Raw genomic sequence first — 45,753 nt, 5'->3', positions numbered from 1 at the left:
ACATCTACCGCGTCAGTGGCAACACGACCACCGGCTTCCACGGCTACGACACGTTCAAGGACAGTGGCACGACGGGCACGGACAAGATCGTGGTGACGGGCGCGACGCTGGCAGTGGACATCGGCATCAAGGGCTGGAGCGCAACCGGCATCGAGCAGGTCGACGCGACGGGCACGACGGGCGCGGTGCGGCTGCTGGACACGGGGGACGCGAACCTGCTGGACTTCCGCACGGCGACGCTGACGGGCAGCAACCTGGTGATCGACGCGGCGTATGGCAACGACACGGTGTACGGCAGCGCGGGGGCGGACACGATCGTGGCCGGCAGCGGCGACGACGTGCTGGACGGTGGCGCGGGTGGCGACACCTACCGGGTCACGGGCAACGAAGCGGGCGGCTGGGCGAGCTTCCACAGCTACGACACGTACCAGGACACGGGCACGAGCGGCACGGACAAGATCGCTGCGCTGGGCACGGGCAACGTGGACATCGGGTTCAAGGGCAACTTCGGCGCGACCGGCGGGATCGAGGCGATCGACGCGACGGGGGCGACCGGGACGGTGCGGCTGCTGGGCGACGGAGGCAACTCGACGCTGGACTTCCGCACCGTCACGCTGACGGGGTCGAACATCGTCATCGACGGTGCGTACGGGCACGACGTGCTGTACGGCAGCGCGCAGGACAACGTGATCGTCAGCGGCTGGGGGGACGACACGGTGGACGGTGCGGGTGGCAGTGACACCTTCCGCATCACGGGCAACACGACGACCGGCTTCCAGGGCTACGACACCTACGCGGACACGGGCACGGCCGGCACGGACAAGATCGTGGCGCTGGGCACGGGGGACGTGGACATCGGGTTCAAGGGCAACTTCGGCGCGACCGGCGGGATCGAGGTGATCGACGCGAGCGGGGCCACCGGCAACGTTCGGCTGCTGGGCGACAGCGGTGCGCAGACGCTGGACTTCCGCACGGTGACGCTGACGGGCACGCGCCTGGTGATCGACGCGGGCAACGGCAACGACGTGGTCTACGGCAGCGCCGGAGCCGACACGCTGGTGAGCCACAACGGCGAGGACACGGTGGACGGTGCCGGTGGCAGCGACACCTACCGCGTCACGGGCAACACGACGACCGGCTTCCACGGCTACGACACGTACAAGGACAGCGGGACGGCCGGCACGGACAAGATCGTGGCGCTGGGCACGGGGGATGTGGACATCGGGCTGCTGGGCAGCTTCGGCGCGACCAGCGGGATCGAGGCGATCGACGCGAGCGGGGCCACCGGCAACGTTCGGCTGCTGGGCGACAACAGCGCCTCGACGCTGGACTTCCGCACGGTGACGCTGACGGGCACGCGCCTGGTGATCGACGCCTCGAACGGCAACGACACCGTCTACGGCAGCGCCGGCAACGACACGCTGGTGAGCAACCACGGCGAGGACCTCCTGGACGGCGCCGGTGGCAGCGACACCTACCGCGTCACCGGCAATGCCGCGGCCACGTTCCACGGCCGGGACACCTACAAGGACAGCGGCACCAGCGGCACCGACACGGTCATGGCCCTCGGCGCCGGTGATGTCGACATCGGGGTGCACGACTGGCAGGGCACCGGCATCGAGGTGGTCGATGGCACGGGGGCTGCCGGACGGGTGCGTCTCTGGGCCAACGACAGCGCCAACCTGCTGGACTTCAGCACGACGACGTTTGTCGGCAGCAACATCCTCATCGACGGGGCCTACGGCAGCGACACCATCAAGGGCAGCGCGGGCAATGACGTGATCCTCGGCGGCGCGGACGCCGACCTGCTCGACGGCCAGAACGGCAGCGACACCTACCGCGTGACGGGCAACCGGGCCGCGGGCTGGAACAGCTTCCACCACTTCGACCTCTACGCCGACACCGGCACCACGGGCACGGACAAGATCGTGGCGCTGGGCACGGGCGACGTGGACATCGGAGTGGCTGGCTGGCAGAACACCGGGATCGAGGTGGTGGACGCCACCGGGGCCACCGGCCTGGTGCGCCTGCTGGGGCGCGACGAGGCCGATGTGATGGACTTCCGCACCACGACGCTGGTCGGAGCCAATCTCGTCATCGATGGCGGCTACAGCAATGACACCATCTTCGGCAGCGCCGGTGCCGACACCATCATCGGTGCCGGCAACGACGATCTGGTCGACGGTGCCGAGGAGGGCGACACCTTCCGCGTCACCGGCAACGTCGCGGGCGGCTGGAGCAGTTTCCAGGGCTACGACACCTACAGCGACACCGGCACCACGGGCATCGACCGGCTGGTCGCCCTGGGCGGGGCGGTGGACATCGGCCTGGCGGGCTGGCAGAACACGGGTGTCGAGACCATCGACGCCACGGGTGCGACCGGCACCGTGCGTCTGCTGGGCGGCGACGATGCCACGTTGTTCGACTTCAGCACCACCACGCTGACGGGCAGCAACCTGCTCATCGACGGCGCCTGGGGCAGCGACACCCTCGTCGGCAGCGCAGCCGCGGACCAGATCGTCGGTGGTGGCGGCGACGACCGCCTCGACGGTTTCGAGGGCAGTGACACCTACCAGGTGACCGGCAACCAGGCCGAAGGCTGGCGCTCCTTCCAGGGCTTCGACACCTACCAGGACACCGGCACCACCGGCATCGACACCCTCCACGCCCAGGGGGCTGGCGACGTGGACATCGGCCTGCTCAATTTCGACGTGTCCAGCGGCATCGAGGTGATCGACACCCGGGACGTGGTCGGACAGACCCGCATCGTCGGCTCCTGGTCGGACGACGTGCTGGACTTCAGTGGCACCAGCATCCTCGGCAGCCGTGTCGTCATCGACGGCAGCGGCGGCACCGACGTGGTCTTCGGATCGGCCGGCGACGACACCATCATCGGCGGCAGCGGTGCGGATTCGATGGCCGGCGGCACGGGCAACGACGTCTACCGGGTTGGTCGCGGTGCCAGCCTGGATGTCATCTGGGACTACGACGAGACCGCTGGCAACCAGGACGTCATCGAGTTCGGGCCCGACATTGCCATCGACCAGCTCTGGTTCCAGCGGCTGGACGGCTTCCTCGAAGTCAGCGTCATCGGCAGCTGGGACCGGGTCTACGTGATGGACTGGGACACCGGCCCGGCCAGCCAGGTCGAGCAGTTCCGCACCGCGGACGGGCACGTGCTGCTGAACACGCAGGTGGACACGCTCATCAGCGCGATGGCGGCATTCGACGCGCCGTCCGGTGGCACCACCACGCTGCCGGAGGCCTACCGTGCCGCGCTGGTGCCCCTCATCACCAGCACCTGGTCCTGACGATCCAGCCAGAAGGGCGGGTCACGCCGGTTCTGGTGGCTGTTACGCCGGATTGTCTGATCCCTGTCAGCCGCCGCGTCCATGATGGCGCGACGATGACGGCCCGGGTCGACCTGACCCGGGTGGAGGAGACAAGCATGGCATTGCAGCAAGACGAACCCTGGGCGGGCTGGATCGCCCCCTGGACCACCCCCAAATCCTGGGTTGGCGCGGGCGCACGGGCCGCCGAACCCAGTCTGGTCGAACAGCGATGCCAGTCGCTGCTCGACCATGCCCACGCCCACAGCGCGTTCTACCGCCAGCACCACGGCGCCACGGGCCGGGTCACGACCGCGTCGTGGACCGATCTGCCGCCGGTCACGAAGTCGCAGCTCATGCGGCACTTCGGCGACTGGGTGACCGATCCGGCGATCACGCGCGAGGGGGTGGAGGCCTTTCTGGCCGACCGGAGCCGGATCGGCACGGACTTCCTGCGCCGCTACGCGGTGTGGACCAGCTCGGGCACCAGCGGCGAGCCGGGCATCTTCATCCAGGACAGCGCGGCACTCGCGGTGTACTCGACGATGCTCGAAAGCCGCATGGACCGGCGTTTTGCCACCCACCGCTGGTGGGCCCTGGCGGCGACCGGCGCGATGGGTCCGTGGGGTCTGCGGCCGCGCAGCGCGCTGGTGGCCGCACTCGATGGGCACTATGCCGGCGTGTCCTTCTGGTCCCGCCAGTGCCGCTTCAACCCGGTGGCGGGCAGCGAGTCGCGGGCGTTTTCCGTGACCGCGCCGATCGAGCAGCTGTGCAGCGAACTGCAGGCCTGGCGCCCGGCCTTCATCGCCAGCTACCCGAGCATGCTGGTCGAGCTGGCGCGGCAGCAGGAGGCGGGGCGGCTGCGGCTGATGCCCCTGGCGCTCTGGTCCGGTGGCGAGGGACTGGCCGCCAGCACACGCGACTGGATCGAGTCGGTGTTCGGTGCCCCGGTGGTCAATGACTACGGCGCCTCCGAGTGCCTGGCCATCGCCTTCGAATGCCCGCATGGCCGCCTGCACCTGAACGACGACTGGGTGCTGATGGAGCCGGTGGATGCGCAGGACCGGCCTGTTCCGGTCGGCACCGCATCGCACTCGGTGCTGCTGACCAATCTGGCGAACCGCGTGCAGCCGCTGATCCGCTACCGCCTCGGCGACAGCGTGACGATGCACCCGGACGACTGTGCGTGCGGCAACCACCGGCCGTCCTTCACCGTCGAAGGTCGCTGCGACGACACGCTGCAGTTTCCGAACGCCGCTGGAGACGTGGTCCACCTGTCGCCGATGGCGGTGACCACGGCGCTGGAGGAGGGGGCGGACGTGCACCGCTTCCAGCTCCGCCAGACCGCCCCCGATGCACTGGAGTTGCGCCTGGACGTGAGCCTGTGCGCCGACCCTGCCGCGCTGCGCGCCGCATCGCTGGAAGCCCTGCGCCGCTACTTCGTCGCGCAAGGCCTGTCGGTGCGCCTGAGCACCAGCGACGAGGCGCCGGTGATCGACCCGCGCAGCGGCAAGCTCCGCCAGGTCGTCAGCGAACTCTGAACGGCCCCCGCGGCGTCAGAGCTTCATCTCCAGCCGCAGCGCCCACGCGGTGGTTCCAGGGTTGCTGGTCGTCGCCACCTGGCGGGTGTCTGCGGTGGTGACGGTGGCACTGCTGACGTTGTCCAGCGGCTGCAGGTTGCTGGCCGAGAGGCGCAGCTGCAGCGCGGGCGAGAAGGTCCACAGCGCGTAGGCGTCGATCACGCGGCGGGTGTCCACCGTGTTGCGCTGGCTGTCGCTGAGCTGGATCGTGTACCCGGGCGTGAAGTTGAGACTCGCCCCCAGCACCAGCGGCAGGCCGCGGACCCGCCAGTCGCCGCCGAGGTTGGCGCTCCAGTCGGGCTGCTTGTCGAGGCGGTTGTCCGGACCGCTGACGCTGGTCACGCGCGAGCGAAAGGCGCTCAGGTTGGCGCGCACCTCCAGCGGCGGCGCGTCCTCGGCCACCACCTCGCTCAAGCGGAACTTGGCCTCCAGCTCGACCCCGCGGGTCACCGCGTCGCCGATGTTCTGCGGGCGCGACACCCAGCGCGACACGCCGTCGACCGTTTCCAGCGTGGTCCGTGAGCGGATGAGCTGGTCGATGCGGCGCTCGAACACGCCGATGCTCAGCACGCCGCCAGCCGGCAGGTAATGCTCGAACGCCAGGTCCAGCCCGGTGGCCAGCTCGGGCCGGAGCTGCGGATTGCCCGCGCGGTCGGGGTTGGTCTCGAGGTTGGTGCCGGTGGCTTCGCTGCGGCGGGCGATCAGGTTGGCGAGGGTCGGGGCGCGGTAGCTGCGGGTCAGGCTCAGGCGCACCTGGTCCTTGCCCCCTTCGACCGGCTTCCAGGCGGCGTGGAACAGCGGGGTCAGCACGCTGCTGCGGCTGCCGAGGCGGCCGTCGGCGGCGTCGCTGGTCGTGTCGAGTGCCTCCCAGCGCAGGCCGCCCTGCAACGACCACTGCGGCGTCACCGTCCACTCGTCCTGTGCCCACAGCGCGGTGCGCAGCGTGCGCGCCTGCAGCGTGTCGCCGACCTCGCCGTTGAGCGCGCGCATGCCGGTGGCGCTGGTTTCCAGCGTGGTGCGGGTTTCCTCGCGCTGGTTGTGTTCGGCTTCCCAGCCCAGCGAGAGCAGGTGTGCGCCGTCGTCCGCGGTGCGGCTGAGCTTGCCGCCCGTGCTCAGGCCGCGGTCTTTGCCGGTCCGGTCGTCATCGAGGCGGCGCAGGGCCGTGTCGCTGCCATCGCGTTCGGTGCGCACGCTGTCGCCTGCAGAGCGGCTCAGGCTGCCGCCGGCTTTCAGCTCCAGGCGCAGGCCGCTGTCGAGCCGCGTCTGCCACTGTGCGTTGAGTCGGCCGAGGGCGAAGCGGCCGGTGCCCGCCTGGTCCGCGGTGGCGTAGTCCGGGACGGCGGTCGGGGTCAGCGATTGCAGGGTCTGCACGCTCTGGCTGCTCGACTCGGACAGGATGACAAACGGCATCAGCGCGAAGGTCTCGCCCGCGCCGAGGCGCCACTGCATGCGTCCGCCGGCGTGGAGGGCCTGGCGACGCGAGACCTCGTCCGTGGTGCGCCGCTCGTCCCGCAGCGTGGTGCCGTCGGCCAGGCGGGTTTCCTCCGTGCGGGCTTCGGTGTGGTCGCGGTCACGGCCGTCGTGCAGATTGGCCGCGAGGTTGTAGCTGAAGGTGTCGATCTGGTCGGCGCGCGTCCAGCTCAGGTTCGGCGACCACCGGCCGTCGTCGTGGCCCAGGCGCAGGTGGACGTTGTTCAGCCGCTGGCGCACCGATTCGCGCAGCACGATGTTGATCGTGCCGGCGATGGCCTGCGCGCCGGTTTCGGCGCTGGGGCCGCGGGTGATCTCGATGCGCTCGACCTGGTCCGGCGTGAGGGTGTCCAGCGACATGCCGTAGGGCATGCGCTCGCCGTTGAGCAGGATCTGCGTGTAGCCGCTGCCCAGCCCGCGCAGGCGGACATCGCCACCGCGGCCGGGCCGGCCGCCGCCCAGCGTCACGCCCGGCAGGCGCTTGAGCACGTCGGCGACGGAGGCATCGCCCATGCGCTCGATCTCCTCGCGGCCGACCACCGTCTTCGCGGCCGTGGACTGCTGGCGCTGCACCGTGTCGGACGGTGCCGTGCGGCGGATCTCGACCCGCTCCAGCGTCGTGGCCGGCACCGTCGATGGCGGCTCGGCCGGCGGTGTGGCGGTCTGGGCTTGGACGACGCTGGCCAGCAGCAGCATCGGGAAGGGCAGGGTCAGGGCGGTGTGGGTGCGCATGGCGGGCATTGTCTCGCCGTTGCTGCACCCGGATGGGGCGCAGGGTCGAACCCGGACACGGTGTGCGAAAGGGCCGTTTAGACTCCCCGCCCATGACTGAAACCACGCGTTCCCGCCCCGATCTCGCCGGCCGCCGCCTCGTGCTGGGCCTCACTGGCGGCATCGCCTGCTACAAGAGTGCCGAGCTGCTGCGCTTGCTGGTCAAGGCCGGCGCCGAGGTGCATGTGGCCATGACCGACGGCGCGCAGCGCTTCATCACCACCGAGACGCTGCAGGCCCTGTCCGGCCACCCCGTCACCACCGACACCTGGGACGCCCGCGAACCCAACGGCATGCCCCACATCAACCTGACCCGCGGCGCCGATGCCGTGGTCATCGCCCCGGCCAGCGCCGACTTCATCGCCCGCCTGGCGCAGGGACGAGCCGACGACCTGCTGAGCCTGACCTGTCTGGCGCGTCCGCTGGCCAGCGGTGCGGCCGATGCGCGCCCGGTGCCGCTGATCCTGGCGCCCGCGATGAACCGCGAGATGTGGTCGCACCCCGCCACGCAGCGCAATGTGGCGCAGGTGCAGGCCGACGGCGCGCTGGTGCTGGGCGTGGACGCGGGCGCGCAGGCCTGCGGCGAGATCGGCGATGGCCGGATGATCGAGGCCGCCGCGATCGTCGAGGACCTGATCGCCGCGCTCTCGCCCAAGCCGCTGGCGGGCAAGCGGGTGCTGATCACGGCCGGCCCGACCTTCGAGGCGATCGACCCGGTGCGCGGCATCACCAACCTGTCGAGCGGCAAGATGGGCTTCTCGCTGGCCCGCGCCGCCCGCGAGGCCGGTGCCGACGTGACGCTGGTCGCCGGCCCGGTGCACCTGGACACGCCGCGTGGCGTGCGCCGCATCGACGTGCGCTCGGCGCAGCAGATGCACGACGCCGTGCTGCCGGCCGCGCCGCTGCACGACCTCTTCATCGCCACCGCCGCGGTGGCCGACTGGCGCCCGGCCAGCCTGTCCGCGCACAAGATCAAGAAGGACGGCAAGAAGATCGCGCCGACCTTCGAGCTCAGCGAGAACCCCGACATCCTCGCCGCCGTGGCCGCCTTGCCGGACCGGCCCTACTGCGTCGGTTTCGCCGCCGAGAGCGAGAAGCTCGAACACCACGCCCGCGAGAAGCTGCTGCGCAAGCGGGTGCCGCTGATTGTCGGCAACCTCGGCCCGGCCACCTTCGGCCGCGACGACAACGCGCTGCTGCTGGTCGATGCCGACGGCGCCCGCGCGCTGCCCGAGGACGGCAGCCGCTGCGACAAGCAGGAACTGGCCCGTGCGCTCATGCAGGACATCGCGCGGCGCCTGCCGGTCCGCGATTGAATTCAGGGGAGCGTCCCGGTACAGTCTCGTGATGTCCCTCGGTCGCCGTTCCCTGATGCGCCTGGTCTGGATGGCCTTGCTGGCCGTCCTGATGGTGGCCGCCGCTCCGACGGTGTCGCGCCTGCTGGGCGCGGGCGATCCTGCACGGGCGGCGGTGCTGGCCGAGATCTGCTCGGTCGGCATGGCGTCGGTGGCAGCCCCCGCGTCGGAGGTGCCTGATCCGGAATTCACCGGGGACGGCGCCCATTGCCCGCTGTGCCTGTCCGCGGCCGTGGCCTTCGCCTGGCCCGAGTCCGATCGCCGGGCCGACCATGCGCCCGCTGCGCAACACCTGCGGCCCGCCATGGAGCCGCTGTACCTGCCCGGACCGGCCCCGGTCTGGCGCTCGGCGCCGCCTCGCGCCCCTCCCGCGCACGCCTGATCTGGCCCGCTGCCGAGGCGGTCGATGGTCAGTGCTGGTGGCCGCTGTCGCGTGCTGCTTGCCGGGGCTGCTGCACCCAGACGGTGACCTCTCGCTCGCCGCCGCGCTCGAAGCGCAGCGTCAGCTGGAAGCGGTCCCCCACCACCAGCGGTGACGTCAGGTCCAGCAGCATCAGGTGGTACTGCCCCCCATGTCGAAACGGCAGCTCGCTGCCCGCCGGCAAGGCCAGCTTGTCCAGCGCCCCCATGCGCATGACCTCGCCGTCCATGACCATCCGGTGGATCTCGACCGAACCTGCTGCAGCCGTGCGCGCACTGACCAGGCTGTCGGCGCTGCGCCCGGTGTTGCGCAGTCCCCGGAAGTAGACAGCGCCGGTGCGGGTGCCTGGCAACGAGGGCGTGGCATAGGGGTGGTCGATGACGATGTCGCCCGCTTTGAAGTCATGGGCCACCACGGCGCAGGGCAGCGTGAGGGCCAACGCCAGGGCGGTCGTCAGGAGCTGGCGGCGCGAGGGCTTGAAAAACGTCTTCATCGGTGGAGTCCGGTTGAGGATGGGTGGCGGCATGATCGTTCAAGTGTTGTCTTTTGTTGTTTAATAGTCAATATATTCAGCAAAGTTCAATATATGTTGTTATTTTTTCTTGAGTAGTTGGACAATTCTCGAATGACCGCGCTTCGACGCTCACTGGCACGACTGACCCGGATGGCCTGCTGGCTGCTCCTGGTCGCGGCGTGTCTGCCGACGTTGTCGCGGTTGATCGCTGCGGCCGACCCGGTGCGCGCGGCGATGCTGGCCGAGGTCTGTTCGGTCAATGTGGCGAGTGCACCCATTGACAGCGACGAACAGCCTCTGGCGGGCGATGTCATGGGTGGCGCACACTGCGCGGCCTGTCTGAGCCCGGTGCTGCTGGCCGAGTGGCCGGCACCTGATCGCCGGGCCGACTTTGATCGGCCGGTGCTGCGCCTGCGTCCGGTCATCGAGCCCTTGCAGGCACCGCAACCCGCGCCTGCCGGCCCCCCGATCCCCCCCCGAGCCCCGCCGCGGACGGCCTGAGAACCGCAGCACCGCCCCCCTCTGTGTGTCCTGGTCTAATGATTTCGCACACACCGATAGGTGGAAATCACCTGGACAACGAACGTGACGAACACGAAACGAAGAGTCTTTGACGCGAGCTTCAAGCTGCAGATCGTGCAGATGATCCGGTCGCAGGGCCTGGGCATTGGCGAGGTCTGCCGGGACATGAAGCTGGGCGAGACGGCGGTGCGGCGCTGGCTGGCACAGGCCGATGCGGAACAGCTGGGGCAGCCTGGCATCGGCAAGCCGTTGACGGCGGAGCACCAGCGCATCCGCCAGCTCGAAGCCGAGAACAAGCAACTCCGGGGCGACGTAGAAGTTTTAAAAAAAGCATCGGCCTTCTTTGCCCGGGAACTGCGATGAGCTTCAAGCTCGTCGGGCAACTGCAAGAGAAGGCCGCGGTGGTGGAGCAGGTTTGCCGGGTGCTGGGCATCAGCCGCTCGGGCTACTACGCGGCCCGCAGGCGCAGCCGAATGCAGCCGGCGGTGTGCGAGGCCAGCGTGCAACTGAAGGCGGCATTTGCGGCCAGCGGCGGGGCGTACGGCAGCCGACGGCTGCGCACGGCGGTGGCCTCGCGTGGCATCGTCATGGGGATCTACCGCGTGCGCCGTTTGATGTGCCAGCATGGTCTGCGCTCGACGTGGAAGCGCAAGTTCGTGCACACGACCGACAGCAAACACGCGCTGCCGATCTCGCCCAATGTGCTGGCCCGACAGTTCAACCCGACGCGGCCCGATCAGGCCTGGGTCGCCGACATCACCTACATCCGCACGCGCAGCGGCTGGCTGTATCTGGCGGTGGTGCTGGACTTGTTTGCGCGCAAGGTGGTGGGCTGGGCGATGGCCCCGGACATGCAGGCCGGGCTGGTGTGCCGGGCGTTGCAACTGGCCATCGTGCAGCGCCAACCTGCGCCGGGCTTGATCGTCCACACGGATCGCGGCAGCCAGTACGCCAGCGCGGCGCATCAGGCGCTGCTGGCCAGACACGGCCTGGTCGGCAGCATGAGCCGCAAGGGCAACTGCTGGGACAACGCGGTGATGGAGCGCTTCTTCCTGAACCTCAAGATGGAGCGCGTCTGGCAGCGCGATTACGCCAACCATGCCGAGGCCACGAGCGACATCGCCGACTACATCGTCAGCTTCTACAACAGCGTGCGTCTGCACTCCACACTGGGCAACTTGCCACCCAATGCCTTCGAGCATCAATCGGCAATCACACAACCTATCGGGCTGTGCGAAATAACTTGACCAGGACAGTGGGCGTGCGGTGTGCTGTCGCCGTGCGTACAGCCGGACTTGTTCCGCTGTCCGCCGACCGTCCCCTGACCGTCGCCCTGACCGTCTTGCTCTCGGGTTTTCCAATGCCTTCCGTTTTCTCGCTGATGCGATGGATGACGCACCTGAACGTGGGTGCCTTCCTCGCCACCCTGGCTTGGCTGTGCTGGATGCACAACATGCTGTCCAGTGCCTCGCCACGACCGATCGCCTCCCCGTCCCCGCTGACCCTGGTGGCCTGTCCTGCTCCCGGGACATGTGCCGCGCCCGAGGTGCGTCGATGATCCGGAACGTCAAGCTGTTCGTGGCCGCGCACGTGGTGGCTGTCGTGGCCCTGTACGCACTGGCGCTGTACATCGGTGGCGGCTGGGCCGATGCGCCGACCTTGCCGCTGAGCGGCACGGCCACACGCTTCGCCTCACGCCCATCCCCTGCGCTGTTCGGCACGCCACGTCCGGTCGATCCGGCGATCGAGGCGCGATTGCCTCGCCATGAACTCGAACTGCGCTCTGCCAGCCAGGACCTGCCCGCGCCCTGGGCGCGGTGAGTCGCGCTCGACACCTTGTCCAACCCCCCCCCTGTCCGATCCCCTGGAGATGACCATGTCTGTTTTTTCTTCTGCCCGTTTCCCGCTCGCCCTGATGGCCGCTGCTGCACTGACCGCCTGTGGCGGCGGTGATGACACCACGACCACCACCCCGACGGCCACCACGCAAAGCGTGTCCATCGACTTCGCCGCCACCATCGGCAGCTCGGTGCTGAACATCGGCAAGTGCGCCGACACGCAGGTCAACGGCATCGCCACACGCGGCGGTGCAGCCGTCAATGCCAAGCTCACCGACCTGCGCTTCTACGTCTCGAACGTGAAGCTGCTGAAGGCGGACGGCACCGCCGTGGCCGTCACGCTCGACGAAAGCACCTGGCAGGCCAATGCGGGCACCGACTCGGTGGCACTGATCGACTTCGAGGACGGCACCTGCACCAATGGCGGTGCCACGGGCGGTACCAATACCAAGATCACTGGCAACGTCGCCAGCGGTACCTATGTCGGCGTGTCTTTCGTGCTGGGCGTGCCCGAATCGCTCAACCACGTCAACCCGGCGCTGTCCACCACGCCCAAGCCGATCGACGCCAGCGTGCCGGGCATGGCCTGGTCGTGGCAGGCGGGCCGCAAGTTCATGAAGATCGAACTCAGCCCCGAGAACGCCACGACGGCCGGCACCTACACCGGCGGCGTCCAGATCATCACCGCCGCGGGCGCGCAGGCCACGACGACCACGGCCGGCGTCACCACCAACGTTGCCAACACCAATGCCTTCGTCTACCACCTGGGCAACACCGGCTGCGTGGCGGACGCGGCGGCCACGGCCACGGGCGGCTACACCTGCAGCGCGAACAACCAGGTGCCGGTGACGATCGCGGCGTTCAATCCGACCAGCCAGCGTGTCACGATGGACCTGCAGGCGCTGTTCGCCGGCAACAACGCGACCCAGAACACCACCGGCACCGCTGCCGGCTGCATGTCGGCCGCGGACGATCCGCAGTGCCCGGCGATGTTCACCGCACTGACCGGCGCCAAGTCGGGCGGCACCGTCTTCCGCGCCATCGCCAAGTGATCCGCGGAGCGACTGCACCATGACCTTCGCAAGCCTGAAAAGGGCTTGCGTGCTCCCCGCCACGCTGACACTGGTCCTCGTGGCCAGCCTGTTCGGCTGTGGCGGGGGTGGCACGCAGGCCATCGACACGGGGCTGAGCACCTCGTCCTGGACCTGGCGCCTGCCTGCCGGATTTCCGGTGCCTGTGGTGCCGGACGACAACCCGATGAGCGACGCCAAGGTCGAACTGGGGCGATTCCTGTTCCACGACAAGCGCCTGTCGGGCAACGGCACCCAGGCTTGCGTCAGTTGCCACCTGCAGTCGCTCGCCTTCACCGACGGGCGGGCCACCTCGCTTGGGTCCACCGGCGAAGCCCACCCGCGCAACGCCCAGCCGCTCGCCAACGTCGCCTACAACGCCACGCTGACCTGGGCCAACTTCTCGCTCACCGACCTGGAGCGTCAGGCGCTCGCCCCGCTGTTCGGCGACAACCCGGTCGAGATGGGCGTCAATGACCGCAACCAGGCCGAGGTGCTGGCCCGCATCAGCGCCGACGCCGACTACAGCGCCCGCTTTGCCAGCGTCTACGCTGGCCAGGCGCAGCCCGTCACGTGGGACAACATCATCAAGTCGATCGCTGCGTTCCAGCGTTCGATCATCTCGGCCAACAGCCGCTACGACCGCGCGCAGCGGGGCGAGTTGCTGCTCACGGCGGCGGAAACCCGCGGCCTGAACCTGTTCAATGGCGAGAAGGCCGAGTGCTTCCATTGCCACGGCAGCTTCAACTTCAACGACCAGACGCGCCACCTCGGCCTGCGGCTGGTGGACACGCCCTTCCACAACACGGGGCTCTACGACATCGACGGCAAGGGCGGGTTTCCGTTCCCGAACCGCGGCATCCTGGAACTCAGCGGCAAGCCCGAGGACATGGGCAAGTTCCGCGCGCAGACGCTGCGCAATGTCGCGGTGACGGCGCCCTACATGCACGACGGCAGCATCGCGACGCTGGAAGAGGTGCTCGATTTCTACGCCGCGGGCGGGCGGGTGATCACCAGCGGGCCGCACGCGGGTGATGGTCGAAACAACCCCTTCAAGAGCGATCTGGTCGCCGCGATCAGCCTGACCGCACAGGACAAGGCTGATCTGGTGGCCTTTCTGAAGACGCTCACCGACGAGGATCTGCTGACCGATCCGCGTTTTTCGGACCCGTTCCAGTGAGGCCCCTGATGCGCAACAACCGATTCCTGCGGGGTGGACCGCGTGGTGCCCTGGTGGCCGCGCTGATCGCGGCGGGCGTGCTGAGCGGCGGCCTGGTCCGCGCCCACGAGGCCGAGGAAGACGCTTTGCCCGGTACCGCCGGCTGGCGCCTGAACGCGGCGGCGGCCCTGTCCGCCATCAAGGCAAACCAGTCCTGGCCAATGCCACGCTGGTCGGGCGTGCTCGGCAGCGGACAGACGGCGGATGACCGGCGCGGTCTGCACGTGGAGCACGCCATGCTGGGCGGTGCGTTCCGTGCCGACACGGCCGGTGGCGTGCAACTCGGTGCGCGGCTGGCGGTTGGCTGGCACGGGCAGGGCGCGGCGCACGTCGAGACGGCGACGGGTGAAGCCCGCTACCGGCTCGGGGACGACCCGCTCAGCCTGTCGGTGGGGCGCATGGCCGTGCCAATGGGCACCGTGTTGACGGAGGCCGGCCACCTCGACCGCTACGCGCAGACGCCGCTGATCCGGCGCGCGGTGTCCGATGGCGACTGGATCGACGACGGTGTTCACCTGCGCTGGCGCCGCGGCGACGGGCAAGACGACGGGCTGCAGACGGTGGGTGTCGGCCTGTGGCGGGCGAAGGCGTTTCCGGGTTCGGCCGCCGCCGCCGTGGCACCGAGCCTGCACCTGCGCGCGGGGCAGGGCGAATGGACCGCCGACGGCTTCGCGATGCGGCTGGTGCCTCGGTCGCGCGGCGCCTACGCGGCGAGTTCCACGGCGGGACACACCCACTCGCAGCCGGACTGCGCCCGCAGCCTGGTCGGCGTCACCTGCTTTGACGGGCGCAGCGTGGTGGTCGGGGCGAGCCTGCGCTGGACGCCGCACGACCTGCCGCTGGTGCTGACGCTGGCCGGCCTGTCGCAGCACGAGCGGGGCACGCTGGATTCCCTGAGCGGGTCGGCCGACTACCGTGGCCGCACCACCGGCGGTTGGCTCGACGCGGTCTGGTCGCTGGACGCGCGCTGGCAACTCGGCCTGCGCGCCGAGCGGCTGGTCGCCCGCCACCGCCTGGAAGGGCCGGGCGCGACGGGCGTGGCCCAGGACGCCGGCCTCGCCACGAACCAGCCGATGCACCGGCTCGCGGGCAGTCTCGCGCTGCAGCCGTCCGAGGGCTGGCGCGTGATCGCCGAGGCCGGTGCGGAGCGGGGCGCCGAGCGCACCTCGCGCTGGGTCGGGCTGCGCCTGATCACGCAGGCTTCTCTTCAACCCTGATTCCCGCTTTTTCACCTTGTCGTTTCCGGAGATTCCCATGCTGAACCTGAACCGCTTCATGCCCGCCGCCGCCCTGATCGTCGCCTTGCTGGCCCCCGTGGCCGTCCACGCGGCCGACGACACCCAGGCCATCCGCCACGTGATGATGAAGACCTGGGACAAGCCCGACGCGCGGCTGAAGGTCGAGCCGATCGTGCTGCGCGGCGCACACGCCGTGGCGGGCTGGACGCAGGGTGAGCGCGGCGGCCGGGCGCTGATGGCGCGCAACGGCGACGGGAGCTGGCGCGTCGTGCTGTGTGCGGGCGACGGCATCCGCCACGCCCCGGCGCTTCAGGACGCCGGCCTGAGCGCTGCGGATGCGCAGGCGCTGGCCCGCGACCTGGCTGCGGCAGAAGCGAAGCTGCCCGCGGCGCAGCGCGCCAGGTTCGCCACCTTCGACGGCATCGTCCGCATGGACGCCCATGGTCAGCACCCGCCCGCCAGCGATGCCGCCCATGGCCACGCCCAGCACAAGGCGCATTGACCTGACTCGCCGAATCCCACCTTGTTTCCGAGGATCTCCGACATGATCGCGATCTCCCGTCCTGCTCCTTCTTCCCGCACAGACGACCTGCTGGCCTGGTGCGGCGCTGACCGAGAGCGGTTTCGCCGTGGTGAACTGGTGTTCCGCCCCGGGCGATTCCAGTGGCCTTTCGTGATCGTGGCCGGGGCGATGCGCCTGGATCTGCCCGCTGGCGACGACAGCGCGCTGCAACTGGCCCTGCCTGGAGACCTGCTGGGCATCGAGCAACTCATCGGTCAGCCCCAGAGCACCTTCGGGCGCGCGATCGTCGAGACGGTCATCGCACCGCTGGGTGCGATCCCGGAGGCGATGCACCAGAACGCACTGATCCGGCAACTCGTCGCCAGCCACCGCCGCGCGCTGGAGCAGGCACGGCTGCGCTTCGGGCCAGCGTCCGAGCGGATCCGGGCGTTGCTGCTGATGCTGGCGCAGCACGAACGCACGCCGGACGAACCGATGTGCTGCGAACTGCCGCGCCTGAGCGACATTGCCGCGCTGACCGACACCGCGCCGGAGACGGCCTCGCGGGTCATCTCCAGCCTGCGCCGCAGCGGGCTCATCGCATCCAGCGGTGAGGACGATACGCAACGCTCTGTGCAGATCGGCCCGCTGATGCGCCTGCGGGCGGGCGAGATGCCCCCCGGCATGACCCGCAGCCGCGTCGGTGTCGCCCGCGCACGGTCCGCCTGATCTTTTCAAACGTCAAACGACAACGATCCCCGAGGAGCCATGATGATTCATCGACTGACACCGGTCGCACTGGCGGCGACGCTCGTGTTTCCCGCGCATGCCCAGACGCAGGCAACAGCCGCTGATCTGCCGACGGTAGTGGTGACGGGCAACCGCAGCCCCTACGTGCTTCCCGCCACCCGGTCGGCCACCCGCACCGACACCCCGGTCGAGCAGGTGCCGCAGTCGATCGTGGTGCTGCCGAAGTCCCTGATCGAGGACCAGGGCGCCCGCACGCTCACCGACGTGCTGCGCAACGCGAGCAACGTCAACGACGTGGACGAGCGCGACGCCAACAACGTGCCGTTCAAGATCCGCGGCTTCACGGCGGCGACCGTGGTGGACGGCGTGGCGATGCCGGGTTACTTCGGGACGCAGGAAAGCCTGGTGAACGTCGAGCGCATCGACATCGTCAAGGGGCCGGCGGGTGACCTGTTCGGCAGCAGCCAAGGCCTGGGCAGCTACGGCAGCCTCGGCGGCACCGTCGCCATCACCACCGCCGAGCCCGACCAGACCGCGCGCCGCCGTGTCCAGTTCCGGCTCGGGTCGCAGCGCGAGCGCGGTGTCGGCTTCGACGTCAACCAGCCGCTCGGCGCGGACTGGGCGGTCCGGCTGGTGGGCGAAGCCAGCGAGCGCGACAGCGAGACGGACCGGGTGTTCTTCCGCCGCCGCGCGCTGGCACCCAGCCTCGCGTGGACGCCGAGTGCCGACACCAAGGTGGTGCTGAAGGGGCGCTACCTGGACAACACCACGCTCGACTACAGCGGTCTGCCGCTCAACGGCACGCTCGACACCTCGACCTACACGCTGCCGCGCCGCACGATGGTCGCCGCGACCGACCAGCCCGACACGACCAACACTTCGCAGGGCATCCACCTGCACTGGATGCAGCGGCTGACCCCCGCGTGGACCTTCGACCTGACCCTGGCGCACCAGCAGGCGAAGGTGGACCAGCGCGGAAGCTGGCTCGTGGACCCCACCGGGATGATGGGCTGCTTCGGTTTCGGCACGGCCACACCGGCCACCAACATCCTCTGCGGCGCCCGCATGTGGGATCGGTTCAAGACGACTTCGGTTTCACCGAGCCTGACCGGCCGCATCGAGCATGACGGTGTCCGGCACACGCTCAGCGCCGGCCTCGACCTGGAGCGGACGAAGGACGACGCCTTCATGATCTACTCCAACCTGATGGGGCCGATCGCGATGGACAACGTCAGCCTGGTCGGGCCGACCGCCTATCCGGTCTGGTCCGAGCCGCTGGAGCCGGCCACCCCTGATCAGCAGAACCGCTACACGTCCCGCGTGGTCTACCTGCAGGACCAGATGGACATCGGGGACTGGCACCTGCTGGGCAGCCTGCGCCACAGCCGCATTGACGTGACCGACATCAACCCCGCCTGGGGTGTCAGCAACGTCAGCCGCAACCACCGCACGACGCCCCGCGTCGGCGCGGTCTACGACGTGACACCGCAGGTGTCGCTGTTCGCCGGTTACGCCGAGGGCATCAAGGTGCCGACGGTTTCCGTCTTCAGCACGCCGCCCAAGCCGGAGGAGGGGCAGCAGAAGGAGCTGGGCCTGCGCCTCAAGGACTTCCACGGCCTGTCCGCCACGATCGCCGTGTTCGACCTGTCGCGCCGCAATGCCGCGGTCGGCGATCCGACGCAACCCGGCAAGTCGATCCAGACCGGGCTGCAGCGCTCGAAGGGCGTGGACATCGACCTGCGCTGGCGCTTTGCCCGTGGCTGGACGGGGCTGGCGGCGCTGACGTCGCAGCAGGCGCGCATCGTCGAGGACACGAACGCGGCGCTGGTGGACAAGTGGCTCTTCAACGTGCCTCAGAAATCGGCCCGGCTGGCGCTGCGGTATGACGCGCCAGAAGGGGCGTGGTCCGGCTTCGGTGTGGGGCTGGGCATGACCTACCGCGGCCGGCTGGCCGGGGACAACGTCAACAGCTTCTTCACCCCGGCGGCCACGGTCTGGGACGCACAGGTGTCCTGGCGCACCGAGGGCGCCCGCTACGGCGTCGGGGTCGGCAACCTGTTCGACCGGCAGTTCTACAAGCCGTCGGCCTACTTCAGTGGCGGACAGGTCACGCCCGCACAGGGCCGCACCGTGACTGCCTCGGCCCAGTTCGATTTCTGAAGCGGGAGTGACCATGGATCGTCGACGTTTCTGGCACTTGTTGTCGTTTTCCGGCTGGTCCCTGGCGAGCCTGTCCACCCAGGCTGCTGCCGCGGGTGAGCCGGCTTCGCCACCCGCGGCCCCCGTGCCATCGAAGGACACCGCCGAGGCCGCCCACCTGGAGGCGATGAACCGGTACGCCGCGCTGCTCGGCGGCCCCAAGGTCAAGGTGGCCATGCTGGTCTATCCCGGCATGTTCCTGCAGGACCTGGTCGGACCGCTGGCGGTGTTCGAGTCGCTGATGAACAAGGAGATCCACCTGGTCTGGAAGAACCTGGACCCGGTGGGCAACGAGCGGGATCCGCAGCCGCTCATCCCGGTGCGGCCGACGACGACTTTCGCCCAGTGCCCGAGCGACCTCGACGTGCTGTTCGTGCCGGGCGGCGTGCCGGGCACCTTCACGGTGATGGAAGACCCGGAGGTGCTGCGTTTCCTGGCCGACAAGGCGCGCACCGCCCGGTACGTCACCAGCGTCTGCACGGGGTCGCTCATCCTTGGCGCGGCCGGCCTGCTCAAAGGCTATCGGGCGACGTCCTACTGGTCCACGGTGGACGTGCTGAAAGACCTCGGCGCCATCCCGGTGCGGGAGCGGGTGGTGATCGACCGCAACCGCATCACGGGGGGCGGCGTGACGGCGGGGATCGACTTCGGGCTGACGATCGCAGCGCTGGTGACGTCGAAAGACTACGCACAGGCGATCCAGCTCTACCTCGAATACGATCCGGCGCCACCATTCAACGCCGGCTCGCCCGACAAGGCGCCTCCCTTGGCACGCCAGTTCCTGGAGGACATGTTCGTGGGCATGGTCGAGAACGCGCGGCATACCGCACGGCGAGCCATGCAGCGCCTGAACAGCTGACCCGAATGTCCCGAATGTCTGCCTTGATTTCTGCCTGAATTTTTACCTGAAGGAGTTCCCCATGAAGTTTCCCCGCTCGATCCTGAACACCCTGTTCTGCGCAGCACTGACCCTGGCCAGCGCCACGGCCGCCCATGCCCAGGTGACGGTCAAGGAGCCCTGGGTCCGCGGCACCGTGGCGAGCCAGAAGGCCACTGGCGCGTTCATGCAACTGAGCACCACCGAGGCGGTGCGGCTGGTCGAGGCCAGGTCCGGCGCGGCCAAGATCGTCGAGATCCACGAGATGCGCATGGAAGGGGACCGCATGATGATGCAGGCGGTGCCCGGTCTGGACCTCGTCCCGGGCAAGACGCTGGAGCTGAAGCCGGGTGGCTACCACGTCATGCTGATCGACGTGGTCAAGCCGCTGAACGCGGGTGACAAGGTGCCGCTGACGCTGGTGCTCGAAGGCAAGGACAAGAAGCGCATCCAGGTGGAGGTCAGCGCCGAGGTCCGGGCGCTGAACGCCATGCCGGCCGCGCAGCAGCACCAGCATTGACCGGACCCGGCCGGCCGGTGGACCCGGTGGATGACCTATAGTCCCGCCGGTTTCGTACAGCACTCTGGAGAGCATTCGGTGGATGCAAGCAACCCCTACGGCCTGGCCGCCCTCTGGAGCGGCTCGGACCTCGTCGCCAGGACCGTCCTGCTGATCCTGGTGGTCATGTCGGCCGGGAGCTGGTATCTGCTGGTCGTCAAGTGGATCGAGCAGCAGCGCATGCTGGCCCAGGCGAAGGCGACCGAAGCGTTCTGGACGGCGGCCAGTGTCGCGCAGGGCGTGGACACGCTCGCCACCGGCAGCCCGTTCCGCTTCATCGCCCAGGCGGGTGCGGACGCCTCTGTCAAGCACGCCGGCCTGCTCGGCCAGATCGACCTGAACACCTGGATCACGATGTCGATCCAGCGCGCGATCGAGCGGGTGCAGGGCCGGCTGCAGAACGGCCTGGCGTTCCTGGCCACCGTCGGCTCGACGGCGCCGTTCGTCGGCCTGTTCGGCACCGTCTGGGGCATCTACCACGCGCTCACCGCCATCGGTGTCGCGGGGCAGGCCAGCATCGACAAGGTGGCCGGGCCGGTGGGCGAGGCGCTGATCATGACCGCCATCGGGCTGGCGGTCGCGGTGCCGGCGGTGCTGGGCTACAACTGGCTGGTGCGGCGCAACAAGGCGGTGATGGACGAGGTGCGCGGCTTCGCGGCAGACCTGCATGCGGTGCTGCTGGCGCAGGCGTCGGCGAAGTCTTCCCCCGCCTCGCCGTCCAAGGGCTGACATGGCACTGCCGCCCGGCCCGTTCGACGCGCCCGCAGGCGACGACGAGGTGATGGCCACCATCAACACCACGCCGCTGGTCGACGTGATGCTGGTGCTGCTGATCATCTTCCTGATCACGATTCCGGTCGTGACCACGTCGATCAAGGTCGATCTGCCGCAGGAGCGACTGAACCCGCGGCAAAGCAAGCCGGAGAACATCGTGCTCTCGGTCGATGCGCAGGGGGTGGTCTACTGGCACGACACCCCGCTGCCGAACGCCGAGGCGCTCGTGGACCGGCTGAAGACGGTCTCGGTGCAGTCGCCGCAGCCCGAGGTCCACATCCGTGGCGATCGTTCGGCGGCGTATGCACCGGTCGGACGGGTGGTGCTGGCGTGTCAGCGGGCGGGCATCGCGCGGGTGTCGTTCATCACCGAGCCACCAGCGCTGAACTGAGTCGAGATCCAGTCGAGAGCAGGCAGAAGACCACCATGGCGATGAACCTCGGCCCCGGCGACGGGCTCACCCCCGGGAGCGATCCCGAGCCCATCATGGAGATCAACACCACGCCGCTGATCGACGTGATGCTGGTGCTGCTGGTGATGCTGATCATCACGATTCCGATCCAGCTGCACTCGACCGACCTGAACCTGCCGACCGGGAAACCGCCGGTCAACGCCGTGCCGCCCGAGGTGGTGAAGATCGACATCGATCCGGCCAACGTCGTGTATTGGCAAGGTGTGGCGCTGCCGGACCGGGCGGCGCTCGAAGACAAGCTGAAGGCCGCGGCGGCCCAGGCCGAGCCGCCCGAGATCCACATCCGCCCGGATGCCCGGTCGCGCTACGACACGTTTGCATCGGTGATGGTGTCCGCGCAGAAACTCGGCTTGCGCAAGCTCGGCGTGGTCGGCGGGGAGCAGTTCCAGTGAGGCCGGGCAGCCTGCCAGAGTTCGACACGAAGACGGGCACGCCGCGCTGGGTGGGTGCAGGGGTCGTGGTCGGGCTGCATGTGCTGGTCGGCTGGGCGCTGGTGTCGGGGCTGGCGCGCAAGGCGCTGGACGTCGTGCGCCAGCCGGTCGAGGTGGCGATCATCGACGAGGTCAGACCTCCGCCTCCGCCACCCCCTCCACCGCCGCCCCCCGAGCCACCGAAGGTCGTGAAGCTGCGGGATGCTCCGCCGCCCCCGCCGGCCCCCGCGCCCAAGGCCTATGTGCCCCCGCCCGAGGTGACCCCGGCGCCGACACCACCCGCGCCCGCGATCCAGGCGGTGCAGGCCGAGCCGCCGCCGAAGCAGGTCGAGATCAGGCCGCCTCCACCGCCCGCGCCGCCGGCCCCTCCCGCTCCCCCGGCGCCGCCCGCTCCCCCGTCCCGGATCGAAGTCGGGCTGGCCTGTCCGGGTTATGCCGACATCGTCCGCAGCACGATGGACGGTGCCTACGACCGCTACGGCATCACGGGCGTCGTGCGCGTGCGCATGCTGGTGCGCGGCAGCCAGATCGTCGAGGTCACGCCGCTGTCCGGTCCGAAGGAATACCACCGCCTCGTCACGCAGGCGGCCCGGCGCTTCAAGTGCCAGGCCAGCGGGTCGGACGAGGTGCAGGTGACGTTCGAGGTCAGCGTCCGGGAGGACTGAGCGGTCGTGCGGGTTGTGAAGAGGCGCCCCGGCCCTCTGACGCCACAGGAAACCAGCGCATGGGTTCCTCAGGGAATCAGCCCGTGCGCCTGCCCGTAGCGCATCAGCTCGACGGCGGTGTTCACGCCGAGCTTCTGCCGGATCAGGGTCTGGTAGTTGGACACGGTCTTGTCCGACACGCCCATCTCGGCGGCGATCTGGTCGAGCGTCCAGCCGCGCAGCAGGCCCATCAGCGCGTCGTGTTCGCGCAGCGTCAGCGTGTGGTGGCCGGGCAGGTCGGCCCGCCGCTGCGACACCGGGACGGCGGTCTCCCCCGGGAGATGGCTGCGCGCGACCCGCCGCACGGCGTCGAGCAGGCAGTCCGGGTCGCTGCTCTTGCCGACCAGCCCGACCGCACCTGCCCGCAGGCACTGCGCCCGCAAGGCCTCGGTGTCGTGCATCGTGGAGATGAGCACTTTCAGCGCCGGGCGTTCGGTGCGCAGTTGCAGCAGCAACTCCAGCCCGCTGCGGCCAGGCATCGACAGATCAAGGATCAGCAGGTCGATGTCGCCATCAGGTCGTCGGGACAGATCCGCCCAGGCGCTGTCGGCATCGCTGTATTCGGCCACCACGCGCAGGCCGGGCTCGTCTTCCAGCAGGCGCCGGTAACCCATCCGGACGATCGCATGGTCGTCGGCAATGGCCAGCCGCAGTGGGTGAAGGGGGGTCATGGTGGGCAGGGGGCGTCGTGGGGTTGATTCACAGGCAGGCAGGCTTGCAGGGTCAGGCCCGGGCGATCCGTGGTGCCGGGCAGTATCCGCCACTGGCCGGACTGGGCCCAGACCCGCTCCTGCATGCCACCCAGCCCATTGCCGCGCTGGAGGGCGGCGGTGGGCTGGCCCAGACCGACACCGTCATCGCTCACCGACCAATGCAGCCAGCCGCGGGCGCGGTCCCCGGGGGACATGACCAGCCGCATGGACAGTTCGACATGTCGTGCCTGCGCGTGGCGGGCTGCGTTGGTCAGCGCCTCCTGGCTGATCCGGTACACGGCCAAGGCCAGATCGCGTGGCAGCTCCATTTCGGTCGCACTTTCGCTCTTGGCGGACGCTGTGTCCAGAGTCAGCGTGCAGGTGGTGCCGGTGCGGGTGTCTTGCCAGCTCCGGACCAGGGCTTCGAGCATCGACACCAGCCGTTCCAGTGGCAAGGTGCCGGGATCGCGGCCCTCGCCGGCCGGGCCGAACGGCCGCAGTTGCACCAGCAGTTGCCGGATGTCCCGCTGCACTTCACCGCAGCGGGCCGACATGCCCTGGACCACCGAGAGCAACTCTGGCCGGTCGGCCACCTGACGGGCCAGCCAGGCAGCATCGAAACGCAGGGCCGTCAGTCGCTGACCGAACTCGTCGTGCAGTTCGCGCGCCAGCCGTGCCCGCTCGTCTTCCTGAAGGGTGAGCACTTTCTGGCTCAGCAGCCGGCGCCGCGTTTCTGCCTGCTCCAGTCCCTCGGCGAGGTGGCGCAAGGCCATGGCGATCGACTCCAGTTCGCGGATCGGCATGGTCGGCAAGCGCCGCACGGGGTCCAGCGCCTGCCGCTCGATGCCACCGATCGCGTCCAGCAGCTCCGCCAGGGGGATGAATGCCCGCCGCATGTTCCAGCGCATCACCAGCAGCAGCCCGGCAATGCCCCCGAGCAGGACCACGAAGATGCCCGCCAGGTCCGCGATGGCTTCACGGCGCTCGCCTTCGGACGAGGCGTGCAGCGTGGCGGTCCATGGTGGGCCGGACGGCCGCGCGACAGGCCAGGACACGCTGCGCTTGTCGGGTGAGGACAGCAGGCGCCGGTGCCATTGCGCGAGGCCGTCAAGCAGTGCCGAGGCCGCAGGGTCAGGGGGTGGGCTCAACAGCAGCCGTGCATCGGCCGTGTGGAGTTCCAGTTCGAGGTGGCGCAGCCGGCCGTCGGCCTGGAGCGACCGCAGCGACTCGATGGCGTTGGCGTCATCCACGGTCGAGAGCGTCCCCAGGCGCGCCACGATCGCTGCCAGCGTCATGGCGGCTTCCACCTCGTCGTCGATCGCGTCCTGTGCCCGGTACAGACCGACCAGCAGCGCCAGCACCACGGTCAGCAGCCCGACCAGGATGGCCCGCCGCATCACCAGACGTGGCAGATCCAGCGGGGTTTTCCTCTTCATGGCAAACCCTCAGAGCTGTACCAACCCTTGTTCCACCGCGAGACGCAGCAGCTTGAAATCACTGCGAACATCCAGCTTCTGACGCACCAGCGACATGGTGTTGAACACGGTCTTTTCGCTGATGTGCAGGGCCTGGGCGATCTCGCCAATGGTTTCGCCAGAGGTGACCAGGCGCAGCACGTCGAACTCGCGAGGGGTGAGTCGGTCCAGCAGGTCGCCTTGGCCGGCGCGTGCCACGTCGCTGAGCAAGGCCTGCGCGATCTCGCCGGAAAAAACACGCCGTCCGCGGGCGACCTGGCGCAACGCATCCAGCATGTCTTCCGGGTCGCTGTCCTTGGTGAGGTAGCCCAGCGCGCCGGCCCGCAACGCCTGCAGCGCGTAGCTTTCCTGGGCGTGCATCGTGAAGATCAGCACCTTCAGATCGGGTTGGCGCTCGCGCAGTCGGCGGATGGCCTCCAGACCACTGTCCCCTTTCAGGCTCAGATCCACCACGGCGACATCAATCTCCTGCTGGCGGATGAGTTCACACGCCTGGGCCGAGGTGCTGGCTTCGGCGGCCACCTGCATGTCGGCTTCGGCGTCGATGAGCTGGCGATAGCCCGCCCGTACCACCGCGTGGTCGTCCAGCAGCAGTATCCGGATCATGCGTTTGTCTCCGCGTTGTTGGTTGTGTACCAAAACAAAGCAAAACCCGTTCCTGAATGCATGAAGCGAGCCGGGAACGCTTCCCGTCTTGTGCGGGAGCAACTCCCGATACAGCGACGAAGCTGATTTCTAGACTGGCTGCACCTACAACGAGGAGACAGTCCATGTTCCTGAAACAGCCCCACGTTCCCGTTCGGCACGCCGTTGCACTGGCCGTTGCCACCACCCTCGCATTCGGCGCTACCAACGCCATGGCCGTCAAGAATGTCACTTGGGATGACATCGCCAACGACCACAAGACCGGTCAGGACGTGCTGAACTATGGCCTGGGCCTGAAGACCCAGCGCCACAGCCCGCTGCGCCAAGTCAACACCGGCAACGTCGACCAGCTGGTTCCCGTGTGGAGCTTCTCCTTCGGTGGCGAGAAGCAGCGCGGCCAGGAGGCGCAGGCGCTGGTGCATGACGGCGTGATCTACGTGACCAGCTCGTACTCGCGCTTCCATGCGCTGGACGCCAAGACCGGCAAGCAGCTCTGGTCCTACGAGCACCGCCTGCCCGACGACATCCGTCCCTGCTGCGACGTGGTCAACCGTGGTCCGGCCATCTACGGCGACAAGGTGTATTTCGGAACCCTGGATGCCCGCATGGTCGCGCTCGACCGTGCCACCGGCAAGGTGGTCTGGAACGAGAAGTTCGGCGATCACAAGGTCGGCTACACGATGACCGGCGCGCCGACGATCGTGAAGGAAAAGAACGGCCGCGTGCTGCTGATCCACGGCTCGTCCGGTGACGAGTTCGGCGTGGTCGGTTACCTGTACGCCCGCGACCCGGAGACGGGCGCCGAGGTCTGGGCCCGCCCGCTGGTCGAAGGCCACATCGGGCGCAACGAAGGCAAGGACAGCACGCCCACCGGCGACGCCAAGGCCCCGAGCTGGCCGCGTGACAAGGAAGGCAAGCTGGTTGACGCCTGGAACCACGGTGGCGGTGCACCGTGGCAGTCGGCCGCCTTCGACCCGGAAACCAACACCATCGTCATCGGTGCCGGCAACCCCGCACCGTGGAACACCTGGAAGCGCACCAAGGAAGGCGACGACCCGCAGAACTGGGACAGCCTGTTCACCTCGGGCCAGGCCTATGTGGACGCCACGACCGGCGAACTCAAGGGCTTCTTCCAGCACACCCCGAACGATGCCTGGGACTTCTCGGGCAACAACTCGGTGGTGCTGTTCGAGTACAAGGACAAGGACGGCAAGCTGGTCAAGGCCAGCGCACACGCCGACCGCAACGGCTTCTTCTTCGTGACCGACCGGACCAAGCTGGCCACCGGTGCGGGCTACCCGAACAAGCCGACCTCGCTGATCAATGCATGGCCGTTCGTGGACGGGATCACCTGGGCCAAGGGCTTCGATCTGAAGACCGGCCGCCCGATCGAGACCGGCAACCGTCCGCCCCTGCCGGAGGCGGGTGGCGACAAGGGCAAGTCGGTGTTCGTCTCGCCGCCGTTCCTGGGTGGCACGAACTGGATGCCGATGTCCTACAGCCCTGACACCGGCCTGTTCTACATCCCGGGCAACCACTGGGCGATGGACTACTGGACCGAGAACCTGACCTACAAGGCCGGCTCCGCCTACCTCGGCCAGGGCTTCCGCATCAAGCGGCTGTTCGACGACCACGTCGGCGTGCTGCGCGCGATCGATCCGAAGACCGGCAAGATCGCCTGGGAACAGAAGGAGAAGTTCCCGCTGTGGGCCGGCACGATGACCACCGCCGGCGGCCTGCTGGTCACGGGCACGTCAGACGGCTTCATCAAGATCTTCGACGCGAAGAATGGCAAGGAGCTGTGGAAGTTCCAGACCGGCTCGGGCGTGGTGTCGGTGCCGATCACCTGGGAACAGGATGGCGAGCAGTACATCGGCCTGTCGTCGGGCTATGGTGGCGCCGTGCCGCTGTGGGGTGGTGACATGGCCGACCTGACCAAGCAGGTCACGCAGGGCGGCAGCTACTGGGTCTTCAAGCTGCCGAAGTCTGCCTCCAAGGTGGCGGGCAAGTGATGGCTACACCGGCATTCCTGCAAGGAATGACCGGTGTCCTCGGGGGGCTGGCGCTGGCCGCCGGGTTGTGCGGGCCAGCCCCTGTGGCCGCACAGTCCGCTTCGACGCCGGTGCCCGAACCCGAGGTCACGGTCATCAACGGCTGCCGCCTGTGGCCCTACGCCCATTGCCCGGGCACGGACCTGCGCCACGCCAACCTGGTCGGCAAGGACTTGCGCGGCGTGAATTTCAGCGGTGCCCGGCTTTCGCGTGCCAATCTGCGCAGCGCCAACATGGCCGGTGCGCTGCTGGATGATGCCGATCTCACGGCCATCCAGGGCTATGCGCTCAACGCGCCAGGGGCCTCGTTTCGCAACGCCCGGCTGGGCGGTGCGAATCTGGAGATGGCCCGCATGTTCAGGGCCAATCTGTCAGGGGCCGATCTGACCGCTGCCAGCCTGGAGGCTGCCCGCATGAACCTGGTCTGGTTCATCGGGGCGAAGCTGACGGGCGCCAACCTGCAGGAAACCAAGTTCGTCGGCAGCAACCTGCTGAACGCCGACCTCGAAGGTGCGGTGCTGCGCTACACGATCTTTCCGGACGCCAACACGCAGGGCTGCAACGGCTGCCCGAAAGACTGGTGATGCACATGCCTCGATTCATGAATTTCCGGCGAGCAGGGTTGGTGGCCCTGACCGCCGGGCTTGGCGCCGTGGCACAGGCACAGGACTTCAACCCATACCGTGGGCAAGCCACCGTGCATGAAGCCGGTCGCCAGGCTTACAGCCAGCACTGCGCCCAATGCCACGGTGTCGATGCCAGCCAGCCCATGGCAGAAGCACCTGACCTGCGCCGTCTGGACAGTTTCTGTCGTCGCCTGCGCGATCCGGTGCTGAAGAACGACTGCACGGCCGATGTGGACCGCTACTACCTTCGTTCGGTCCACGAGGGCAAGGTGCGTGCCGGGGTCGTTCACATGCCTGCGTGGAAGGACGTGTTGACACCGCAGCAAATCTGGTCAATCCGGACGTTTGTCGAAACCAGACCGCTTGATCCGCCGAAGCGGACCACGTCGGTTGACGCACGGCATGCTGCCGAATCACCGGTTGCAGCGTCCGGCAGCGCACGTTGAACGAGCCAGGGGGTGAGTGGTCTTACTCCACGATCACCGCCCCGTAAGGCACGCGCCCCACCGGCAGGCTCTTGATCGACTTGGCACTCGCCACGTCCACCAGCGTCACGTCATCCGACAGCCCGTTGACCACCAGCAACTGCTTCTCCGCCTTGTCCAGCGTCACGTTCCACGCCCGCTTGCCCACCAGCGCCAGCGCCGTCGTCTTGCGGGTCGCCACCTCCACGAACGCCACGTGGTTCGCCCGGCCCAGCGCCACGAACGCCTGCTTGCCATCCTTCGTCATCGTGATGCCCACCGGCGTGATGTCCGTGGCCCGCGCGCCCTTCACCTCGAACCTGATCGTGTCCGTCACCGACCAGTCCTTCGTCGAGATCACGCTGACGCTGGCCGACATCTCGTTGGTCACCCAGAGCTGGCTGCCGTCCGGCGTCAGGGCCAGCCGGCGCGGACGCTTGCCGACCTTGATGTTCTTGATCACCTTGCCGGTGGCCGCATCGACGACGTGGACCATGTTCGCCACCTCCGAGGTGACCCAGACCAGCTTGCCGTCGGGCGAGGCTTTCACGCCCTCGGGCTCCTTGCCGACCTCGACCGTGCGGGTGAACTTGCCGCTGGCGATGTCGAAGAAGCCTAAAGCGGCGTCGTCTTCCTGCGAGATGTAGAGCGTCTTGCCGTCGGGCGAGAGGTCGAACGCCTCGGGGTCTTCGCCGATCGCCAGCCGGCCGACCGACTTGCGCGTGGCCAGGTCGATCACGTCGGCGGCGTTCGATTCGGCGCACGCCACCAGCAGCTTCTTGCCGTCCGGCGTGACCTGCACGTGGCGCGGGCGCTTGCAGGTCGCCACCGTCCCGGTGACCGCCTGCGTCTTCAGGTCGATCACCGTCAGCGTGTGGTCCTTCTCGCTCGACACGTACGCGGTCTGCGCCTGCGAGGGCAACGCCATGTTCACCGACAACAACGCGGCGAACAGGGGAAGGATCGGAAACGAACGACGGGTCTGGTGGGCCATGGGAGAGGAGGGGGCGGAGGGGGAGATGAAAGTGCGCATGGCGCAACGGTAGGCAGCCGATGGCTGTACGGACAGGGAAAAATTCCCGACACAGGGAAGACCCGTGTGGCGTGTCACGTCCTGGCGCAGCGTTCGGAGGAATCCCCGCCTTCCGTCAGGGCGGGGAGGATGTCGAGGTCTGGCCTGGACTTTCCGGGGTCGGATGGGTGCTGGCCGGTGTCCAGTGGGGTGCAGGTCGCGGATCGAACCGCGCGGCCACCCACTGCGAGCCGCGCACCGAAAGGTGGTCGGCGTCGCGGTAGAGCACGTCGTCGCCACGCCGGGCATGGCAGAGCCGGTCGTCGCAGAGCAGCCGGGGCAGGTCCCAGACCTCGGTGGCCGGGAACTGGCGCAGCACCTCGGCGGTGACCTGGAGGTAACGCCATGCGCGGTCCCGGTAGGCGCTGACCGGCAGGCCACAGCCTGCCGGTGCCGGCTGCTGGCGCACGCAGGCCCGCGGTTCCATGGCGATCTCCGGGCTGTCGATCACGAGGATCACCCGCTTGCCGGCGCGCTGCAGGGCGGTGAGCGTGGCGCCCATCGACTGCCGGTAGGCGTCGAGGTTGTCGGTGGCTGGCAGGCCCTGGCCGCGCACCAGCCTGATGCGGGTCTGCGGTTCGCGGGCCAGCTCGAAGGCGGTCGGCAGCCCCTCGATGTAGAACGGACCGCGGTGGGCGAGGAGCACCGTGTGGATGGAGGGCGAACGCATCACGAGGTCCAGCGCGCCGTCCATCACCGCCGAGCACGCCTTGGTGTCGACCGCCCAGCGGATGTCCAGGCCCAGGAAGGGCGCACAGGCCGAGGCCCCGAGCAGCAGCAGCGACTGCCCGGCCGCGGCGAAGCGCGCCGACAGGCCGGGATAGAGCGCCAGCGCGTGGCTGTCGCCGAGCAGGGCGACCTCGGGCGGGGTGGGCAGGTTCTGGTTGCAGTAGGTCTGGATGCCGCGCACCGTCGGGGTCCGGCTCTGGCAGAGTGCGGCGCTGGCCGACCAGGTCCAGCGCGGCACGTCCCAGTCGAACTGCGCGATCAGCGGATTGAGCGCTGCGGTGCGGGCCGGCAGTCCGTCCTGCCGCACGATCAGCAGGCCGCACAGCCCCGTCGTGCCCATCAGGCCGACGAGGATCCACGGCACCGCCACGGACCGGGCCGGTCGGATGCGCCGCTCCAGCAGCGTCCAGGTGAGCGTGGCCAGCAGCAGGCTCGCCAGCACGAGCGCGCCGCGCATCGCAGGGGCGGGCGGGCCGGACGCAGCCACGGTGGCCAGCGACAGCAGCGGCCAGTGCCAGAGGTAGAGCGGGTAGCTGATCAGGCCGAGACCGACCATCGGCGGATTGGCCAGCAGACGCCGGCTGACCGGGTTGTCGGGGGCCGCCAGCAGCAGCGCCATGGTGCCGAGCACCGGAACCAGCACCAGCACGCTGGTGGCCTGCTGCGGACCGATCCACGCGGCGCTGGCCGCGAGGAACGCCAGACCGAGCGCCGCCTGCACGGCGCCGCCGCGGCGGTAGTGCTGCGGCATCGCGGCGGCCCAGGCCCCGGCCAGCAGCTCCCACGCCCGTGCCTGCGGCAGGAAGAAGGTGGCGGCTGCCTCCAGCCGGGCCGAGAGCAGCATCACGGCCAGCGACACGAGCGCCAGCCCCGCCACCACCGGCAGCACGCGCATGCGCAGGCGGTGCAGCCCCAGCAGCAGCAGCGGCCAGACGAGGTAGAACTGCTCCTCGATGCCCAGCGACCAGAGGTGGAGCAGCGGCTTGAGCTGCGCGGCGGTGTCGAAGTAGCCGGTCGCGCGGGCGAGGTCGAGGTTCAGCAGGAAGACCGAGGCGGCCGCAGCCTGCTCCCCGAGCGCCCGGTACTCGCCCGGCCAGAGCAGCCATGCGCCCAGGGCCAGCGTGGCGGCGATCACCAGCAGCAGCGCCGGGAAGATGCGCTGCACACGCCGCCTGTAGAACGCGGACAGGCGGAAGTTGCCCTCGTCCAGCGAGCGCCAGACGATCTGGCTGATCAGGTAGCCGGAGAGGACAAAGAAGAGATCGACGCCGAGATAGCCCCCGGGCAGCCAGCCGGGCACGGCGTGGTGCGCCACGACGAGCAGCACCGCGATGGCGCGCAGGCCGTCGAGGTCGGGGCGGTGGGTCGGTGGGGTGGGACGCATGGGCTGGGCAGGAGACAGGCAGTCTGCGGCGATGGTCGTACGGCAGGATTACAGCGCGCAGGATGGCGCGAAGAGGCGGGGTGTCTGCTGAAAACAAAAAAGCGGCCCCGGAGGGCCGCTTCGTCTGCAAGGTGCGCGGGCGTCGATCAGACGCGCTTGCGGTACTCGTGCGTGCGGGTGTCGATTTCGATCTTGTCGCCCTGGGCGACGAAGGCCGGCACCTGGATCTCGAAGTCGGTGGAGATCTTGGCGGGCTTCAGGACCTTGCCCGAGGTGTCGCCCTTGACGGCCGGCTCGGTCCAGGTGACTTCGCGGACCAGCGAGGTCGGCAGTTCGACCGAGATGGCCTTGCCGTCGTAGAACACCACTTCGACGGGCATCGCGTCTTCGAGGTAGCTCAGGGCGTCGCCCATGTTCTCGGCTTCGACTTCGTACTGGTTGTAGTCGCCGTCCATGAACACGTAGAGCGGGTCGGCGAAGTAGGAGTAGGTGCAGTCCTTCTTGTCGAGGATGACCTGGTCCATCTTGTCGTCGGCCTTGAAGACAACTTCGGTGCCGGAGTTGTTCAGCAGGCTCTTGAGCTTCATGCGCACGGTGGCGCTGTTGCGGCCGCCGCGGCTGTATTCGGTGCGCAGCACGACCATCGGGGCGGTGCCTTGCATGATCACGTTGCCGGCGCGGATTTCCTGGGCGATCTTCATGGGTGAGTTTCCGTTGGAGACCGAGATCCCGGCGGGAGGACTCGGTGTCTGTCTTGAGAGGGCGGTGAGCAAGCCGCCACACCGCAAAGCCCTCGATTCTAGCCCAGCCCGTCCGTGCGCTGGCGGGCGACCCAGGTGAGCAGGCTGCTGACGAGGTCTGGCTGGCCGGCCCAGCGCTGCTGGCGTGCCGCCGCGTCCGTGCGCCAGGGCACCTGCAGCGCAGGCCACAGCGCCGACCACACCCGCGGCAGGTCGGCCGGATCGCCCCCCCCGTTCCACAGCCGGGCCATCGCGCGCAGCGGCGCGGCCAGCGCGGGCGGCGTGTGGTCGAGTGCGACGTCCAGGAAGGCGGCGAGCTTGTCGGCGTGCACGCCATCCTCCTGCGGATAGAGCTGCCACAGCAGCGGCCGGCCCGCCCAGAGTGCGCGCACCAGGCTGTCTTCGCCCCGCACGAGGTTGAGGTCGCTGGCCCAGAGCAGGCGGTCGAACTCGACCTGCGTGACGTGTGGCAGGAAATGCAGCCGCAGCGCGCCCACCACCGGGCCGGGGCCGGTCGCGCCACGCTGGTGCAGCCACGCGCGCACCTGCTGTGCGCTGAAGCCGGGCGTGACCAGCAGCGTGGTGCGCACGCGCCGGTCGCCACGGCCATGGGGGGTGTCGGCCAGCAGGTCGAGCCAGGCCGGCAGCAGCGGCTGCGTGTAGCCGAACAGCAGCATCAGGGCGTGGTCGGGGTGGTCGTCGGCGCCGAGGTGGATGCCCAGGCGCGTCAAGGTGGTGGCGGGGTGGTGGGCGTGGCGGCGGGCGAGCAGGCCGGGCTCGCGCAGCAGGCCGCCGGTGGCGGGCGTGAAGCCGGGGAAGAAGAACCACTTGGTCAGGCCGCGGCCCGGCCCGCTCCACTGCGGCGAGGCCAGCCCGTGCAGGCCCTCGACATGCGGCTCGGCGCTGAGGTATTCGAGGTTGATCCACAGCGGCGCCGGGCCGGTCTCGGCGGCGGCGACCATGCGGGTGACGTAGGTGGCGGGCGGGTCGCAGCCGAAGGCCTCGATGACGACATCAGCCGGCGCTTCGTCCGCCAGCGGGTCGCGCCACGGCAGCACCTGCACGCCCGGTGCGCCATCCGGCGCCATCCAGGCCAGCGCGCTGGCGTCGTCCACCCAGAGCCGCACCTGGGCGCCACGTCCGGCGAGGTCGCGCGCCAGGCGCCAGCAGACGCCCAGATCGCCGTGGTTGTCGATGACGCGGCAGAACACGTCCCAGCGCCGCAGCGCCGGCGGGACCGTCAGGACGGGCGAAAAGGCGGGTGTGTGGTCAGCGGAGGTGTGGGCGGTCATCGCGGAATTATCCGCGGCGGCACAATCGCCGACCATGACGCGCCGCCTGACCCCCGACGAGGCCGAAGCCCTCCTGATCCCCGAGCCCGCACTCGAAACGCCAGCCGCCGCCGCCCGCGAGCGTCTGCTGACGGAGGTGGCGGCGCTGCCCGCGCTGCCCGGCGTCTACCGCTACTTCGACGCCGAGGGCGGCCTGCTGTACGTCGGCAAGGCCAAGCACCTGAAGCGGCGCGTCAGCAGCTATTTCCAGAAGGACCACGGCGGCACCCGCATCGGCCACATGGTCAGCAAGATCGTGCGGATGGAGACGACGGTGGTGCGCTCCGAGGCCGAGGCGCTGCTGCTCGAAAACAACCTCATCAAGTCGCTGAACCCGCGGTTCAACATCCTGTTCCGCGACGACAAGAGCTATCCCTACCTGAAGTTCGTCACCCACGAGTTCCCTCGCGTCGTCTATTTCCGCGGCGCCGTGGACCGACGCCATCGCTATTTCGGCCCCTACCCGAGCGCCTGGGCGGTGAAGGAGGGCATCCAGCTGATGCAGAAGGTCTTCCTGCTGCGCACTTGCGAGGACACGGTCTTCCACAACCGCACCCGGCCCTGCCTGCTGCACCAGATCCACCGCTGCTCGGCGCCGTGCGTCGACCTGATCAGCCGCGAGGACTACGCCGCGGACGTGCGCAACGCGGTGCGCTTCCTGAGCGGGCAGACGCAGGAGGTGCTCGACGGCCTGCAGGCGCAGATGATGGCCTGCGCCGAGGCCTTCGACTACGAAAAAGCCGCCGAGCTGCGCGACCAGATCGCCACGCTGTCCAAGGTGCTGCAGCAGCAGTCCGTGTTCACGCAGGAAGACCGCGACACCGACATCCTGGCCGTGAAGGTGCAGGGCGGGCGGGCCTGCGTGAACCTGGCGATGGTGCGCGGCGGGCGGCACCTGGGGGACCGGGCGTACTTTCCGGCGCATGTCGAGGACGCGGTCGCCGTGGACGTCGGCGACGAGGCGCCGGAGTCCGCAGCAGAGGCTGCAGAGGCCGGCGATGCCCCCGAGACGGCGCGTCCGGTCGAGGCCCGCGTGCTCGAAGCTTTCATCGCGCAGCACTACCTGGGCGCCGCCTGCCCGCCAGTCCTCGTGACCAGCCATCCAGTGGACCGCGGCCTGGTCGCGATGCTCACCGACCCGCAAGGCCACAAGGTCAGCGCGCAGCACCAGCCGCGCGAGAACCGCCGCGCCTGGCTTGACATGGCGGTCAAGGGCGCCGAGCTGGCGCTGGCGCGGCTGCTGTCCGAGGAAGGCTCGCAGCAGGCGCGCACCCGGGCGCTGGTCGAGGCGCTCGATCTGGCGCCCGAGGGCATGGATGCGGGGCTGGAGGGCCTGCGCATCGAGTGCTTCGACATCAGCCACACGGCGGGCGAGGCGACGCAGGCCTCGTGCGTGGTCTTCGAGGGCCACAAGATGCAGCCCGGCCAGTACCGCCGCTACAACATCACCGGCATCACCGGCGGCGACGACTACGCCGCGATGCGCCAGGTGCTCACGCGCCGCTACGCCAAGCTGGTCGACGCGGTGCAGCAGGGCACGGGGCGCTTGCCGGACCTCGTGCTGGTCGATGGCGGACGCGGTCAGATCAGCGTGGCGCGCGAGGTGTTCACGACATTGGGGCTGAACCTCTCGCTGCTGGTCGGCGTGGAAAAGGGCGAGGGCCGCAAGGTGGGGCTGGAGGAGCTGGTCTTCGCCGATGGGCGGGAGAAGGTGTACCTCGGTCACGACTCGGCCGCGCTGATGCTGGTGGCGCAGATCCGCGACGAAGCGCACCGCTTCGCCATCACCGGCATGCGGGCCAAGCGCGCCTCGGTGCGCACCGGCGGCAGCCGGCTAGAGGACATCGCCGGCGTCGGGCCGAAGAAGCGGGCGCGGCTGCTGCAGCGCTTTGGCGGCGTGCGCGGCGTGGCGGCGGCGTCGGTGGAGGATCTGGCCGGGGTCGAGGGCATCTCGCCGGAACTGGCGGAAGAGATCTACCGGGCCCTGCGTTGAGGGGCGCGTCCAGAGGCTGAAAACGCGGCGAATCGTTACACCATGCACAATGCGTGCATGTTCTGGACCCTTCCCACGCTGCTCACCTGGGCGCGCATCGTCGCCATTCCGCTCATCGTGGGCATCTACGAGTTGCCGGTCGACATGCCGACGCGCAATCTGATGGCGACCGTGCTCTTCGTCGTGGTGGCGCTGACCGACTGGCTCGACGGCTGGCTGGCGCGCAGGCTGAACCAGACCTCGTCCTTCGGCGCCTTCCTCGATCCGGTGGCGGACAAGTTCCTGGTGTGCGCGGCGCTGCTCATCCTGCTGCAGCTCGACCGGGTGAGCGCCCTGGTGGCGCTGGTCATCATCGGCCGCGAAATCGCGATCTCGGCGCTGCGCGAGTGGATGGCGCAGATCGGTGCCTCGCGCAGCGTGGCGGTCCACATGATCGGCAAGCTCAAGACGACGGCGCAGATGGTGGCGATTCCCTTCCTGCTCTATGACGGCCGCCTGTTCGGCGTGGTGTCGACGCGGCTGTGCGGCACGGTGCTGATCGTGATCGCCGCGGTGCTGACCATCTGGTCGATGGTGTACTACCTCCAGAAAGCGCTGCCCGAGATCCGTGCCAAGGCGCGCTGAAACTCGGTGCGGGGCGCCTCTTCTAGAATCCGCATCCTTCCAAACAGGCATCAGGGGTTTCGCGTGAACAAGACCGAACTCATCGCGCACATCGCGCTGCAGGCCGACATCTCCAAGGCGGCGGCGGCCCGTGCGGTCGACGCCATGATCGCCGGCGTGTCGCAGTCGCTGAAAAAGGGCGAGCCGGTGGCGCTGGTCGGATTCGGCACCTTCGTGGTGTCCAGCCGCGCCGCCCGCGAGGGCCGCAACCCGCGCACCGGGGCGCCGGTCCACATCCGCGCGGCGCGCATTCCCCGGTTTCGGCCGGGCAAGGTGTTGCTCGACGCGCTGAGCTGATACAGTTGCGGACTCGCCGGACGGACAGTACCCGGGTGCTTAGCTCAGCTGGTAGAGCGGCGCCCTTACAAGGCGTAGGTCGGGGGTTCGAGCCCCTCAGCACCCACCACACGGGTTTCTGTCATGTGGTCCGCCGTGATGCGTTGCGGTCATTTCTCTTCAAAGGCGAACCCCGGTTCGCCTTTGTCGTGTCTGGCGCTGCTGCTTGCAGTGCTCCCTAGGAAGCTCAGATGTTCGATTTTTTCCGTCGCCATACCCGCGTCCTGCAGTTCCTGCTCCTGCTGCTGATCGTGCCGTCCTTCGTGGTGTTCGGCATCCAGGGGTATGACAAGTTCTCCGAAGGCAAGGACGAGGTCGCCAAGGTGGATGGCCAGGCCATCACCCGTGGCGAGTGGGACCAGGCCCACCGCAACCAGATCGAGCGCCTGCGCACGCAGATGCCCAACGTCGACGTCAAGCTGCTGGACACGCCCGAGGTGCGCCAGCGCGTGCTGGACGACCTGATCCGCCAGCGTGTGCTGTTTGCCGCTTCGCGGGACCTGCACCTGGTGCCGACCGACGAGCGCCTGAAGCGCCTGTTCGAGACCGATCCGCAGTTCGCGAACTTCCGCAATGCCGACGGCACGGTCCGCAAGGAACTGCTGGCCGCGCAGGGCATGAACTCGCAGCAGTTCGCCGCTCGCCTGAGCCAGGACATGGCGCTCAACCAGGTTCTGGCGGGCGTGGCTGGCACGGCGCTGGCGCCGAATGCCGTGGCCCGCGCGGCCGTGGACGCGTTCTACCAGCGCCGCGACGTGCGCGTGCAGACCTTCGCGGCCAAGGACTACCTGGCCAAGGTGCAGGCCAGCGACGCCGATCTGCAGGCCTATCACGACGACCCGGCGCACGCCGCCCGCCTGCTGTCACCGGAGTCGGTCAGCTTCGAGTACCTGGTGCTCGACCTGCCGACGGTGGCCCGCGGCATCAGCGTGCCGGAAGACGACCTGCGCAAGTACTACACCGAGAACGCCACCCGCTACGAACAGCCGCAGGAGCGCCGCGCCCGCCACATCCTGATCAAGGCCGAAGCGGGCGCCTCCGCCGACGCGAAGGCCAAGGCGAAGGCCCGCGCCGAGGCCCTGCTGGCCGACGTGCGCAAGAACCCGGCCGGCTTCGCCGACATCGCGCGTGCCAGTTCCGAAGATCCGGGCTCCGCCAAGCAGGGCGGCGATCTGGACTGGTTCGGCCGTGGCGCGATGGTCAAGGCCTTCGAGGACGTGGCGTTCGCGCTGAAGAAGGGCGAGATCAGCGGCGTGGTGGAGAGCGATTTCGGATTCCACATCCTCCAGCTCGAAGACCTGCGTGGCGGGGACAAGCGCAGCTTCGAGTCGGTGAAGTCCGAGATCGAGGCCGAGGTGCGCAAGTCGCTGGCGCAGAAGCGCTACGCGGAAGTCGCCGAGCAGTTCTCGAACCTCGTCGAGCAGGAAGACACCCTGCAGCCGGTGGCCGACAAGCTCAAGCTGACGGTGCAGCGCGCCGAGCGCTTCACGCGCGCCTTCAAGTCCGAGGCGGGCAGCGTGCTGGCCAATCCGAAGGTGGTCGAAGCGGCCTTCCTGACGGACAACCTGCGCAACAAGCGCAAAGCGCTGGCGGTCGAGATCGGCCCGAACCAGCTGATGTCGCTGCGCATCACCGAACACCTGCCAGCGCGCAAGCAGGCGCTCGCCGAGGTGCGCGAGCAGGTCAAGGCGGCCGTGCTGCAGGCCAAGGCGGCCAAGGCCGCGCGTGACGAAGGGGCCGCCAGGCTGGCGCAGTGGAAGACGCAGCCCGCTGCGGCGGGCACGCTCCCGGCGGCGGTCACGCTGTCGCGGGTCAAGACGCAGGACCTGCCGCGTGCGGTGGTCGAGGCCGTGCTCAAGGCCAAGGCCGACGCGCTGCCGGCCTGGGTGGGTGTCGACCTCGGGGACGAGGGCTATGCCGTGGCCGTGATCGAGAAGGTGCTGCCGGCCGACCTGGCCGACACCGGCTCGCTCGACAAGGCGCGCGAGCAGTACACCCAGCTGTGGTCGCAGGCCGAGAGCGAGGCCTACTACGCCGCGCTGCGCAAGCGCTACAAGGCGGTGGTCCTGGACAGCGCCAAGCGCTCCTCGGCCGAGGAGCCGGCGGCGTCCGCCGTCCCCGCCAAGTGATGGTGGCGGGCCAGTAAAAATAAATTCGCCGAAATGCTGGCATTTCGAAGAGGTTTCGGCCTATAATTTATCTCTCTGCGGTGGCTATAGCTCAGTTGGTAGAGTCCCAGATTGTGATTCTGGTTGTCGTGGGTTCGAGTCCCATTAGCCACCCCACCCAACGCAGACAAAAAAGCCGGACTGGCAACAGTCCGGCTTTTTTCTTGTTCTGACTCTGACTGGCCGATCCGGCCCGGTGGTTCAGACGTCGGTCTGGCGGCCGACCTGCAGCCCTTCTTCGGGTGAACTGGCCAGGGCGAGCTTGCGGTAGACCATGCGGACGTGGTCATTGACCGCCTGCCACTTGATGCCCATCAGTCGCGCGATTTCCTTGATGGTGAACCCCTTGCTCAGATAGGTCAGGACTTCGTTTTCCTGCGTGCTCAGGCTGTCGTGCGGCCGGAACTGTCCGAGCATGCGCCGCGCCATGGCGGGCGACAGGGGCGGCTGGCCACGCACGATGCGCTGCAGTTCCTCGACCAGCACCTCGAAGCGATCCTCCTTGAGCAGATAGCCGTTCGCGCCGCAGAGCAGGGCGGGAAACAGGTGCTCGTCGTCGGAGTGCAGCGTGGTGGCGATCTTGATGGCGGGGTAGTCCGCCAGTTGCGCCAGCAATTCCAGTCCGGCCTTGTCCGGTTGCTCCAGGTCGCACAGGATGAGGCGGAAGCCGTCGGCCGGTGCGTGGGCCTGCTCTCCGGGGCCGATGCCGAGCCACTGGCGTGCCGAGTCCAGGTCGGAGGCCTCGCTGAAGCGGATCTCGTCGCTGAAACTTTCCCGGACCACACGGGTCAGGAAACTGCGGGCGACGGCGTTGTCTTCAACGATCAGCACGCGGATGGACATGAATGGAATCCTCGACTTGGGCAGGAAAGCTCGGGGCCTGATTATCAGGGCTGTGCCGCCCGGTCCTGCCCCTCGGGTGCAGGGCTGCACGCCGCGAAAGAAGGTGGTCGGCCGACATGCGGGTGAAGGGTGCACTGCCTACAATCGGCCGCATGCGCATTCTCGTAGCCAATGATGATGGGTACCTCGCCCCGGGCCTGCTGGCCCTGGCGCAGGTGTGTCGCGAATTTGCCGAGGTCGACATCGTCGCCCCCGAGCAGAACGCCAGCGGAACCTCCAACGCGCTGTCGCTGCACCGGCCGCTGTCGGCGTGGAAGGCGTCCAACGGGGTACAGGTCGTCAACGGCACGCCGTCCGACTGCGTCCACGTGGCCCTCACCGGCCTGCTCGGTCACCGTCCCGATCTGATCGTTTCGGGCATCAACAACGGTGCGAATCTGGGCGATGACACGCTCTATTCCGGCACCGTGGCGGCGGCCACCGAAGGGTATCTGTTCGGCGTGCCCGCCATCGCGTTTTCGCTGGTGGACCATGGCTGGGCGCACCTGGATGCGGCGGTCGCGGTCGTGCGCCGCCTGCTGGCCGACGTGATCCAGCGCCCGCCGGCATCGTCGCCCTGGTTGCTGAACGTGAACATTCCCAACCGGGTCGATGCCGCGACGCTGCCCATGCAGGTCACCCGGCTCGGCCGGCGCCACGCCAGCGAGCCGGTCGTGCGCCAGTTCAGCCCGCGCGGCGACCCGATCTACTGGATCGGTGCACAGGGGGATGTGCGCGAAGCGGGGGAGGGCACCGATTTCCATGCCACGGCGAACGGCCGGATCTCGATCACTCCGCTGCAGATCGACCTGACCGACCATGCGGCCTCGCCGCAGTGGGCGCGCTGGGTCGCGCCCGCTGCCGGTGGCTGAAGCAGGCCGCGCGTCGCCATGTCCGATCCGGCTGCGCGCAAACCCCGGCGGTGGCCGCTCAGCCTGGACCGCATCGGACTGCCCGCCAGCGCGCCCGGCGAGCGCACGATGACGACCGCCGACGCACAGACACTGCGTCCGCAGCGCCCCCTGTCCGATGCCCTGCGCGAAGCCAACCGGCAGCGCGCGGCCCCGGTCCCGCAGAGCGACCTGCAGGCGTTCCGCCAGAACATGGTGCTGCGCCTGCGCCAGGCCGGCTGCCAGGACGAGCGGGTGCTGGCGGCCATGAACGTGGTGCCCCGCCATCTGTTCGTGGACAGTGCGCTGGTGGCGCAGGCCTACGAGGACACCAGCCTGCCCATCGGGCTCGGGCAGACCATCTCCAAGCCCTCGGTGGTGGCGCGCATGATCGAGCTGCTGCGCCACCGGCCGGGCGGTGCCGATCTGGCGCGGGTGCTGGAGATCGGCACGGGGTGCGGCTACCAGGCTGCGGTGCTGGCCCACGTGGCGGGCCGTGTCGTGACGATCGAGCGCCTGCGCGGCCTGCATGACCGTGCCCTGCGCCAGCTGGCGCCGCTGCAGTTGCCGGGGATCGAGCTCGTCTATGGCGACGGCCGGCTCGGCCACGGCCCGGCGGCTCCCTATGACGGTATCATCGCGGCGGCCGGCGGTCACGACCTGCCCGCCGCCTGGCTGGACCAGCTGGCGCGCGGCGGACGGCTGGTCGCACCGGTGCACGATCCGGCGCTCCGATCCCAGGTGCTGATGGTGGTCGACAAGCTCGGCGACGGCAGCATCGTGCAACGCATCCACGAGGCGGTGCGGTTCGTCCCTTTAGAATCCGGTACTAGCGATTTCGGACACTCCTGAGGTGACGCTCACCGCCCCGTCCGACACTCTTTGAGGCTGCGGGCCCTCCACGACACTCCATGACGACTCCTCCCATCAAGGCATCCGGCCTCAGGCTGCTTCTCGGTTCCGTGCTGGCGCTCACGCTGGTCGGCTGTGCATCCCATCTGCGTCCTCCGGCGCCGGTGGACCACCGCGGAGGCAGCAACCGCCCGGTGACCACGGAGACCGAGCGCGTGCTGCCCGGCGCCGAGAACGCTGGCAAACCCGGCTACTACACGGTCAAGCCTGGCGACACGCTGATCCGTGTCGGTCTGGAGTCCGGCCAGAACTGGCGCGACATCCAGCGCTGGAACCAGCTCGACAACCCGGACCTGATCGAAGTCGGGCAGGTGCTGCGTGTGGTGCCGCCTGGCCAGGATCCGACGCAGGTCGCGACCCGCCCCGTGGTGATGCCGCGCATCGAGACCCGCCCGATCGACGCCAAGCCCGCACCGCTGCCGCCTGTCTCGCCGACCACGTCGGCGGTGGCTGCCGCGGCAACCGCCGCCGCTTCAGCCGCTGGCACGGCGCCCGCGTCGGCACCGGTGGCCGCGTCTTCTGCCACGCCAGCGCCGGCACCCGCTGCGGCGCCGGTCCGCGAGGGGGATGACAACGTCAACTGGATGTGGCCGGCGCAAGGCGCGGTGGTGTCCTCGTTCGAGGACACGCGCAGCAAGGGCTTGGCCATCGGCGGCAAGCTGGGCGACCCGGTCTATGCCGCTGCCGACGGGCGGGTGGTCTACGCCGGCTCCGGCCTGCGCGGCTACGGCAATCTGGTCATCATCAAGCACAACGAGACGCTGCTGACCGCCTACGCCCACAACCAGGCGCTGCTGGTGCGCGAGGACCAGGTCGTGCGCCGTGGTCAGAAGATCGCCGACATGGGATCGAGCGACACCGACCGCGTGAAGCTGCATTTCGAGGTGCGCCGCCGTGGCAAGCCGATCGATCCGACCAAGGTGCTGCCGGCCCGCTGAGACGCTCCCGAGATTCCATGACCGACATCAATGAATGGCTGGTGGTCGACGCGCTCGACCTCGACGCCCAGGGCGTGGCCCGCAATGCCGAAGGCAAGGTCGTCTTCATCGACGGCGCGCTGCCCGGCGAGAAGGTGCGGGTCCAGACCGGCCGCCGCAAGAACAACTGGGAACAGGCCGCACTGGTCGAGATCCGCCGCGAGAGTGCGCAGCGGGTCACGCCGGGATGCCCCAACTTCGGTCTGCACGCTGGGGCCTGTGGCGGCTGCAAGATGCAGCATTTCCACCCGTCCGCGCAGGTGGCCGTCAAGCAGCGCACGCTGGAAGACAACCTCTGGCACCTCGCCAAGGTCCGCCCCGAGCGCGTGATGCGCCCGATCGAGGGCCCCACCTGGGGCTACCGCTACCGGGCGCGCCTGTCGGTGCGCTACGTGGTGAAGAAGGGCGTCGTGCTGATCGGCTTCCACGAGCGCAAGTCGCGCTATGTGGCCGACATGACCGAGTGCCCCGTGCTGCCGCCGCACATCAGCGCGATGCTGGTGCCGCTGCGCACCATGATCATGTCGATGGACGCCCGCGACCGGTTGCCGCAGCTGGAGCTGGCGCTGGGCGAATCGCCGCAGGGGCTGGTCAACGCGCTGGTGGTGCGCCACATGGACCCGCTGAGCGCGGGCGACGTGCAGAAGCTGCGCGACTTCGCCGCCGAGCACAACGTCCAGTGGTGGCTGCAGCCGAAGGGGCCGGACACGGTCCACCTGCTCGACGCGGGCGGCCCGGTGCTGGCCTACACGCTGCCCGAGTTCGGCGTGACGATGCCCTTCAAGCCGACCGACTTCACGCAGGTCAACCACCAGATCAACCGCGTGCTGGTCGCGCGGGCGCTGAAGCTGCTGGACGCCCAGGCGGACGAGCGGGTGATCGACTGGTTCTGCGGCTTGGGCAACTTCACGCTGCCGATCGCCACGCAGGCGCGCGAGGTGCTCGGCATCGAGGGCAGCGAGACGCTGGTGCAGCGCTCGCGCGAGAACGCCGCGCTCAACGGGCTGTCTGCCAAGACCAGCTTCGAGGCGCGCAACCTGTTCGAGATGGGCGCGGCCGATCTGGCGGCGTATGGCTCGGCCACGCGCTGGCTGGTCGATCCGCCGCGCGAGGGCGCCTTCGCGCTCGTCAAGGCGCTGGCCGAGGTGCGCCAGAACCCTGTCGATGGCTACACGCCGCCGCAGCGCATCGTCTACGTGAGCTGCAGCCCGGCCACGCTGGCGCGGGATGCAGGACTGCTGGTGCACCAGGCCGGGTATCGCTGCGTCGCGGCGGGCGTGGTCAACATGTTCCCGCACACGGCGCATGTGGAGTCGATCGCGGTGTTCGAGCGGGTCGACGGGTGGACGCTGCCGGTGGCACCGGTGGTCGTCGAGGCCGAAGTCGCGGCGCCGGCCGAGGCGGGCGCTGACGTGGTGGTCGCCGCGGCTGAGTGATTCACGGGGCGGTGCGCACACCGCCCCTTTCTGCGCTGGTGCTGGCCAGTACGTGTGACCTTTCACACGAAACCCCACCCCCGTCATGCCCGCGCACGCGGGCACCTACGCGCCGCACCCACCTTCCCATAGACGAAAAATGCGCAGTCTGTATGCTGGTGCCCGTTACCAAGACGGCGTGACAGTGAAACCCTGCAGTGCAGGGTTTGCGTCGATTTTTAGGGGGGTGAAACCATGCAAAGCAGAGAAAAAGCTCAATGCCGACAGCAACTTGGGGGTGATTTTCGCTCTGAGTTAGGCGGCACGAGCCAAGTTAGACAGCAGGGCCGTGAGGTCTAAATTACGTTAGACCGCACAATTTCGTCCAGCGAATATAAATCAGACGACACCAATGCTCCAGCCAACACTCACTCGACGCGCTGAAGATGCACTGCAGGCACTAGACAGGGCATCTTCACTTCTCAGTCTGCTGGGCGCGCTTGATGCCGTCTACACACAGGTTGACACGCGTCTCCTTGCTATTGCAGAGGGAACCTCTCTCCAGGAGAACGCGAATTCGGCCCACTCACAGATGGCCTCATTGCCGAGGATTACCAAGGAAATTAGCGCTCGGAACCTATTCCGGGAAATCGAGTCGCTGGAACTGCGGCTCTCATCGGCACTCGCCGAGGGACTAGATGAGCCAAAGTACATTCTTGAGCCGATCGGTACGCTCGACGAGTTCGCTGATGCGTACAACAACTATGTAGTCCATCAAGCAGGTGTCAATGCGTTGCCACTACTCTTGGTCGCACGTCGCCTAAAGCAGACTCTGGCAAACCTGCGCAGCTTTCTCACGCACATCAGCGCGAACGCCTCGGGGCTGTCCAGTGCTGGAGAAGATGAAGCCGTATTCTCCATGATTCTACTAAACGTCACGGACTTGCAGGACTTTGCGAAAAAACTAGGCGCACTAAGCGAACTTTATGCAGAGATTTGCTACGTACTTGGGGTTTCGGTTGCATCACATCCGCTACGGATTGGCAAGATCGAGTCGGGAAGCTTGTGGACGCGGCTCTTTGGGGACACCAGAGCTGTTGGGCTGATGCTCACGCTAGTTGAGTCATCTGTGAGGTACTTTCATCGAAACTACACGACCGAAGGCAAGATTGCCGCCATCCCGAAGAGGATCGAGTCGCTAGACGCCATTCTTCAATTCTCAAGCCGGCTCAAGGAAAGTGGCGTAGATGTGACCACTCTCAACGAGAGCTTGGCGAAGAACGCGGCGAGCATCGCCGATAGCTTGAATGAGCTCGTCTCCAATCAACCAGTGGTAGAACTGAACGGCCAAGTTCTCTCCGTCCATGCAGATATTGAGAAGCGCCTCCTTCAGTTCGTGAGTACACCCAAGCTAACCTACGATTCAGCTGGTGCGGTCGGGACGCCGGACACACCTTCGACTGAGTAGCAGTGCGGTCTCTCCAGAAACTCCTTCCGAGTGATTGATTTTCCATGAGTTTTTCAGGCGACCTTGGCAACTGGTTCGACGGGCACGAACATCAAGCCGAGTCGCCGAGCGCCACAACTCCAGTTTGACCCCATGCCCCGCCACAAAATCCTCCTCGCCGCACTCACCATCCTGCTGGGCACTTCTAGAAACCGGCCCTGCAGCCCTGAACCTGGTCTGAGCCTGCACAAATCCAGCTCAGACGA

The 45,753-nt window shown here is 68.4% G+C and carries 40 protein-coding genes, 2 tRNA genes and 1 pseudogene; 33 read left to right on the top strand and 10 right to left on the bottom strand.

From position 1 onward, the window contains the following. Together BDD16_RS22095 and BDD16_RS22090 are read left to right on the top strand one after the other, a co-directional pair. Positions 1 to 3,311 (top strand): annotated as a pseudogene (locus tag BDD16_RS22095) (hypothetical protein); the annotation flags it as partial. 137 nt (positions 3,312 to 3,448) lie between these two features. Continuing rightward, on the top strand, positions 3,449 to 4,870 hold the full coding sequence (locus BDD16_RS22090; RefSeq protein ID WP_179635919.1) for a phenylacetate--CoA ligase family protein: 1,422 nt from the start codon (positions 3,449 to 3,451) through the stop codon (positions 4,868 to 4,870). A gap of 15 nt (positions 4,871 to 4,885) precedes the next feature. Here BDD16_RS22090 and BDD16_RS22085 read toward each other — a convergent pair whose 3' ends face one another. Further along, positions 4,886 to 7,111, bottom strand: a complete 2,226-nt coding sequence (locus BDD16_RS22085; protein ID WP_179635918.1) for a TonB-dependent receptor plug domain-containing protein — start codon at positions 7,109 to 7,111, stop codon at positions 4,886 to 4,888. 92 nt (positions 7,112 to 7,203) lie between these two features. Between BDD16_RS22085 and coaBC the strand changes: the two genes are divergently transcribed. Next, complete coding sequence (gene coaBC, locus BDD16_RS22080) at positions 7,204 to 8,466, top strand: bifunctional phosphopantothenoylcysteine decarboxylase/phosphopantothenate--cysteine ligase CoaBC (protein WP_179635917.1); 1,263 nt, start codon at positions 7,204 to 7,206, stop codon at positions 8,464 to 8,466. 31 nt (positions 8,467 to 8,497) lie between these two features. Then, positions 8,498 to 8,887 carry a DUF2946 family protein gene (locus BDD16_RS22075; RefSeq protein WP_179635916.1) on the top strand — a complete coding sequence of 130 codons (390 nt, stop codon included), beginning with the start codon at positions 8,498 to 8,500 and terminating at the stop codon, positions 8,885 to 8,887. A gap of 28 nt (positions 8,888 to 8,915) precedes the next feature. Here BDD16_RS22075 and BDD16_RS22070 read toward each other — a convergent pair whose 3' ends face one another. Beyond that, positions 8,916 to 9,419 carry a copper chaperone PCu(A)C gene (locus BDD16_RS22070; protein ID WP_179635915.1) on the bottom strand — a complete coding sequence of 168 codons (504 nt, stop codon included), beginning with the start codon at positions 9,417 to 9,419 and terminating at the stop codon, positions 8,916 to 8,918. Between the two features lie 132 nt (positions 9,420 to 9,551). Here BDD16_RS22070 and BDD16_RS22065 point away from each other — a divergent pair, with 132 nt between their 5' ends. The 15 genes from BDD16_RS22065 to BDD16_RS21995 all read left to right on the top strand — a co-directional run bounded on the left by BDD16_RS22065 (position 9,552) and on the right by BDD16_RS21995 (position 22,556). Then, positions 9,552 to 9,941 carry a hypothetical protein gene (locus BDD16_RS22065; RefSeq protein WP_179635914.1) on the top strand — a complete coding sequence of 130 codons (390 nt, stop codon included), beginning with the start codon at positions 9,552 to 9,554 and terminating at the stop codon, positions 9,939 to 9,941. 66 nt (positions 9,942 to 10,007) lie between these two features. Then, a protein-coding gene (locus tag BDD16_RS22060; protein WP_375139092.1) for an IS3 family transposase occupies positions 10,008 to 11,209 on the top strand; the annotation gives its coding sequence in 2 pieces (ribosomal slippage) (positions 10,008 to 10,296 and positions 10,296 to 11,209; 1,203 coding nt in all). A gap of 307 nt (positions 11,210 to 11,516) precedes the next feature. Next, positions 11,517 to 11,783 carry a hypothetical protein gene (locus tag BDD16_RS22055; protein ID WP_179635913.1) on the top strand — a complete coding sequence of 89 codons (267 nt, stop codon included), beginning with the start codon at positions 11,517 to 11,519 and terminating at the stop codon, positions 11,781 to 11,783. Positions 11,784 to 11,838: 55 nt separating this feature from the next. Continuing rightward, positions 11,839 to 12,852 carry an MbnP family copper-binding protein gene (locus BDD16_RS22050; protein ID WP_179635912.1) on the top strand — a complete coding sequence of 338 codons (1,014 nt, stop codon included), beginning with the start codon at positions 11,839 to 11,841 and terminating at the stop codon, positions 12,850 to 12,852. A 19-nt stretch (positions 12,853 to 12,871) separates the two neighbouring features. Beyond that, complete coding sequence (locus tag BDD16_RS22045; RefSeq protein ID WP_179635911.1) at positions 12,872 to 14,050, top strand: methanobactin export MATE transporter MbnM; 1,179 nt, start codon at positions 12,872 to 12,874, stop codon at positions 14,048 to 14,050. An 8-nt stretch (positions 14,051 to 14,058) separates the two neighbouring features. Continuing rightward, complete coding sequence (locus tag BDD16_RS22040; protein WP_179635910.1) at positions 14,059 to 15,306, top strand: hypothetical protein; 1,248 nt, start codon at positions 14,059 to 14,061, stop codon at positions 15,304 to 15,306. Positions 15,307 to 15,343: 37 nt separating this feature from the next. Continuing rightward, complete coding sequence (locus tag BDD16_RS22035; protein ID WP_218897912.1) at positions 15,344 to 15,829, top strand: copper uptake system-associated protein; 486 nt, start codon at positions 15,344 to 15,346, stop codon at positions 15,827 to 15,829. 42 nt (positions 15,830 to 15,871) lie between these two features. Continuing rightward, on the top strand, positions 15,872 to 16,558 hold the full coding sequence (locus BDD16_RS22030) for a Crp/Fnr family transcriptional regulator (RefSeq protein ID WP_179635909.1): 687 nt from the start codon (positions 15,872 to 15,874) through the stop codon (positions 16,556 to 16,558). A gap of 42 nt (positions 16,559 to 16,600) precedes the next feature. After that, positions 16,601 to 18,739 carry a TonB-dependent siderophore receptor gene (locus BDD16_RS22025; protein ID WP_179635908.1) on the top strand — a complete coding sequence of 713 codons (2,139 nt, stop codon included), beginning with the start codon at positions 16,601 to 16,603 and terminating at the stop codon, positions 18,737 to 18,739. 13 nt (positions 18,740 to 18,752) lie between these two features. Beyond that, entirely contained in the window at positions 18,753 to 19,637 is an 885-nt protein-coding gene (locus tag BDD16_RS22020) for a DJ-1/PfpI family protein (RefSeq protein ID WP_179635907.1), read from the top strand. 61 nt (positions 19,638 to 19,698) lie between these two features. Continuing rightward, a complete protein-coding gene (locus BDD16_RS22015; protein ID WP_179635906.1) occupies positions 19,699 to 20,175 on the top strand; it encodes a copper chaperone PCu(A)C in 477 nt (158 codons plus the stop codon). A gap of 30 nt (positions 20,176 to 20,205) precedes the next feature. Continuing rightward, entirely contained in the window at positions 20,206 to 20,943 is a 738-nt protein-coding gene (locus BDD16_RS22010) for a MotA/TolQ/ExbB proton channel family protein (protein ID WP_179635905.1), read from the top strand. 1 nt (position 20,944) lies between these two features. Continuing rightward, positions 20,945 to 21,379, top strand: coding sequence for an ExbD/TolR family protein (locus tag BDD16_RS22005; protein WP_179635904.1), 435 nt, complete (start codon positions 20,945 to 20,947; stop codon positions 21,377 to 21,379). A 35-nt stretch (positions 21,380 to 21,414) separates the two neighbouring features. Continuing rightward, entirely contained in the window at positions 21,415 to 21,852 is a 438-nt protein-coding gene (locus BDD16_RS22000; RefSeq protein WP_218897906.1) for an ExbD/TolR family protein, read from the top strand. Then, on the top strand, positions 21,849 to 22,556 hold the full coding sequence (locus BDD16_RS21995; RefSeq protein ID WP_179635903.1) for an energy transducer TonB: 708 nt from the start codon (positions 21,849 to 21,851) through the stop codon (positions 22,554 to 22,556). Before BDD16_RS22000 ends, BDD16_RS21995 begins: the two co-directional genes overlap by 4 nt. Before the next feature lie 68 nt (positions 22,557 to 22,624). Here the strand turns inward: BDD16_RS21995 and BDD16_RS21990 are convergent, their stop codons facing one another. The 3 genes from BDD16_RS21990 to BDD16_RS21980 are packed head-to-tail and all read right to left on the bottom strand — an operon-like array spanning position 22,625 to position 25,368. Continuing rightward, on the bottom strand, positions 22,625 to 23,266 hold the full coding sequence (locus tag BDD16_RS21990; RefSeq protein ID WP_179635902.1) for a response regulator transcription factor: 642 nt from the start codon (positions 23,264 to 23,266) through the stop codon (positions 22,625 to 22,627). After that, a complete protein-coding gene (locus BDD16_RS21985; RefSeq protein WP_179635901.1) occupies positions 23,263 to 24,723 on the bottom strand; it encodes a sensor histidine kinase in 1,461 nt (486 codons plus the stop codon). Before BDD16_RS21985 ends, BDD16_RS21990 begins: the two co-directional genes overlap by 4 nt. Before the next feature lie 9 nt (positions 24,724 to 24,732). After that, positions 24,733 to 25,368 carry a response regulator gene (locus BDD16_RS21980; RefSeq protein ID WP_179635900.1) on the bottom strand — a complete coding sequence of 212 codons (636 nt, stop codon included), beginning with the start codon at positions 25,366 to 25,368 and terminating at the stop codon, positions 24,733 to 24,735. Positions 25,369 to 25,532: 164 nt separating this feature from the next. Between BDD16_RS21980 and BDD16_RS21975 the strand changes: the two genes are divergently transcribed. Genes BDD16_RS21975 through BDD16_RS21965 form a run of 3 tightly spaced genes read left to right on the top strand, consistent with a single transcriptional unit; the run spans position 25,533 to position 28,530 of the window. Further along, positions 25,533 to 27,419: a methanol/ethanol family PQQ-dependent dehydrogenase gene (locus BDD16_RS21975; RefSeq protein WP_179635899.1), complete on the top strand. Its 1,887-nt coding sequence runs from the start codon at positions 25,533 to 25,535 to the stop codon at positions 27,417 to 27,419. Between the two features lie 26 nt (positions 27,420 to 27,445). Beyond that, on the top strand, positions 27,446 to 28,042 hold the full coding sequence (locus BDD16_RS21970; protein WP_179635898.1) for a pentapeptide repeat-containing protein: 597 nt from the start codon (positions 27,446 to 27,448) through the stop codon (positions 28,040 to 28,042). Positions 28,043 to 28,047: 5 nt separating this feature from the next. After that, positions 28,048 to 28,530 (top strand): c-type cytochrome, encoded by a 483-nt coding sequence (locus tag BDD16_RS21965; RefSeq protein WP_179635897.1) that lies wholly within the window; start codon positions 28,048 to 28,050, stop codon positions 28,528 to 28,530. Between the two features lie 22 nt (positions 28,531 to 28,552). On the opposite strand, the gene BDD16_RS21960 is transcribed toward BDD16_RS21965, so the two are convergent. The 4 genes from BDD16_RS21960 to earP form a co-directional block, all read right to left on the bottom strand. Further along, positions 28,553 to 29,542: a PQQ-dependent catabolism-associated beta-propeller protein gene (locus BDD16_RS21960; protein ID WP_179635896.1), complete on the bottom strand. Its 990-nt coding sequence runs from the start codon at positions 29,540 to 29,542 to the stop codon at positions 28,553 to 28,555. Between the two features lie 154 nt (positions 29,543 to 29,696). Continuing rightward, a complete protein-coding gene (locus BDD16_RS21955) occupies positions 29,697 to 31,733 on the bottom strand; it encodes an acyltransferase family protein (protein ID WP_179635895.1) in 2,037 nt (678 codons plus the stop codon). Between the two features lie 146 nt (positions 31,734 to 31,879). Then, positions 31,880 to 32,434 (bottom strand): elongation factor P, encoded by a 555-nt coding sequence (efp, locus tag BDD16_RS21950; RefSeq protein WP_179635894.1) that lies wholly within the window; start codon positions 32,432 to 32,434, stop codon positions 31,880 to 31,882. 98 nt (positions 32,435 to 32,532) lie between these two features. Beyond that, complete coding sequence (earP, locus tag BDD16_RS21945) at positions 32,533 to 33,765, bottom strand: elongation factor P maturation arginine rhamnosyltransferase EarP (protein ID WP_179635893.1); 1,233 nt, start codon at positions 33,763 to 33,765, stop codon at positions 32,533 to 32,535. A gap of 34 nt (positions 33,766 to 33,799) precedes the next feature. Between earP and uvrC the strand changes: the two genes are divergently transcribed. The 6 genes from uvrC to BDD16_RS21915 all read left to right on the top strand — a co-directional run bounded on the left by uvrC (position 33,800) and on the right by BDD16_RS21915 (position 39,081). Next, positions 33,800 to 35,797, top strand: coding sequence for an excinuclease ABC subunit UvrC (gene uvrC, locus BDD16_RS21940; protein ID WP_179635892.1), 1,998 nt, complete (start codon positions 33,800 to 33,802; stop codon positions 35,795 to 35,797). A 57-nt stretch (positions 35,798 to 35,854) separates the two neighbouring features. Further along, complete coding sequence (pgsA, locus tag BDD16_RS21935; protein WP_179635891.1) at positions 35,855 to 36,421, top strand: CDP-diacylglycerol--glycerol-3-phosphate 3-phosphatidyltransferase; 567 nt, start codon at positions 35,855 to 35,857, stop codon at positions 36,419 to 36,421. 63 nt (positions 36,422 to 36,484) lie between these two features. Beyond that, entirely contained in the window at positions 36,485 to 36,757 is a 273-nt protein-coding gene (locus BDD16_RS21930; RefSeq protein WP_179635890.1) for an HU family DNA-binding protein, read from the top strand. A gap of 33 nt (positions 36,758 to 36,790) precedes the next feature. Then, positions 36,791 to 36,866: transfer RNA gene (locus BDD16_RS21925), tRNA-Val, on the top strand. 121 nt (positions 36,867 to 36,987) lie between these two features. Further along, positions 36,988 to 38,925, top strand: coding sequence for a SurA N-terminal domain-containing protein (locus tag BDD16_RS21920; RefSeq protein ID WP_179635889.1), 1,938 nt, complete (start codon positions 36,988 to 36,990; stop codon positions 38,923 to 38,925). 80 nt (positions 38,926 to 39,005) lie between these two features. Continuing rightward, positions 39,006 to 39,081 (top strand) — tRNA-His (locus tag BDD16_RS21915). A gap of 84 nt (positions 39,082 to 39,165) precedes the next feature. On the opposite strand, the gene BDD16_RS21910 is transcribed toward BDD16_RS21915, so the two are convergent. After that, on the bottom strand, positions 39,166 to 39,807 hold the full coding sequence (locus BDD16_RS21910; RefSeq protein WP_179635888.1) for a response regulator: 642 nt from the start codon (positions 39,805 to 39,807) through the stop codon (positions 39,166 to 39,168). A gap of 152 nt (positions 39,808 to 39,959) precedes the next feature. On the opposite strand from BDD16_RS21910, the gene surE reads away from it, so the two are divergent. The 5 genes from surE to BDD16_RS21885 all read left to right on the top strand — a co-directional run bounded on the left by surE (position 39,960) and on the right by BDD16_RS21885 (position 45,508). Continuing rightward, positions 39,960 to 40,718, top strand: a complete 759-nt coding sequence (gene surE / locus BDD16_RS21905; protein WP_179635887.1) for a 5'/3'-nucleotidase SurE — start codon at positions 39,960 to 39,962, stop codon at positions 40,716 to 40,718. A gap of 18 nt (positions 40,719 to 40,736) precedes the next feature. Further along, positions 40,737 to 41,588, top strand: a complete 852-nt coding sequence (locus tag BDD16_RS21900; RefSeq protein WP_179635886.1) for a protein-L-isoaspartate(D-aspartate) O-methyltransferase — start codon at positions 40,737 to 40,739, stop codon at positions 41,586 to 41,588. Positions 41,589 to 41,647: 59 nt separating this feature from the next. Next, the gene (locus tag BDD16_RS21895; protein ID WP_179635885.1) at positions 41,648 to 42,586 is read left to right on the top strand and encodes a peptidoglycan DD-metalloendopeptidase family protein; all 939 of its coding nucleotides are present in this window, start codon (positions 41,648 to 41,650) and stop codon (positions 42,584 to 42,586) included. 17 nt (positions 42,587 to 42,603) lie between these two features. Then, positions 42,604 to 44,061 carry a 23S rRNA (uracil(1939)-C(5))-methyltransferase RlmD gene (rlmD, locus tag BDD16_RS21890; protein ID WP_179635884.1) on the top strand — a complete coding sequence of 486 codons (1,458 nt, stop codon included), beginning with the start codon at positions 42,604 to 42,606 and terminating at the stop codon, positions 44,059 to 44,061. Positions 44,062 to 44,452: 391 nt separating this feature from the next. Continuing rightward, entirely contained in the window at positions 44,453 to 45,508 is a 1,056-nt protein-coding gene (locus BDD16_RS21885; protein WP_179635883.1) for a hypothetical protein, read from the top strand. Positions 45,509 to 45,753 lie beyond the last annotated feature (245 nt).

Origin of the sequence: Sphaerotilus montanus, from assembly GCF_013410775.1 — a bacterium.
Taxonomy (GTDB): domain Bacteria; phylum Pseudomonadota; class Gammaproteobacteria; order Burkholderiales; family Burkholderiaceae_C; genus Sphaerotilus; species Sphaerotilus montanus.
This window is presented reverse-complemented; position numbering and strand designations above follow the sequence as displayed.

Excerpts from the sequence above, each read along its gene's own strand:
- BDD16_RS22090 (WP_179635919.1), top strand. The coding sequence starts at position 3,449 with ATGGCATTGCAGCAAGACGAACCCTGGGCGGGCTGGATCGCCCCCTGG.
- BDD16_RS22085 (WP_179635918.1), bottom strand. The coding sequence starts at position 7,111 with ATGCGCACCCACACCGCCCTGACCCTGCCCTTCCCGATGCTGCTGCTG.
- coaBC (WP_179635917.1), top strand. The coding sequence starts at position 7,204 with ATGACTGAAACCACGCGTTCCCGCCCCGATCTCGCCGGCCGCCGCCTC.
- BDD16_RS22075 (WP_179635916.1), top strand. The coding sequence starts at position 8,498 with ATGTCCCTCGGTCGCCGTTCCCTGATGCGCCTGGTCTGGATGGCCTTG.
- BDD16_RS22070 (WP_179635915.1), bottom strand. The coding sequence starts at position 9,419 with ATGAAGACGTTTTTCAAGCCCTCGCGCCGCCAGCTCCTGACGACCGCC.
- BDD16_RS22065 (WP_179635914.1), top strand. The coding sequence starts at position 9,552 with ATGACCGCGCTTCGACGCTCACTGGCACGACTGACCCGGATGGCCTGC.
- BDD16_RS22055 (WP_179635913.1), top strand. The coding sequence starts at position 11,517 with ATGATCCGGAACGTCAAGCTGTTCGTGGCCGCGCACGTGGTGGCTGTC.
- BDD16_RS22050 (WP_179635912.1), top strand. The coding sequence starts at position 11,839 with ATGTCTGTTTTTTCTTCTGCCCGTTTCCCGCTCGCCCTGATGGCCGCT.
- BDD16_RS22045 (WP_179635911.1), top strand. The coding sequence starts at position 12,872 with ATGACCTTCGCAAGCCTGAAAAGGGCTTGCGTGCTCCCCGCCACGCTG.
- BDD16_RS22040 (WP_179635910.1), top strand. The coding sequence starts at position 14,059 with ATGCGCAACAACCGATTCCTGCGGGGTGGACCGCGTGGTGCCCTGGTG.
- BDD16_RS22035 (WP_218897912.1), top strand. The coding sequence starts at position 15,344 with ATGCTGAACCTGAACCGCTTCATGCCCGCCGCCGCCCTGATCGTCGCC.
- BDD16_RS22030 (WP_179635909.1), top strand. The coding sequence starts at position 15,872 with ATGATCGCGATCTCCCGTCCTGCTCCTTCTTCCCGCACAGACGACCTG.
- BDD16_RS22025 (WP_179635908.1), top strand. The coding sequence starts at position 16,601 with ATGATTCATCGACTGACACCGGTCGCACTGGCGGCGACGCTCGTGTTT.
- BDD16_RS22020 (WP_179635907.1), top strand. The coding sequence starts at position 18,753 with ATGGATCGTCGACGTTTCTGGCACTTGTTGTCGTTTTCCGGCTGGTCC.
- BDD16_RS22015 (WP_179635906.1), top strand. The coding sequence starts at position 19,699 with ATGAAGTTTCCCCGCTCGATCCTGAACACCCTGTTCTGCGCAGCACTG.
- BDD16_RS22010 (WP_179635905.1), top strand. The coding sequence starts at position 20,206 with ATGACCTATAGTCCCGCCGGTTTCGTACAGCACTCTGGAGAGCATTCG.
- BDD16_RS22005 (WP_179635904.1), top strand. The coding sequence starts at position 20,945 with ATGGCACTGCCGCCCGGCCCGTTCGACGCGCCCGCAGGCGACGACGAG.
- BDD16_RS22000 (WP_218897906.1), top strand. The coding sequence starts at position 21,415 with ATGGCGATGAACCTCGGCCCCGGCGACGGGCTCACCCCCGGGAGCGAT.
- BDD16_RS21990 (WP_179635902.1), bottom strand. The coding sequence starts at position 23,266 with ATGACCCCCCTTCACCCACTGCGGCTGGCCATTGCCGACGACCATGCG.
- BDD16_RS21985 (WP_179635901.1), bottom strand. The coding sequence starts at position 24,723 with ATGAAGAGGAAAACCCCGCTGGATCTGCCACGTCTGGTGATGCGGCGG.
- BDD16_RS21980 (WP_179635900.1), bottom strand. The coding sequence starts at position 25,368 with ATGATCCGGATACTGCTGCTGGACGACCACGCGGTGGTACGGGCGGGC.
- BDD16_RS21975 (WP_179635899.1), top strand. The coding sequence starts at position 25,533 with ATGTTCCTGAAACAGCCCCACGTTCCCGTTCGGCACGCCGTTGCACTG.
- BDD16_RS21970 (WP_179635898.1), top strand. The coding sequence starts at position 27,446 with ATGACCGGTGTCCTCGGGGGGCTGGCGCTGGCCGCCGGGTTGTGCGGG.
- BDD16_RS21965 (WP_179635897.1), top strand. The coding sequence starts at position 28,048 with ATGCCTCGATTCATGAATTTCCGGCGAGCAGGGTTGGTGGCCCTGACC.
- BDD16_RS21960 (WP_179635896.1), bottom strand. The coding sequence starts at position 29,542 with ATGGCCCACCAGACCCGTCGTTCGTTTCCGATCCTTCCCCTGTTCGCC.
- BDD16_RS21955 (WP_179635895.1), bottom strand. The coding sequence starts at position 31,733 with ATGCGTCCCACCCCACCGACCCACCGCCCCGACCTCGACGGCCTGCGC.
- efp (WP_179635894.1), bottom strand. The coding sequence starts at position 32,434 with ATGAAGATCGCCCAGGAAATCCGCGCCGGCAACGTGATCATGCAAGGC.
- earP (WP_179635893.1), bottom strand. The coding sequence starts at position 33,765 with ATGACCGCCCACACCTCCGCTGACCACACACCCGCCTTTTCGCCCGTC.
- uvrC (WP_179635892.1), top strand. The coding sequence starts at position 33,800 with ATGACGCGCCGCCTGACCCCCGACGAGGCCGAAGCCCTCCTGATCCCC.
- pgsA (WP_179635891.1), top strand. The coding sequence starts at position 35,855 with ATGTTCTGGACCCTTCCCACGCTGCTCACCTGGGCGCGCATCGTCGCC.
- BDD16_RS21920 (WP_179635889.1), top strand. The coding sequence starts at position 36,988 with ATGTTCGATTTTTTCCGTCGCCATACCCGCGTCCTGCAGTTCCTGCTC.
- BDD16_RS21910 (WP_179635888.1), bottom strand. The coding sequence starts at position 39,807 with ATGTCCATCCGCGTGCTGATCGTTGAAGACAACGCCGTCGCCCGCAGT.
- surE (WP_179635887.1), top strand. The coding sequence starts at position 39,960 with ATGCGCATTCTCGTAGCCAATGATGATGGGTACCTCGCCCCGGGCCTG.
- BDD16_RS21900 (WP_179635886.1), top strand. The coding sequence starts at position 40,737 with ATGTCCGATCCGGCTGCGCGCAAACCCCGGCGGTGGCCGCTCAGCCTG.
- BDD16_RS21895 (WP_179635885.1), top strand. The coding sequence starts at position 41,648 with ATGACGACTCCTCCCATCAAGGCATCCGGCCTCAGGCTGCTTCTCGGT.
- rlmD (WP_179635884.1), top strand. The coding sequence starts at position 42,604 with ATGACCGACATCAATGAATGGCTGGTGGTCGACGCGCTCGACCTCGAC.
- BDD16_RS21885 (WP_179635883.1), top strand. The coding sequence starts at position 44,453 with ATGCTCCAGCCAACACTCACTCGACGCGCTGAAGATGCACTGCAGGCA.